Source organism: Brumimicrobium sp. (assembly GCF_048268645.1).
Lineage (GTDB): Bacteria > Bacteroidota > Bacteroidia > Flavobacteriales_D > Crocinitomicaceae > Brumimicrobium > Brumimicrobium ulvae.
In genome coordinates this window covers 1-41,171 of record NZ_JBLWVE010000020.1, presented here as the reverse complement: position 1 = coordinate 41,171, position 41,171 = coordinate 1, and the positions used below count along the sequence as shown (strand labels likewise).

Annotated in this window: 33 protein-coding genes; 9 read left to right on the top strand and 24 right to left on the bottom strand. The window is 36.4% G+C overall.

Features of this window, described 5'->3' with window-relative positions; all coding sequences use genetic code 11:
* Positions 1–331: 331 nt before the first annotated feature.
* The 4 genes from prfA to dnaK form a co-directional block, all read right to left on the bottom strand.
* On the bottom strand, positions 332–1,420 hold the full coding sequence (gene prfA, locus ACN0U3_RS13210; RefSeq protein WP_299203448.1) for a peptide chain release factor 1: 1,089 nt from the start codon (positions 1,418–1,420) through the stop codon (positions 332–334).
* Positions 1,421–1,428: 8 nt separating this feature from the next.
* A complete protein-coding gene (locus ACN0U3_RS13205; protein ID WP_299203445.1) occupies positions 1,429–2,595 on the bottom strand; it encodes an AIR synthase related protein in 1,167 nt (388 codons plus the stop codon).
* Between the two features lie 147 nt (positions 2,596–2,742).
* Positions 2,743–4,302 (bottom strand): T9SS type A sorting domain-containing protein, encoded by a 1,560-nt coding sequence (locus tag ACN0U3_RS13200; protein WP_417266587.1) that lies wholly within the window; start codon positions 4,300–4,302, stop codon positions 2,743–2,745.
* A gap of 261 nt (positions 4,303–4,563) precedes the next feature.
* Complete coding sequence (gene dnaK / locus ACN0U3_RS13195) at positions 4,564–6,468, bottom strand: molecular chaperone DnaK (RefSeq protein WP_417266586.1); 1,905 nt, start codon at positions 6,466–6,468, stop codon at positions 4,564–4,566.
* 215 nt (positions 6,469–6,683) lie between these two features.
* On the opposite strand from dnaK, the gene ACN0U3_RS13190 reads away from it, so the two are divergent.
* Genes ACN0U3_RS13190 through ACN0U3_RS13180 form a run of 3 tightly spaced genes read left to right on the top strand, consistent with a single transcriptional unit; the run spans position 6,684 to position 13,486 of the window.
* Complete coding sequence (locus ACN0U3_RS13190) at positions 6,684–10,256, top strand: gliding motility-associated C-terminal domain-containing protein (protein WP_417266585.1); 3,573 nt, start codon at positions 6,684–6,686, stop codon at positions 10,254–10,256.
* Positions 10,257–11,255 carry a PorP/SprF family type IX secretion system membrane protein gene (locus tag ACN0U3_RS13185; protein WP_417266584.1) on the top strand — a complete coding sequence of 333 codons (999 nt, stop codon included), beginning with the start codon at positions 10,257–10,259 and terminating at the stop codon, positions 11,253–11,255.
* Positions 11,237–13,486: a DUF1573 domain-containing protein gene (locus ACN0U3_RS13180; protein ID WP_417266583.1), complete on the top strand. Its 2,250-nt coding sequence runs from the start codon at positions 11,237–11,239 to the stop codon at positions 13,484–13,486. Before ACN0U3_RS13185 ends, ACN0U3_RS13180 begins: the two co-directional genes overlap by 19 nt.
* 32 nt (positions 13,487–13,518) lie before the next feature.
* On the opposite strand, the gene ACN0U3_RS13175 is transcribed toward ACN0U3_RS13180, so the two are convergent.
* From ACN0U3_RS13175 to paaA, 5 genes are all read right to left on the bottom strand, one after another.
* A complete protein-coding gene (locus ACN0U3_RS13175; RefSeq protein WP_299203428.1) occupies positions 13,519–13,737 on the bottom strand; it encodes a heavy metal-binding domain-containing protein in 219 nt (72 codons plus the stop codon).
* Positions 13,738–13,758: 21 nt separating this feature from the next.
* Entirely contained in the window at positions 13,759–14,241 is a 483-nt protein-coding gene (gene paaD / locus ACN0U3_RS13170; RefSeq protein ID WP_417266582.1) for a 1,2-phenylacetyl-CoA epoxidase subunit PaaD, read from the bottom strand.
* A 150-nt stretch (positions 14,242–14,391) separates the two neighbouring features.
* On the bottom strand, positions 14,392–15,150 hold the full coding sequence (gene paaC, locus ACN0U3_RS13165) for a 1,2-phenylacetyl-CoA epoxidase subunit PaaC (RefSeq protein WP_417266581.1): 759 nt from the start codon (positions 15,148–15,150) through the stop codon (positions 14,392–14,394).
* A 9-nt stretch (positions 15,151–15,159) separates the two neighbouring features.
* Positions 15,160–15,447 carry a 1,2-phenylacetyl-CoA epoxidase subunit PaaB gene (gene paaB, locus ACN0U3_RS13160; RefSeq protein ID WP_299203421.1) on the bottom strand — a complete coding sequence of 96 codons (288 nt, stop codon included), beginning with the start codon at positions 15,445–15,447 and terminating at the stop codon, positions 15,160–15,162.
* Between the two features lie 24 nt (positions 15,448–15,471).
* On the bottom strand, positions 15,472–16,425 hold the full coding sequence (gene paaA, locus ACN0U3_RS13155; protein ID WP_299203418.1) for a 1,2-phenylacetyl-CoA epoxidase subunit PaaA: 954 nt from the start codon (positions 16,423–16,425) through the stop codon (positions 15,472–15,474).
* 204 nt (positions 16,426–16,629) lie between these two features.
* On the opposite strand from paaA, the gene paaE reads away from it, so the two are divergent.
* From paaE to ACN0U3_RS13140, 3 genes are read left to right on the top strand one after another with little or no spacing between them, the layout of a single operon-like run.
* Positions 16,630–17,703 (top strand): 1,2-phenylacetyl-CoA epoxidase subunit PaaE, encoded by a 1,074-nt coding sequence (gene paaE, locus ACN0U3_RS13150; protein ID WP_417266580.1) that lies wholly within the window; start codon positions 16,630–16,632, stop codon positions 17,701–17,703.
* A gap of 21 nt (positions 17,704–17,724) precedes the next feature.
* Positions 17,725–18,831 (top strand): 2Fe-2S iron-sulfur cluster-binding protein, encoded by a 1,107-nt coding sequence (locus tag ACN0U3_RS13145; protein WP_417266579.1) that lies wholly within the window; start codon positions 17,725–17,727, stop codon positions 18,829–18,831.
* Complete coding sequence (locus ACN0U3_RS13140) at positions 18,821–19,513, top strand: SDR family NAD(P)-dependent oxidoreductase (protein WP_417266578.1); 693 nt, start codon at positions 18,821–18,823, stop codon at positions 19,511–19,513. The genes ACN0U3_RS13145 and ACN0U3_RS13140 overlap by 11 nt, the downstream gene beginning before the upstream one ends.
* Before the next feature lie 117 nt (positions 19,514–19,630).
* On the opposite strand, the gene ACN0U3_RS13135 is transcribed toward ACN0U3_RS13140, so the two are convergent.
* The 3 genes from ACN0U3_RS13135 to pfkA all read right to left on the bottom strand — a co-directional run bounded on the left by ACN0U3_RS13135 (position 19,631) and on the right by pfkA (position 23,196).
* The gene (locus tag ACN0U3_RS13135) at positions 19,631–21,760 is read right to left on the bottom strand and encodes a hypothetical protein (protein ID WP_417266577.1); all 2,130 of its coding nucleotides are present in this window, start codon (positions 21,758–21,760) and stop codon (positions 19,631–19,633) included.
* 12 nt (positions 21,761–21,772) lie between these two features.
* Positions 21,773–22,093 (bottom strand): hypothetical protein, encoded by a 321-nt coding sequence (locus ACN0U3_RS13130; RefSeq protein WP_417266576.1) that lies wholly within the window; start codon positions 22,091–22,093, stop codon positions 21,773–21,775.
* Between the two features lie 131 nt (positions 22,094–22,224).
* Complete coding sequence (gene pfkA / locus ACN0U3_RS13125; protein WP_417266575.1) at positions 22,225–23,196, bottom strand: 6-phosphofructokinase; 972 nt, start codon at positions 23,194–23,196, stop codon at positions 22,225–22,227.
* Positions 23,197–23,375: 179 nt separating this feature from the next.
* On the opposite strand from pfkA, the gene ACN0U3_RS13120 reads away from it, so the two are divergent.
* A complete protein-coding gene (locus ACN0U3_RS13120; RefSeq protein ID WP_299203359.1) occupies positions 23,376–24,356 on the top strand; it encodes a pyruvate dehydrogenase complex E1 component subunit beta in 981 nt (326 codons plus the stop codon).
* A gap of 132 nt (positions 24,357–24,488) precedes the next feature.
* On the opposite strand, the gene ACN0U3_RS13115 is transcribed toward ACN0U3_RS13120, so the two are convergent.
* The 4 genes from ACN0U3_RS13115 to ACN0U3_RS13100 all read right to left on the bottom strand — a co-directional run bounded on the left by ACN0U3_RS13115 (position 24,489) and on the right by ACN0U3_RS13100 (position 28,251).
* Entirely contained in the window at positions 24,489–25,409 is a 921-nt protein-coding gene (locus ACN0U3_RS13115; protein WP_417266574.1) for a DUF58 domain-containing protein, read from the bottom strand.
* 116 nt (positions 25,410–25,525) lie between these two features.
* The gene (locus tag ACN0U3_RS13110) at positions 25,526–26,815 is read right to left on the bottom strand and encodes a hypothetical protein (RefSeq protein WP_417266573.1); all 1,290 of its coding nucleotides are present in this window, start codon (positions 26,813–26,815) and stop codon (positions 25,526–25,528) included.
* A gap of 111 nt (positions 26,816–26,926) precedes the next feature.
* Entirely contained in the window at positions 26,927–27,574 is a 648-nt protein-coding gene (nth, locus tag ACN0U3_RS13105) for an endonuclease III (RefSeq protein WP_417266572.1), read from the bottom strand.
* Positions 27,571–28,251 carry a tetratricopeptide repeat protein gene (locus ACN0U3_RS13100; RefSeq protein ID WP_417266571.1) on the bottom strand — a complete coding sequence of 227 codons (681 nt, stop codon included), beginning with the start codon at positions 28,249–28,251 and terminating at the stop codon, positions 27,571–27,573. Before ACN0U3_RS13100 ends, nth begins: the two co-directional genes overlap by 4 nt.
* A 28-nt stretch (positions 28,252–28,279) precedes the next feature.
* Between ACN0U3_RS13100 and ACN0U3_RS13095 the strand changes: the two genes are divergently transcribed.
* The gene (locus ACN0U3_RS13095; RefSeq protein WP_299203346.1) at positions 28,280–28,546 is read left to right on the top strand and encodes a hypothetical protein; all 267 of its coding nucleotides are present in this window, start codon (positions 28,280–28,282) and stop codon (positions 28,544–28,546) included.
* Between the two features lie 72 nt (positions 28,547–28,618).
* Positions 28,619–29,578 carry an isopenicillin N synthase family dioxygenase gene (locus ACN0U3_RS13090; protein WP_417266570.1) on the top strand — a complete coding sequence of 320 codons (960 nt, stop codon included), beginning with the start codon at positions 28,619–28,621 and terminating at the stop codon, positions 29,576–29,578.
* 168 nt (positions 29,579–29,746) lie between these two features.
* On the opposite strand, the gene ACN0U3_RS13085 is transcribed toward ACN0U3_RS13090, so the two are convergent.
* The 8 genes from ACN0U3_RS13085 to ACN0U3_RS13050 all read right to left on the bottom strand — a co-directional run.
* A complete protein-coding gene (locus tag ACN0U3_RS13085) occupies positions 29,747–32,695 on the bottom strand; it encodes a T9SS type A sorting domain-containing protein (RefSeq protein ID WP_417266569.1) in 2,949 nt (982 codons plus the stop codon).
* 434 nt (positions 32,696–33,129) lie between these two features.
* Entirely contained in the window at positions 33,130–34,011 is an 882-nt protein-coding gene (locus ACN0U3_RS13080) for a hypothetical protein (protein WP_417266568.1), read from the bottom strand.
* A 9-nt stretch (positions 34,012–34,020) separates the two neighbouring features.
* Complete coding sequence (locus ACN0U3_RS13075; RefSeq protein WP_417266567.1) at positions 34,021–34,623, bottom strand: hypothetical protein; 603 nt, start codon at positions 34,621–34,623, stop codon at positions 34,021–34,023.
* Complete coding sequence (locus tag ACN0U3_RS13070) at positions 34,616–35,188, bottom strand: RNA polymerase sigma factor (protein WP_417266566.1); 573 nt, start codon at positions 35,186–35,188, stop codon at positions 34,616–34,618. Before ACN0U3_RS13070 ends, ACN0U3_RS13075 begins: the two co-directional genes overlap by 8 nt.
* A gap of 73 nt (positions 35,189–35,261) precedes the next feature.
* Complete coding sequence (locus ACN0U3_RS13065) at positions 35,262–37,337, bottom strand: PKD domain-containing protein (protein ID WP_417266565.1); 2,076 nt, start codon at positions 37,335–37,337, stop codon at positions 35,262–35,264.
* A gap of 149 nt (positions 37,338–37,486) precedes the next feature.
* Positions 37,487–38,773, bottom strand: coding sequence for a UDP-N-acetylmuramoyl-tripeptide--D-alanyl-D-alanine ligase (locus ACN0U3_RS13060; protein WP_417266564.1), 1,287 nt, complete (start codon positions 38,771–38,773; stop codon positions 37,487–37,489).
* 65 nt (positions 38,774–38,838) lie between these two features.
* Complete coding sequence (locus ACN0U3_RS13055; protein WP_417266563.1) at positions 38,839–40,881, bottom strand: SUMF1/EgtB/PvdO family nonheme iron enzyme; 2,043 nt, start codon at positions 40,879–40,881, stop codon at positions 38,839–38,841.
* Between the two features lie 59 nt (positions 40,882–40,940).
* Positions 40,941–41,171 (bottom strand): type IX secretion system membrane protein PorP/SprF (locus ACN0U3_RS13050; RefSeq protein ID WP_417266562.1); only part of this gene is annotated, 231 nt, incomplete at its 5' end.

Here is a 41,171-nt window from a genome sequence, read left to right as displayed (position 1 = left end):
CCATCTAATTGCATTTGTCAGAACAGTATTGTTTTCTGCGGGCTGAAAGCCCAGCTTAATTCAGCAGGATGCAACGCGTCCTGCTGAATTGAGGTAATCGTATGCGCCCTGAAGGGGCAGCTCAACAAAAAACAAGCAATGTATCCCAATAATCATTAATTGAGTTTTACGAAAAAATGCGCCACACAATCCGCGCAACGCATTTTTAATATATTTTTCCTTGAATTCTTGAATTTTCAAATCCGATACCTATCGGATATCAATTATCAATCAACCCCGAGTCAATCTCGAGTCAACCAAAAATTCAACACTCATAATTCATCCTTCATAATTAAACCAACCCTTCTTCTCCTTTTAACTTCTCAGCATTCTCAGCCATCTTCAATGCGTCAATCATTTCTTGAATATCACCATTCATAAATGACGAAAGATTATACATCGTTTTGTTAATTCTATGATCTGTAATTCTTCCTTGTGGATAGTTATAGGTTCTAATTTTCGCGGATCTATCTCCAGAAGAAACCAAAGATTTACGTTTTTCAGCTCTTTCGTCTTGAATTTTTTCTAATTCAATTTGGTATAACCTCGAACGCAAAACAGAAAGTGCCTTGTCGTAGTTTTTGTGTTGTGAACGACCATCTTGACATTCAACCACAATTCCTGTTGGAGCATGCGTTAAACGAATGGCAGAATCCGTTTTGTTTACGTGCTGACCACCTGCACCTGAGGCGCGGAAAGTATCACGACGTACATCTCCCATGTTCAATTGAACATCGACTTCTTCAGCTTCTGGTAAAACTGCTACGGTAATCGCTGAAGTGTGTACACGTCCTTGAGATTCTGTTTCAGGAACACGCTGAACACGATGGACTCCTGACTCAAATTTCATTGTTCCATAAACTCCATCTCCTTCAATATTCATAGAAACTTCTTTATAACCTGAAGTTCCTCCTTCTTGAGAATTGATGATTTCTACTTTCCACCCTTTTTCTTTGAAGTACATTGTGTACATTCTGTAGATGTCTTCAACAAAAATACAGGCTTCATCACCACCAGTTCCTGCACGCAATTCAATAATTACGTTTTTGTCATCTTCAGGGTCTTTAGGAATCAGTAAAAACTTTATTTCTTCTTCCATTTGTGGACGTTTATTTTCCAGTTCGTCCAGTTCCATTTTTGCCATTTCTCGCATTTCAGGATCCTTTTCCTCTGCAAGTAATTCGCGTGAAGATGCAATGTTTTCCAGTACGTTTTTATACTCTTGGTAAACTTTATCTAATTCTTCTAGGTCTTTGTATTCTTTGTTTAACTTAACATAGCGATTCATGTCCGAAATGATGTCTGGATCAACGATCAATTGACCGACTTCTTTAAAACGGTAATGAATTGCTTCTAATTTGCTTAATAATGTATTATCCATAAATGTGATTAATATTCAAAAGTACCGAATTCTGATGTAATCGTAAGTTTTTTTGTATTACTTTCTTCTACGCGCCCTACAATTTGTGCATCCACATTAAATGATTCTGAAATTTCTATAATGTCTTGTGCAATTTCTTCTGGTACGTATAATTCCATTCGGTGTCCCATATTGAAAACTTTGTACATCTCTTTCCAATCCGTCCCAGATTCTTCGTGAATTGCCTTAAATAAAGGCGGAATAGGGAAGAGGTTATCCTTAACAATATGTAAATTATCTATAAAGTGCAATACTTTAGTTTGTGCACCACCACTGCAATGAACCATTCCATGAATGTTTGCACGGTGACTGTCTAAAATTTTCTTAATAATTGGAGCGTAAGTTCGTGTTGGAGAAAGCACTAGCTTTCCAGCATCAAGCGGACTACCTTCAACTTTGTCAGTCAATTTGTAATTTCCACTATAAACTAAATCATCTGGAACACTTGGGTCAAAACTCTCTGGGAATTTCTCTGCCAAATATTTATGAAAAACATCATGACGAGCAGAAGTTAATCCGTTCGATCCCATTCCTCCGTTATATTCTTTTTCGTAAGTCGCTTGTCCTGACGATGAAAGTCCAACAATAACATCACCAGGTCGAATGTTATGATTAGAAATTACGTCTTCACGTTTCATTCTACAAACTACAGTTGAATCAACAATAATGGTACGCACCAAATCTCCAACATCAGCAGTTTCACCTCCTGTTGAGTCAATTCCGATTCCCATTTCGCGTAAATCAGCCAATAATTCTTCAGAACCGTTAATTAAAGCAGAAAGAACTTCTCCAGTAATCAAGTTTTTGTTACGACCAATTGTAGAGGAAACAAGGATGTTGTCTGTTGCTCCAACGCATAATAAATCGTCAACATTCATAATCAAAGCATCTTGAGCAATACCTTTCCAAACAGATAAATCACCCGTTTCTTTCCAGTACATATATGCCAAAGCAGACTTAGTTCCTGCACCATCAGCATGCATTACTACACAGTGGTCCTTACTTCCAGTTAATAAATCTGGAACAATTTTACAAAATGCTTGAGGGAATAGTCCTTTGTCAATATTTGCAATTGCATTATGAACATCTTCTTTTCCAGCGGAAACACCTCTTTGGTTATAACGATTATCAGCCATGATTTCTAAACGATTATGAAAACCGCAAAGATAAAGAAAATTTTAGCGCTAACGCTTCGATTTGTAGCAGTATTTGAATTAGGCAAATTGGATAAATTGCTCAGTAAAACGAACTGTTGTAGTTTTACTGAGCAATTGGCCATGTTTTTATTCTTTAATGAACTTGAGTGTTGAGGATTTTCCATCTTCACCTTTTATTCTTAAGAGGTAAATTCCCTTTGGTAAATGTTGCACATCTATTGAATCACTTGTGCTGTTTAAGATTGTTTTTATATGAACCTGTCCTAAAACATCGACTATTTGAACCTCATTTTTACCATTACCTAGTCCTTTTACGTTGATTATAGACCTGCTAGGATTAGGGTAGAGTAATAAAGAAGGAGAAATCTCTTGGTCAGTAACGTTTAAAGTGACATCACAATCGTTCAGCATAAAGCTGTCGTAATCATCTTGAATCTTGTCTACCCTTGTGAATAATTTGCTGACTTGGTCCAGATGGTCATTTCCTGATGTTGAAGGAACAATTGCAAAAGTTCTTTTGAAAACATCACCAGGAGCAACAGTACCTGTTTTTATGGACATGATCCCTCTGTAATCATCTGGGGCTACCGTTGTGTTGTATGCAGAATATTCGTTTGGATCATTTGGATCACCAGGTAAAGGGTATGGTGTTGGGTTTCCATCTTGATCTGTCCATGGTGAACCAAATTTATCTCGGCCATTCATGTATTGCCAAAAGTCGGATGGATGCTGAGGGTCTTGGAATCCTATAGTATAATGACCAGAACTATTCATTGTATCATTTAAACAAACCACTCCAAAAGCAGGAGGATTTGTGCCATAATTTGGTTTGTTACTTACAGGATCGTCGTTTGTGGAATTATAAAAGAACATCATATTTCTTTCAGGGTTGCTCCCTGTATAGTCATCGAAAGGAGTACCGATATCTCCATCAACAAAGTATGTTACCGTAAAGTCTTTTAGGAGTTCATTGGATCTTTTGTATACTGTAAGGTCTATAAATGTAACATCATCGTATAGTGAATTTTCAGACATTTGATAAATCATATAATGGATTTCGATTCCAAGTTTACCACCTCCAGAAGCTGTGTGTGGTTCTGCATCGTCATTAGTGATAATGTAAGTAGCCATACATCCTTTGATTTTTGGATAATCACCATTGAGTGGATCGTAAACGCCATTATTGTTGACATCAACATAAGGAGCGAGGTTATAACTCACACCAATTGTTGTGTCTCCATGTGCGGGCCAATATTCAAGACTCGGATTAATTGTGTAGCCAGGAGTATTGTAATTTGCTATATGATCGTCGATTATTGCCTGACTCATTACCCAATAAGAAAAGCCATAACTGCTTGTGTATTCTGGAGCATTATAATCACCTGTGCTAGAATAAGGTCCAGGACTTTGGTCTTTTTCGTTATGATAAGTTTGAGCACACATTCTAATTTTGGCACTATCACCAATTCCTGCAAACCAAAAAGCTGAACTAGAGATTATTCCTTGTGGGGCATTTTTATCTATTTTATATCCAGCTCCACCAAATATATCATCAAAGGCAAGAAATCCATCGTCACTATTTCGCATGAATGCATTGTTGTGATCAATAATGGTGTAATTTGATGTTGTTTGTGCCTGACTAAAAATAGACATCAATAATAACGGAATAAGTATTAATTTTTTCATAGTAATTAGTTTTTAAATTCACTATAAAACTATGATGCTCTAATGTTTATGTAAAGCGCTTTAAGTTGATAAAATTGGTGAAATTAACTTGTTTGATGTTGTTCTTGGAAGGGTGGGGAAAACAGTTTAAGTCATTTAAATGACATTTAACTCAGTCAAAAGAGGCGTTGATTCGTTTTTAAACAGAAGTTAATTAACAAGTCAAAAAAAAACTGTTCCCGATTTCTCGAGAACAGTTTTTACTATTATGAAAACTTAAACTTATTTCTTTTCGTCTTCAACTTCTTCGAAGTCAACATCAGTTACCTCGTCGTCAGCTGTGTTTTGTTCACCTGCTGCTCCTTGGTCTGCTGCTCCTTGAGCTCCTTCTTGAGAGTACATCTCTTGAGACGCTGCTTGGAATACAGTGTTTAACTTTTCAGAAGCGGTATTGATTTTCTCAATATCTTTTGCTTCGAAAGCAGTTTTCAATTCAGCTAAAGCTTCTTCGATCGGCGCTTTCTTGTCTGCTGGAATTTTATCTCCGTATTCAGACAGTTGACGTTCTGTTTGGAAGATTTGAGAATCTGCTTTGTTGATCGTCTCTACTTCTTCTAATCTCTTCTTGTCAGCCGCTTCGTTTGCTTGAGCTTCATTTTTCATTCTTTCGATTTCCTCATCACTTAATCCAGAAGAAGCTTCGATTTTGATTGATTGCTCTTTTCCTGTTCCTTTATCTTTTGCAGAAATATTCATAATTCCGTTTGCATCGATATCGAAAATCACTTCAATTTGTGGCTCACCTCTACGTGCTGGTGGAATATCCGTTAATTGGAATCTTCCTAAGGTTTTGTTGTCGTTGGCCATTGAGCGCTCTCCTTGAAGAACGTGGATGTCTACTGAAGGCTGATTGTCAGCTGCTGTAGAGAATACCTGTGATTTCTTTGTTGGAATAGTTGTATTGGCATCAATTAATTTAGTCATTACACCTCCCATAGTTTCGATTCCTAATGAAAGTGGAATAACGTCTAGTAACAATACGTCTTTCACCTCTCCTGTAAGAACACCACCTTGAATGGCTGCTCCAATTGCAACTACTTCGTCAGGGTTAACTCCTTTTGAAGGATCTTTTCCGAAGAAGTTTTTCACAGCATCCTGAATGATTGGAATACGTGTTGAACCTCCTACTAAGATAACTTCGTCTATATCGCTTATAGATAGTCCAGCGTTTTTCAATGCTTTACGACAAGGTTCAATAGTTCTTTCAACGATGTCAGAAATTAATTGCTCGAATTTAGCTCTTGGTAAAGTTCTTACTAAGTGTTTAGGAATTCCATCAACAGGCATGATGTATGGCAAGTTGATTTCTGTAGATGTAGAAGATGAAAGCTCGATTTTTGCTTTTTCTGCAGCTTCTTTCAGACGTTGAAGTGCCATCGGGTCTTTTCTTAAGTCAATTCCTTCATCTTTCTGGAATTCTTCAGCTAACCATTTGATGATTCTTTCATCAACGTCATCACCACCTAATTGAGTATCTCCATCTGTCGCCAATACTTCGAATACACCGTCTCCTAATTCTAGGATAGACATATCAAAAGTACCTCCACCAAAGTCAAATACTGCAACTTTTTGATCTACATTCTTTTTATCTAATCCGTATGCCAATGCCGCTGCTGTAGGCTCGTTGATGATTCTTTTAATCGTTAAACCTGCAATCTCACCAGCTTCTTTTGTTGCTTGACGCTGAGAGTCATTAAAGTATGCAGGAACAGTAACTACTGCTTCTGTAACTTCTTGACCTAAGTAATCTTCAGCTGTTTTCTTCATTTTTTGAAGAATCATTGCAGAGATTTCTTGTGGTGTATATGTACGGTCATCTATTTTAACACGAGGTGTGTTGTTGTCTCCTTTTACTACTTCATAAGACATACGACCATCTTCATTGTTCACTTCATCAAAAGTTACCCCCATGAATCGTTTAATAGAAGAAATAGTCTTTTGTGGATTTGTAATGGCTTGACGTTTTGCTGGATCACCAACTTTACGTTCTCCTCCTTCTACAAATGCCACGATTGAAGGTGTTGTACGCTTTCCTTCTGCGTTTGTAATTACTACTGGCTCATTACCTTCCATCACTGAAACACAAGAGTTGGTAGTACCTAAGTCAATTCCAATTATTTTTCCCATATCAATTTTTGTTTTTTCAATTTTAATATTCAAACTCAATCCCCTTTAGTCAATCTTTGTGCCATCTGGAAAATCGTGTTTTTCTATTCCTTTTTGGCATATTTTTATTAAAAAATGAAGTAAATAACTGACATCTTGTCTTAAACTGTCATTGTAAACCTAAAATTCAGTCAGATATACGTTTTTGTTGGATACTTTTGTATATCTTTAGGACTATGTATCGCTATTTACTTTTACTATTCATTACACTACTATTCAATCCTGTCAAAGGTCAAGAAGTGAGCCATGTGCATTCCGTTCACCATACCTTTATTGAAAACAAAGGGCAGTGGGAGGACCATGTTTTTTTTAAAAATAAATTTGATGGCGGAAATATGTGGGTGGAACAAGGACGGGTTTTGTTTCAAATGCAAGATTATTCTATGTTGCACGAAACCCATTTCTCAGATTTTAAATCAGATAAAGAGTTGACCTATAGTGAGAAGTTAATCGAGCTAAAGTTTTTAAACGCACTGGAAGTTACAGAAGTTGAAAAGCTAGGAGCAACTGAACACCATTATAACTACTTTATTGGAAATGATAAAACAAAATGGGCTTCAGGCGTAAAAGGTTATGAGGAGTTTACTTTGAAGGAGATTTATGAAGGAGTAGACCTTCGATTTATAGAACAAGAAAAAGAAATTAAATATGAATTTATTGTTGCTCCAAATATAGAAACCAATAAAATTCAGTTGCAATACTCCTATCAAAAAGATTTAAGGATTGATAAAAAAGGAAACTTGATTATTCATACTGAATTAGGGGATATTATAGAAGAAAAACCTTACGCTTATCAGATTGTTAATGGGAAAATTGTGGAAATCCCTTGTCGTTATGTCTTGAAGGAAAATATCGTGACATTCGAACTGGGAGAATATAATAAACGTGTTGATTTAGTCATTGATCCAACATTAGTATTTGCTACTTATAACGGAGCGGTATCAGATAATTTTGGAATGACGGCAACTTATGGAAGTGATGGAGCTGCTTTTACAGGAGGGACAGTTTATGGAAATGCCCATCCTATGCCTGACCCCAATGCTTTTGATGTAAACTCAAACTTGACTGTAGTAAATGTTGGGAACTCGATTACTACGGATGCTTTTATATTAAAATATTCTCCTGATGGTACAACCATGTTGTGGGCTACTTTTTATGGTGGTGGAGATAATACTCAAGGAACTGACGTGCCTCATTCTTTAATTTGTGATAAAGATGATAATGTATACGTGTTTGGTTCTACTTCTTCAACAGATTTCCCTATAGTTAATGGGTTTCAGTCAACTCATGCCGGTGGTGTACCTTTTTCTGTTAACTATAACGGGGTGAATTACGGAATCCAAGGAACGGATATTTATGTTGCAAAGTTCAGTGCGAATGGACATAATTTGCTGGGCTCAACTTATGTTGGTGGTGATAAGAATGATGGAATCAATTACATCGTTAGTGCGGGGAATTATAATTCGGCTAGTGCGTATGACAGTTTGACGATGAATTACGGAGATCAATTTAGAGGGGAAATCATGTTGGATTCTGTCAATAATATCATTGTTGGTTCCTCAACGCGCTCTGCTAACTTTCCAACACAAAATGCATTTCAACCGACTTTATCTGGTCAACAGGATGGCGTAGTGTTTAAAGTGAAAAATGATTTTTCAAGTTTGCTTTTCTCAAGTTTCTATGGAGGAACAAAAACAGATGCTATTTATTCTGTGAAAATTGACTCTAGTTACAATATGGTATTCGCAGGGGGAACTACTTCTACCGATTTAATTACCACGGCTGGGGTATATCAAGGAACTTATTCAGGTGGAAAAGCCGATGGGTTTATCGGTAAACTTTCACCCGATGGATTTACTTTGTTGAATGCAACCTATATTGGAACACCCGATTATGATCAAGTGTTTTTTGTTGAAATAGATCGATTGGATAATATTTTTGTTTTAGGACAAAGTAATGGTGGAACTTTCCCCGTAATCAATGCTGCTTATTCCAACCCTAATTCTGGTCAGTTTATTGCCAAGTTAGATCCAGATCTACTAGGTATAGAAGCTTCTACAGTTTTCGGAAGTGGAGGCAGTACCTTTGATATTTCACCTTCTGCTTTCCTTGTTGATATATGTGGAAATATGTATGTTTCTGGCTGGGGAGGGAGCGTGCTACAAGGTTCTCCAGCTATGAGTGGTATGCCAGTAACATCTGACGCTTATCAAGCAACATCACCGAATGGGTTTGATTTTTACTTGGTGGTGTTTGAACGGGAATTCAATAGTTTGCTTTATGCCACCTATTTAGGAGGAAACGCTTCTAAGGAACATGTTGATGGTGGTACGAGTCGATTCGATAAGAATGGTGTGGTGTATCAAGCAGTTTGTGGTGGGTGTTGGGCCAATAGCGACTTCCCGACTTCTCCAGATGCATGGTCAAACAATAACCTTTCAACAGGGTGTAATGCATTGACTTTTAAATTTGATTTTGGATTAATTCCAAATGCAGAGTTTACTACTGATAATTCTATAGGTTGTTCCCCGTTTGTGGTAAGTTTTGAAAATTTCTCCTCTGATTCTGACAGTTATATGTGGGATTTTGGAAATGGAGATGTGGATTCAACAACTTTTGAACCTGTTATTACGTATACAACGCCTGGTGTGTATAATGTTATGTTAACAGTAACAGATTCAATTTGTCTAATTACAGATTCTGCTTTTATCACCATTGAAGTTTATCCAGAACTTGATTTAGAAAGCATTCCAGATATTAATCTGTGCGACCCTGCGCCAATAACATTAACTGCAGATGCAAACGGAACAGCAACTTCTTTTGTGTGGTCAACAAACAATAATTTTACAGATACTTTAAATGCAACAACAGCAGATTCGATTGCGGTAATTAATGATCCTGTGGCGGGATACTATTATATAATGGCATCAAATAATGGATGTAAAGTGGTGGATAGTGTCTTGGTTAATTTCACGAGCGCTAGTATGGTTCTCACAGGAGCTATTAACTTGTGCTTGGGTGATGAGACTGTCATAACAGCTTCTAGTAGTGATCCAGGAGTTACTTTTAGTAATTTTGATTGGTCTCAAGACTCCATCATAGTCTCAGGAGATGGAACAGCTGTGGTGATCGTACAACCGAATGGAACACAATATTTGGTTTTAACAGCACAAGCAAGTAATGGTTGTTGGGTAACAGATTCAATTTTGATTTCAGTAAGTAATATCGATGCTTCAAGTGTTATTGCAACGGCTTCAGAAACCAATGTTCCAGTTGGAGGAGAGGTAACTCTAAATGCAGAGCCGAGTGGTTATACGTATACATGGACTCCTTCCGATGATATCAACAATCCGAATGCTCAAGAAACAGATGCTACTGTTTGGGAGACGACCAACTTTACGGTATCTGTTTCGGATGGGATTTGTACGAAAACCTCTTCCGTTTTGGTCAATGCTTTCCCGTATACTTGTGAAGAACCATTTATTTTTGTACCCAATGCATTTACACCAAATGGAGATGGTGAGAATGATGTGCTTTATCTCAGAAGTTTGATTGTGGAGGATGTCTTATTTAGGGTTTATAACCGTTGGGGAGAACTTGTTTATGAAACAAATACTATGCACAGTGGTTGGGATGGAACTTTTAGAGGTAAACTACTCGATCCTGATGTGTATGACTATTATTTAGAAGGTCATTGTATTGATGGACAGGAATTTTTAATCAAAGGAAACATTACACTTATTCGATAATTGAAAGCAATTAAATACATATTTGTTGTATTGCTGTGGGCTAATTATAGTTACTCGCAGGACATCCATTGGTCGCAGTTTGATCATAATCCTGTATTCCAAAACCCTGCGAATGTCGGGCGATTTCATGGTGATTATCGAATTCATGCAAATCTGAGGGACCAATGGAGGAATGTAACGGTGCCTTTTCAAACCTTCTCAATTTCGGGTGAAGCCAAACAGATTTATAAAGACTTTAACCTTGGCGCAATTCTTATGAATGATGTTGCTGGAGATGGTTCCTTTAGAACAATTGAGTTTATGCCTTCCATTTCATATACCTATAAACTTACCCCTGATTCTACACATTTGTTTAGACCGGGTGTTCAGTTTGGAATAAATTTTAGGTCGTTTGATGCTACAGCTTTTAGTTTTGACAATCAATGGAACGGACAACAATATGATCCGTCATTGTCTACAAATGAAGTGTTCCAATCTGAAAGGAAAACCAATTTTACTTGGGGGCTTGGTGCTGCTTATGAATTTCAAAAGGGAAAGCGTGAGCGGATAGTTACAGGAGTTGGATTATTTAATATCAACCGACCTAATCAAGGTTTCTTTGGCGATGAGGTAAAAAGAGATTTACGTTTTAATTTTTTCGCAAGAGCAGAGTATAAAATCGGAATTGATTGGGATATTTTGCCGAGTATTCAACTGAATCTTCAAGGGAAATACCGAGAGTTGATTCTAGGTTCTCAAGCCCGTTACATTTTAGTTGATCGACTAGGGGTTTATCGCGCTATTATGGGTGGAATCTATATGCGAAGTAGTGATGCTTTTTATCTTTCAGCAGGAATGGAATATCAAAATTGGTGGGCAGGAATTTCTTATGACATCAATACTTCAAGTTTAGTACCTGCAAGTAGAGCAAGAGGAGGAATTGAGTTCAGTTTACGATATATCATTCACAGATTTAACCCAAAGCATATAAAACATAGAGTATGTCCAGATTATATATAGTCATATTAATGGTTTTTTTCTCTACAGCTTTGTCAGCCCAACAAGAGCTAAAGAAATATCTTGAATTTGCCCAAGAGAAATATGCTTCTGGAGATTACATCTACGCCTTGGAATATTATGAAAAGGCAATGGCTATTGATTCCAATACCATAAATACACTTTGGGAGTACGCGGAGACTTTGAGGGCTTACAAAGATTATCGAAAAGCGGCTTTTTACTATGGGAAAGTTTATGATAGAGAAGGTACTCAGCTCTATCCTTCAAGTTTATTACAATATGGATTGATGCTCAAACAATCGGGAAGATATGACGAAGCATTGGAAGTTTTTAAAACCGCCAAAAAGAAATACCGAAAAGATCCAAGAGGATATTTATACCGCAAGAGTAGGGTGGAAATGCAGTCCTGCGTTTGGGCGAAATCAAATCAAGGGGATTCAACTCATCATGTGTTTGAAGCCCTTCCTGATCATATCAATACTGCCAATGCCGAGTTTGGACACCGAGTATTCAATAATCAGTTGATTTTTTCATCCTTGCGTGCAGATTCTGTTGGAACAGCTGAAGAAGTTTACGATCCATCTTATAGCACGCACCTTTACCGTTCAGCAATTAACGACAGTGCATTCGCCGAAGAGGAGTTAATCAGCGATCTACACTTGGAAGGTGTGCACACAGGAAATGGTACGTTTAGCTTAGATCATAAACGTTTTTACTTTAGTTACTGTGGAGATAACGGCTATAATTATAAATGTAAGATTTTAGTGGCTTACGTTGAAGGTAATCGCTTTGTCGATGTGGATACCTTAGGAAGCATCATTAACTATGAAGGTGCGAATACAACAATGCCATACATTGGAGAATGGGAGGGGAGCGAAGTCCTGTTTTATGCATCAGACCGTGAAGGAGGAAGGGGAGGAATGGATATCTGGTATAGCTTTATTAAGAATGGAAATCAGTTTCAAAAACCAAGAAACATCAAAAGGATTAACACTGCAGATAATGAATTATCACCCTATTGGGACAGTGAAAACACAACGTTGTATTTCAGTAGTTCTTGGTATGATGGATTTGGTGGATATGATATTTTTAAGTCCTACTATAACACTTCTTTTGAAACGCCTGAAAACTTAATGGAACCAATCAATTCACCAGCCAATGATTTGTATTACTTTCAAACCGCAACTAAAGATACCGCTTTTTTTAGTTCGAATCGTTTGGGAAGTAACTACAGCAAAAACCCAACCTGTTGTAGTGATATCTTTATGGTTAGAGAAAAGTTAATCGATTTACCTCCTACAATTGAGGAATCTTTGGAGGATTTAAACCGTAGGTTACCTGTCACTTTGTATTTTCATAATGATGTACCTAATCCCCGTTCATGGGACACCACTTCTAATGTTAATTATATTGATAGCTATAATGAGTATACGGCGATGATAGACCAGTATAAAAAGGAATACTCTTCAGGATTACGAGGAGAGCGTTCCGATGATGCCAAAGACGATATTGAGGATTTCTTTACTGAATATGTGGATCAAGGAGTGCGTGACTTAATCCAGTTTAGAGATTTACTTTTGATAGAATTAGATAGAGGAAGAAAAATCGAGTTGACCGTTAAAGGATTTGCAAGTCCATTAGCGAAAACAGATTATAATGTCAACTTGACCAAACGTAGAATTGCCTCCATGGTCAATTATTTGAGGGCTTATGATAATGGCGTTTTCCGAAAATACTTGGATGAAACTGCGGAGAATGGTGGGGCGCTAAGAATTACCCAAGTGCCTTTTGGAGAGTATGAAGCAGACCAAATAGTCAGTGATAATCCAAACGACCAAAAGAACTCAGTGTATTCTCGTGCTGCTGCGATAGAACGAAAAATTGAAATTCAAAGTGTTGATGTGATTCGACAAGATGATGTCTTAACTACGCTGTTAACAGCAAACACCCTTGTACATGATGCTGGTACTAAAAGCACAGGGGATAGAATAGAGAAACAATTCATCCTTAAGAATATTGGAGAGCAGAATATAAAGATTGATGAGGTGGTTGTTTCTGGAGAGGCGATAACTTTCGAATACAATGACAATGAATTAATTCCTGGCGAAACGACACCAATCAATGTGGTGTTTGATACAAAGGAATTGACAGGGCATCAGGTAGGATTCGTAGAAATCCGTTACAATGGATTGGAGAAAGGATTGAAATTGGCGATTACAACAGAATTGAAATAAAAAAGGGCGATTCGAAAATCGCCCTTTACATTTTAAGATTTTACTTCTTTGATATCCATTTCGCAAACTGGACATTGTCCTGGTTCATCGTAAGTTTTTCCATCCTCACAATCCATTGGACATTGGTAAACTGTTTTTTCAGCTGTTTGCTCTTGAACTTCTGCTTCAGTGGTTTCAGCACCACAAGCTGTGAACATCATTCCTGCTAAGAAAAACATTCCTGTAGCCATTAAAATTTTAGTTTTTTTCATCATTTTGATTTTTTAGATTTTTTATTTTAAACATTTGAAATAATCAAAAGGCTCATGACAATCATTGCACTGATAATGTGCTTTACAGGCTGTCGAGCCAAATTGAGAAATCAATCTTGTGTTTCTTGACTTACATCTTGGGCAAGGAATAACAGGGCGTTCACCAAAAAGTACAGATTTATCTCCTTCATCTTGTGGAGGTGTAATTCCATATTCTTCTAACTTTCTACGTCCTTCTTGACTCAACCAGTCTGTTGTCCACGCTGGAGAAAGCACCAATTCTACTTCTGAAGTGATTTTCTCTTTACCTAAACGTTCCTTAATGTCTTCTTCAATGACTTGCATTGCAGGACATCCTGTATAAGTAGGTGTGATTACAATCTTCCAATGGTTTTTTTCTAATTGAATAACGTCACGTACAACCCCAAGGTCAACGACAGTCAATACAGGTACCTCTGGGTCTGTAACGTCCTCAAGCATTGCCCATATATCTTCTGCCTTCATAGTTAATTTTGAATTATTTAATTACAAATTACAAATTACAAATTACGAATTACGAATTACGAATTACGAATTACGAATTACGAATTGTTCAGTTATAAGTTCTGAATTAAAATATTTCGGAATTCAAACATTCGTAATTCGTAATTGATTTTACCATTCCATTCCTGGATATGTCCTTTGCATGTATTGCAATTCTGCTAATAGATAGCCTAAATGTTCTGTATGAACTCCTTTTCTACCGCCGCTCATTTGGTAGTTTTCTTCGGGAAGTTTAAGCGTTGCTTCCTCAAGAATGGCTTCAATATTCTTATAGAATTCATCTTTGAATAACTTTACATCTGGAATAACTCCTTCCTTAATTAAAATTTCATCCACTTCGTTTTGGTAAAACATTTCGTCGATAAAACGAGAGAGTGCAGTAACTGATTCTTGAACGCGTTCGTGCGATTCTTCAGTACCATCTCCCAAGCGGATCACCCATTCACTAGAGTGTCTTAAATGATATTTAATCTCTTTGATGGTCTTTGTTGCAATAGCCGCAATTCTTTCGTCTTTGCTGTTCATTAGTCCTTCGTAGAATAAATGTTCAAAGTGATCAAAGAAAAATTGACGAACTATTGTTTTACCAAAGTCTCCGTTCGGTTGCTCTACTAAAAGAACATTTTTATATTCTCTTTCAAGACGTAAAAAGGCCAAATCATCTTCAGTTCTCCCTTTGTCTTCTACCTTAGCTGCGTATTTATAGAGCTCTGTTGCCTGACCAATTAAGTCAAGTGCTATATTCGTCAAAGCGATGTCTTCTTCAAGGATAGGACCATGTCCACACCATTCCGATAAACGGTGCCCGATGATTAAGCTATCGTCTGCTTTGCGCAATAAAAATTCAAATAATGCTTCTTGTTTTGTCATTTCCGTGGCTTACATGTGTTTGATACCTTCAGGTACTTCATAAAATGTTGGGTGACGGTATGCTTTTGAATTAGCAGGTTCAAATAAAGGTCCTGCCTCAGAAGGATCAGAAGCAACAACATTTGCCGATTCAACTACCCAGATGCTTACTCCTTCGCTGCGACGTGTATAAACGTCACGTGCATTATTCACTGCCATTTCTGCATCAGCAGCGCGTAAACTACCAACATGTTTGTGACTTAACCCTTGTTTACTTCGGATAAAAACCTCCCAAAGTGGCCATTCTTTTTTACTCATAATTTCTTTACTTAAAATAATATTTTAGGAAGCTTTTTTATTGCGTTTAGCTCTCTTTTCAGCATAAGCGTTTGCAGCTTCTCTTACCCACATTCCGTCTTCTTTTGCTTTTCTACGTGCGGCAACACGTTCTGTGTTACATGGACCGTGACCTTTAACCACTTGCCAGAACTCATCCCAGTCGATTTCACCAAAGTCATAATGCCCTGTTTCTTCGTTAAATTTCAGGTCTTTGTCCGGAATTTTTAACCCAATTTGTTCTGCTTGTGGAACAGTAACATCAACAAACATTTGCCTTAGTTCGTCGTTGGTGTGACGTTTAATTTTCCACTTCATTGATTGAGCAGTATGTTTAGAATCTGCATCATTAGGACCAAACATCATTAAAGCAGGCCACCACCATCTATTTAAAGACTCTTGCGCCATTTCTTTTTGTTCTTTTGTTCCCTTCATCAGTTGAACAACGATTTCAAAACCTTGACGTTGGTGAAAAGATTCTTCCTTACATACACGTACCATTGCACGCGCATAAGGACCGTAAGAACAACGGCATAGTGGAACTTGGTTCATAATTGCTGCACCGTCCACTAACCATCCAATCATCCCCATGTCTGCCCAAGACAGCGTAGGGTAATTAAATATACTCGAATATTTAGCTTTTCCTGAATGTAAGTCATCAATTGTATCTTCTCTGTCAGCTCCTAGTGTTTCTACAGCACTATATAAATATAGTCCATGTCCAGCCTCATCTTGAATTTTAGCCAATAAAACGGCTTTTCTTCTTAAGTTTGGTGCACGTGTCACCCAGTTGGCCTCTGGTAATTGTCCAACAATTTCAGAATGGGCATGCTGAGATATTTGGCGAATCAAAGTTTTACGATAAGCATCTGGCATATAGTCTTTCGGTTCAATTTTAATCTCCCGATCAACTTTGTCCTGAAAATTCCTATCTAAAACCTCTAAATTATCTTTCTCCATTGTTTTTAGTTTTTTATGCAAGTCAGTTCTTGTGAAAAGAACTCCATCCCCACAAATTTATAAAATTATTTGCTATATCTGAAGCCATTCATCATTTGTCCACATAGTTTGTACAGTTTTTATAAGTAAGATATAAAATTATACCTCCTAAACCAAGAATTATGGCTTTAGTTGTTAAATTTGTAAGCATAGAAATAGAAAATTATGAATCCAAGATTTCACACTTTAAAAGTTAAAGATATTCGTCAAGAAACTCAAGATGCTGTATCTATAGCTTTAACAGTACCTAAAGAGTTGACAACTAGTTATAACTATAAACCTGGACAATATTTAACTTTTAGAACAACCCTAGAAGGAGAAGACATCAGAAGGTCTTATTCTGTATGTACAGGATTGCAAGAAAATGAATTGCGAGTTGCTGTAAAAAGAATGCAGCATGGTAAATTTTCAACTTTTGCGAATGAAGTATTGAAAGTAGGTGATGAAATTGAAGTAATGACTCCTATGGGGAACTTTACAACGGAAATTTCCGAAGATACCGAAAAATCATTCTTGTTTTTTGCTGGAGGTTCGGGAGTAACTCCGGTGATGTCTCTCATCAAAACAATTTTACATACAGCACCAAAAAGCAATGTTACTTTAATATATGGAAACCGCGGTTTTGACCACATCATTTTCCGTGATGAATTAGAGGATTTAAAAAATCAATACATGAACAAGTTTAGCTTGATGCATGTGTTTAGCGATGAAAAAATCGGAAATAATCTTCAAGAAGGATTGTTGGATAAAAATAAAATTGAACAGATTTATAAAGCGGTTCTTCAAGGACAAACCATAGACGAAGTTTTTGTTTGTGGACCAGAACCTACTATTCACGCAGTGAAAGACGTGTTTGCTGAAGCTGGATTCGACCCTAAAAAAGTGCACTTTGAATTGTTTACCTCTCCAACTCAAAGTAAACCAAGTCCGCTACCTAATGTACCTGCATCGCAAAAAGTTGATGCCAATGTTAAGGTAATACTGGATGGTGAAGAGGTGCTACTGAAATTGGAAAGTGATGGGATGAGCATTCTTGATGCCGCCTCAAAAGCGGGTGCAGATGTTCCTTTTTCTTGTAAAGGAGGTGTCTGCTGTACTTGTAAAGCAAAGGTTGTAGAAGGTGAAGCCAGAATGGATGTCAACTACGCTTTAGAAGAAGATGAAGTTGAAGCAGGATATATCTTGACCTGTCAAGCACACCCTGTAAGTGAAAAGTTAGTGGTTTCTTTTGATGATTAATAACAAGGTTAAAATAGAATTATGAGTTTTTTAAAGAAAATGTTTGGTGGTAAAAAGGAGTCTGCTCCAGCTAAAAAAGGAAAGAAAGATTCCTCAAGCGCTGTGCTTAAAATCAAACAAATTGACCGTTTGACTGCTGATGCAGTGAAGGTTGTTTTTGATGTTCCTGTTGCCTTGAAAGAAAGTTATACTTACATCCCAGGACAATATATAAATGTTATTGTAAAGGTGGATGGAAAAGACATCACACGTTCATATTCGATTTGTAGCGATGTGAATGAACCGCTGGCAATTGGAATTAAAAAAGTAGAGAAAGGAATTGTCTCTTCTTACTTTAATGATGTTGCTAAGGCAGGTGATGAAGTAGAGGTGAGTTTTCCGATGGGGAATTTTAAAATGTCTAAAGTTGAAGGTAGATATGTTGCAATCGCAGCTGGAAGTGGTGTTACGCCAGTACTTTCAATTGCTAAATTAATCAACAGAACCAAAGATGGACATCTTGACTTATTCTATGCCAACAGAAATGAAGCGTCTATTATGTTCAAAGCTGAACTAGAAGCATTATCTGAAGATAAAGTTAAAACAACACATATTTTCTCAGAAGAAGAAAAAGAAGGAGTTATGTTTGGGATGATGACGGAAGAGGTAATTACCGGAATCATCAAAAGTAATTTAGAGTTGTTAAAGGCACAAGGGTTCTATATTTGTGGTCCTGAACCAGTAATTATCAATGCACAAAATGTATTGAAGAGATTCGGTGTAGCGGAAGACAAAATATTCTATGAATTATTTACTACCCCAGTACTGATGGAATCTTCAAGTGAAGCCGTTGTTTCAGATTTCAATGGTGTTTCGAAAGTGACCATAATTCTGGATGATGAAAAAGAACATTTTGATTTAGCTTCGGATGGTGATACTATTTTAGAAGAAGCTGAAAGTTATGGAATAGATGCTCCGTACTCATGTCGTGGTGCAATCTGCTGTACTTGTAAAGCGAAAGTGATTAAAGGTTCAGCAACCATGGACAAAAACTTTACGTTAACAGATAGCGAGATAGAGGAAGGTTACATTTTAACCTGTCAAGCGCATCCAAATAGTGAAGAGTTAATTATTAGTTATGACGAGTAAAGTAATTGTAGTTGTAGGAGCAAGTAGAGGAATAGGTAGAGAGTTGGTTCATCAGTTTTCTGCCTATAAATCCAACACCGTAATCGCATTGTCACGAAACCTTGAAGCGATGGAAGCGCAGTTCACTGCAGAAAATATCCATTGTGCTCATTTAGATTTAATGGATGAAGACTTACATGATGCTTTGGATAAAGTGTTGAAGCAATTTCCTACAATCGATATTGTCGTCAATAACGCAGGGAAGTTGGTGAATAAACCATTTTTAGAACTGAAACGTGAGGACATAAACGAATGTTATCAAACCAATGCTGTAGGAGTGATGCATGCAACCCAATACATGGTGCCTAAGATGATAGAAAAAGGTGGTCACATCGTAAATATTTCTACCATGGGCGCTTTCCAAGGAAGTGTTAAGTTTCCAGGATTGTCTGCTTACTCAACTTCAAAGGCTGGAATAACTAGCTTCACGGAACTTTTTGCTGAAGAATATAAAGACACAAAAATAAAAATGAATTGCCTGTGTTTGGGAGCTGCGCAAACCGAAATGTTGGAAGAAGCTTTCCCAGGATTAAAGGCGCCTGTTTCAGCTGCGGAAATTGCTGAATTTATTGTAGACTTTGCTTACAATGCGCCAAGATTCTTTAATGGGAAAATTTTACCGGTGAGTTCTACAACGCCGTAGTTAATTACGAATTGTTTAATTACGAATTACCAAAAGATGAATTATACATTTTTCGTAATTCGTAATTGGCCATTTAAAATAACTCACTTTTTTAAAGCTTCACTAATTATTATATAATTACTTTTGATATCTTTTTACAACTGTATTATCATCATAATAATCGATAACCACTCCCTTGTAATTTTCGTTTACCTCTTGACCAATCATGTTTACAGTTTTAATTAATTTTCGGTCTGAAGAGTTGTCAATCGATACAATTTCGAAGGTCTCTCTTTTTCCATCAAAATCAACTTGCGTTAAACGGTAATAGTTGATGGTTTTCGGAAAGTCTCTGTGGTCAAAAGAATAGTTGTTGATTTCAGTTGAATTTCCAGCACCATTCATTTTAGTTATTTCTGACCAAGCAAAACCATCCACAGAATGTTCTAAAATGAAATAATCATTATTGGTTTCTGTTGCTGTTTCCCAAGAAAGATGGTTAATATTTCCTGTTTTATTTCCAGTGAAAAATGTTAATTCTACAGGAAGAGATATAGGTGTGCAGTCAAGTCCTGCAGTGCCTCCCCAATTCAAATTAAATGGTTGACTAGAAGCTGAGTGGTTAGTAATAAGTAAAATATAGATTTCATCATCAATTACATTTAATGGGGCAATCCATTTATTGCCACCTGCTCCTTCAGAAAAATCAGTAGCTCCATTTCCCATTCCTGTATCTCCATCACCACCAGCATAACTACAGCGGATGGGGTCTGAGGTAGGGGGGCAATTGGTGGAAGCATTGGTGCTTGAAAAAGGTCCCCATATCGCCCAATCATAATCATCAGAAGCAACTGGAGAGATTGTCATTTCTAATGTTCCATTACTACCAATGTTTACATAGTACCAAGAAGACTCTTTTTCGCCTGAACTTAAACAGCCTTGATTGCTGGCGTCAAGTTCTTGTGTCCCAAAACCACTTGAATTTCCAGCGAAAGAAGTATTGCTACAAACCATTTCTGCACCAGGGCAGTCTTGTCCCATGACTGGTGGTGGGCAAGCAGTTATATCAATACCAAATGGTGTACAGTCTGGAGAAGGATAGGTGGATATAGTAATGTAGTATGTCTGTCCAGCTACTACATTCATCCCGCTTAATGTTGGGTTCCCAGAGGAGTTTGTAGCTTCTCCAAGACAGGTCGCTGAGGAACTACTCGGACATCCATCAGTAAGAAATACTCCAGTCCAAGTATTTGTATTAGTCAAGGCTATGTCGATACATTCCGTTGTATTTGGTGTATATTCAATAACAAAATCTTCTCCGTTCATGTAAGAACTTCCACAAACATCAGATGAAGAAAAGTCGTCACCGCTGCCACATGTTGTTAACCCACTTTGTGAAAATAGTGTTGTGTTTACTGATAGGTCATTGCAAACAGGAGTTACTGCTGCACAACTCCTGGAAATTGTAAATGTTCCTGTTGTGGAGGAACTGAGTGACCAATGGGCGATATAAACAAAATAGGTTACACCATTAGTAGTTGTAAAAGTATGTGTCTCAGGATTCCCTGCGTCCCTGCATACTATATTTGTTAAACTGGCACATGAGCCTGATGATATCGACATTTCTATTTCGTATCCAGAGGCTGGAGAAGCACTTATTGTTGTTGAATTTCCATCACCAATAAAAGAGTACCATGCACCATAATTGCTCATAGTGCAACCTGTACCATGAGCAACTGAGGTTGAATTAACTGTTGTTCCAGCTAAATTTGTTGTTCCGCAAGGTAAGTTAGTCGCTCCAGAGCATAAGTCGTTGGGAGGAGCAGATGAAGCAAGACAATCCACGCCTACAGTGACAGTAGAGTTAGCGCTATTACTGTATAAATCTGCAATTAAATAATAAGTTGTTCCCCCGGTTAGATTTACAGTCATATTGCTTAGTCCTGACCAGTACCCACCAGATAAATTACCAGCCAAATTTCCACAAGCATCCATTAAAAAGAAATCAGCATCATTAACACCTTGATCTAAATTAAATGTATAGTTATCTGTTGTTGAAGGAGTAAAGCTCCATACCTGTTCAGAACCATAGTAATTAAGTGAAGTCCCAGTATAATTATCCCACACTCCTGCTCCTTGAATCAAATTTGCTGTATAAACAGTTCCACATGACATTGGGATTACAGATGAACAAGGCTGACCCATTAAATGCGAATTAGTTACTAAGGTTACTATTAATATAGCAACTTGAATTATAGTTGTTTTCATAATAGCTTGATTTTAGTTTTTAAAAATGACCTTGGAGTTATCTTCCTCTTCTTCTTTTGTGGAAACCAGTTTAAATTCTTTGATTGTATAGCCAGACACCTCTGCTATCTCAGTCATTTTTTCGTTAGAAATAGGAACTTTAGATTCAAAGACGATTACTTTATCTGTGATATGTCTATTGTAGTTATCAAAATGTTGAGAAATATCATCCAATACTTCTTTTGGGTGTTTTCCATTATAGGAATTTAACTCTAAAGAATATGTGTGTTGTGAAAAGGAACACAAAGTGATCCCCAGAAAAATGAGTATAAGAGAGTAGTTTTTGCGCATCATAGTATAGTAGTTTTAAATCTAAGATATAAACAAATCTATATTTTCCCTATAATATATGCGTAAATCTCTAAGGTTGGTTATTATGTGTTTGATTTTTAGTGTTTTATATATTTTTATGTATTGTTGTTAATTTACTTCGTTAACAACTTCTTCAAAATATCCTCTTTTTCCAGATTTGGAATGGCGTGTTTTTCAATGGCGTCTTTAAAATCAACTGTGATTAATTCATCGGCTTTGATGCCTACCATTTTATTTGAGATGCCTTTCATTAGCAATTCTACAGCCATCACTCCAGAACGTGTAGCTAATGCTCTGTCAAAATAGGAGGGAGAGCCACCTCGTTGAATATGACCTAAAATGGTTGTGCGTAACCTGAAATCTTTTAGGTGTGGTTGGATTTTTCGCATGATGTCCATAGCTCCTCCTTCTTCATCTCCTTCTGCAACAATAACAATACTACTTCGGCGTCCTTTGTTTTGAGTTCTAAGTTGTTCAGCCAATGCTTCTATATCGGTGATTGTTTCTGGGATGAGTACAGATTCAGCACCTGAAGCAATAGCAGAGTTTAAGGCCAAGAACCCTGAATTTCGTCCCATAACCTCAACAAAGAATACGCGTTTATGCGAGGAGGCTGTATCTCGAATGTTATCAATAGCTGAAACGATTGTATTGAGTGCAGTATCGTATCCAATGGTGGCCTCGGTTCCATATAAGTCATTGTCAATTGTTCCGGGTAAGCCAATCACTGGAATGTTCACTTCTTGAGCTAGTACATGTGCACCGCGAAATGAGCCATCACCACCGATAACTATTAAACCTTCTATACCTGCATCTTTTACATTTTGCACTGCACTTTTTCGGGCTTCTTTGTCTTTGAATTCTAAACAGCGCGCAGATCCTAATATGGTTCCACCTCGTTGAATGATATTGTCAACATCAGTGTATTTCATATTGATGAACCTTCCTTTCATCAGTCCTTCAAATCCATCACGAATACCCACGGTTTGAATTCCATAATGCATGGCCGATTTTGTAATGGCACGAATTGCTGCGTTCATTCCTGGTGCGTCTCCACCTGATGTGAGTATTCCAATTTTTTTCATGATATAAGCTGTGTTAAAATTTAATTTCTTGTACAATTAACGATAAAAATAAGTGATTCTATTCATTCGGATAGAAATTAAAGAAAAAAGATGATGTTTCTATATGGTTCAATGCAAAATTTCTTAGTTTTACCACTTCAATTTACTTTTGTATAAAAGGAAAATATAAGACTTTAATAATGAAGACAGTTCAATTTAGAGAAGCCCTAAGGGAAGCGATGTCAGAAGAAATGCGTCGTGATGAGAATGTATTTTTAATGGGTGAAGAAGTAGCCGAATATAACGGTGCATATAAAGTTTCACAAGGAATGTTGGATGAATTTGGAGCAAAACGTGTGATTGACACCCCTATTGCAGAGCTCGGATTTGCCGGTATCGCGGTAGGAGCCTCAATGAATGGATTGAGACCGATCGTAGAATTCATGACTTGGAACTTCGCCATCTTGGCCGCTGATCAAATTATTAATAGTGCTGCCAAAATGTTGCAAATGTCAGGTGGTCAATACCATTGCCCAATCGTTTTTAGAGGAGGAAATGGAACTGCAGGACAATTAGCAGCAACACATTCTCAGTCTTTTGAATCCATGTATGCACACTTTCCAGGGTTAAAAGCAGTAACGCCATCAAATCCAGCAGATGCTAAAGGCTTGTTGAAGTCAGCAATTCGTGATGAAGACCCTGTTGTTTTCTTTGAGTCTGAAAAAATGTATGGAGATAAGGGTGAAATTCCAGAAGGAGAATACCTTATTCCAATTGGATTAGCAGATGTAAAAAGAAAAGGAAAGGATGTGACGATCGTTTCTTTCGGTAAAATCATCAAAGAAGCATACAAAGCTGCAGATGAATTACAAAAGGAAGGAATCGAGTGTGAAGTAATTGATTTGCGTACTGTTCGACCAATCGATTATGGAACTGTTGTAGAGTCGATCAAAAAAACAAACCGTTGTGTGGTGGTTGAAGAGTCTTGGCCATTGGCGTCAATTTCATCTGAAATGGCGTATCATTTACAACGTTATGCTTTCGATTATTTGGATGCGCCAGTAATGAGAGTGACGCAATCAGATACACCATTCCCATTCTCTCCAACTTTAATGGAAGAAGCATTGCCGAATGTGGATAGAATTATAAAAGCGGTGAAAGCTACTTTGTATAGAAATTAAGATATTAATTATATTTAAGGAAAGTCTCAGCAGTATTGTTGGGACTTTTTTTTTCTTTTATGGTCAACCGACCGCAGGGAGCTCATGAACGCTTTGAAAACAGACGAGGATGAGTAATACAAAAAAGAAATGTTACCGCATTTTTCCTCTTTTTGCTAAAAACTGCACCAACAATTCATTCAAAGGCTGATTGGTATCCAACTCATGAAAATCAATGCCGTAAGCGCCACATTTCTGCTCTAATTCTTTAAAGTATTCAGCAACTTGTTTAGTATAATGGTCTTTTACTTCTCCAGGAACTAACTTCATTTGTTCACCAGTTTCCATATCTACCAAGGTGTAAGGCCGATTTTCAAACTGAAAGTCCAGTTCTTTCTTTTTATCTACCACATGAAATAAAATCACTTCATGCTTATTGTGTTTTAAATGTTGTAGTGCTTCAAAAAGTTTGTCTTTATTTTCAGGATCATTCAACATATCAGAAAAGACAACGATTAAACTTCTACGTTTACACAATTCGGCGATATCGTGAAGTACTTGAACGGCCTCTGTTGTTTTGACCTCTTTTGCATCGTATTGGTGCAATAGTTTTTCCAATTCGGCGTAAATATAGCGGTGATGAATATTGGATGATTTGTTTTCTGTATGCAAATCTAACTCATCGGTAAAAACAGAAAGTCCTACTGCATCACGTTGACGCTTGAGTAATTCCATTAAAGCAGCAATTCCGTAAATACTGTATTTTAATTTAGACCAATTGTCTTCTTGCTGAAAATACATTGAACTGGAAGCATCTAAAACAAACTGACAACGTAAGTTCGTTTCTTCCTCATATTTTTTGGTGAATAGCTTTTCTGTTCGGGCATACAACTTCCAATCCACGTGTTTTGTAGACTCACCAGAGTTGTATAATCGATGTTCAGAAAATTCAACAGAAAACCCATGAAAAGGACTCTTGTGAAGCCCAGTAATAAAGCCTTCAACAATTTGTTTAGCAAGAACCTCAAGGTTCCCAAACTGCTCTAAATACTCACGGTTAATTTGTTCTGCCATGACGGAAAGGTAATAATTAAATTACGAATTTTTTAATTACGAATTACGAATGTGGAAATTCAACATTCACAGTTCATCACTCATAATTACCTGCGGTTTATAATCAATTCAAAAATTTAGTTTTTCATTATGGATGATACACCATTTATTTTAAGTTCATCAGCATTTGAAAATATATTATAAAGAACTTGATTATTTTTCTCAATTCTACTTTTAAATTCAGATTTATCTATATTGGATTGGTTTGATTGTAAAATTTCAACCTTTTTTATATTGCTCCATGGACCGAAGTTTTCAGGAATGACAGCATCTGGCAAATTAATTTTAAGCGTATCTAGTAAAACTAATTTGTTTAGATTGTTAGGTAATGCAGACTTGATTGAAGTACCGTAAATGCTCAAATACTTCAGATGAGTTAAGTTTGAAAATGAGTTTGGTAAGCTATCTATTATACAACTACTCATTACTATGAACCTTTCCAATGAAGATCCTTTGGGGATTTCAGGAAAAACAAAATGGTAGACATGGTTGAAGTATAATGATTTGATTTTCGGTATTCTAAATACCCTTTCAGGGAGTTGAAATATTGTTTCTGAATGTTCTTTCAGTGATCCATCCGCGTTTACATTCGTAACATCAAAAGTTATAGATTTCAGTTCTTTAAAAGAATAAATTTCTTCTGGAAATGGTTGATCATTCATGAAACCTCTAATATATAAGGTTTCTACAGAAGAAAATTCAGAGAGTAGTTTCGGTAAATCGGAGTTAAAGTAATCATGATGTTCAACAACTAGTCCTTTTACAATAGATTTATCGATTGTTAAACCTAGTTCTTCCTCAATCGCACCACTAACAAAGCGATTGTATATATTTAATTCATCGGAACTTAAAATAGCATCAATTATTAGAGGATGTTTGACTGTGTCTCCATAGAATGTATAATTACCTATTATTTTCATCTTATTGGGTAGTTCTTTAAGTTCTGAGAATCTAAGGTTGGACTTGTTAATCTTAATAAGAAAGTTAATAGTACTGTCATTAATTATGAAAATAGTCCCTTGTGGACTAACATTGAAACTTTGGTCATGAACATTGAACTTTTTGTCATTAACAGATTTGACTTCAATTGTTGCAGATTTTCCATATCCGTTTATTGATTCTGGTCTTGACCTGATTGGCTGGATATCAATTGCTCCTTCAATTCTAATATATGTGTCTTTGCTTCTTAAACCTTTGGATCTAATATCGTTGTGGTATGAATCATGGTCAAAAGAGTCGTTTGTAATGAAATATCTTCCATTGCCAATTGGAATATCATCCTGATTGATTTTATTTGTGCTTTTACAAGACATGAAGGTGGGTAAAAGCAAAACAAATATTAATATATAATAGAAGGGATGTTTCATAAATCTAATTTCTAATTTATTTGATTTTATCGTTGTTTAATTAACTAAAGCGGTCAACGTTATTAAGGGAAGTACACAATTCAACATTCATAATTCATCACTCATAATTATTTACGGTTTATAATCTTTCAACACCTTCTTCGTTCCAATCGCCTCCGTAATATAATCTACACTTAACTTCGGACTTCTTGCAGGAGAATGACTTCGTCCATAAAAGATGATTTGCAAATGTAATTTGTTCCACTTTTCTTTAGGAAACACTTTCTTCGCATCTTTTTCTGTTTGTTCTACACTTTTTCCGTTCGAAATTCCCCATCTATACAATAATCTATGAATGTGTGTGTCAACTGGAAATGCAGGAATACCAAAGGCTTGTGACATCACCACAGCTGCAGTTTTGTGTCCAACACCGGGTAAGAATTCTAAATCTTCGTAGTTGTCAGGAACAACACCATCATGTTTGTCAATTAATATTTGCGAAAGTTCATGAATGGCTTTTGATTTTCTAGGAGATAATCCGCATGGTTTTATGATTTCACGAATTTCTTCAACAGAAAGCTTAACCATATCGTAAGGATTGTCAGCTTTGGCAAAAAGATAAGGCGTTATTTTATTGACACGAACATCTGTACATTGAGCAGATAGCAACACTGCAATTAATAAAGTATATGGATCTTTATGATCAAGAGGAACTGGAGTTGTAGGGTACACCTTGTCCAATTCTTCCATAATAAATTCTGCTTTCTCTTTTTTGGTCATTCCTTTAGTTTAAATCCATTTTTAACAAACCCTATAAATTCTTTAAAAACACTCTTTTTTGTAACCAAATCTTTAGACACTTGTCCGAAAGTTTGCTGAGCATCAGGTTTTAACTTTTTAGGCTGCAAAGGCTCACCTTTTGGAATGTTTAATGAACCTGGTTTAGGAAGAGGGTTTGATTTTTCTTCCTTTGTTTCTGTATTTTCTTTATTGAAACTTTCTTCTTGCTTTTCAAGTTCATCCATTTTGTTGAGCATGCCTTCATGAATTTCTGCTAAACGGTCTGCTTTTTCAAAGTTCTCTTTGGCTTTCTTTTGATATCCGCGTTTTTCCATAAGTAAACCAAGGTTGTTGTGAGAAATAGCGTCTTCAGGGTCTACCTGCACTGCTTTTTCATATAGTTCGATGGCCGCATCTAAATCACCGAAGTAGTCTTTGGCATAAGCCAAAGCGGCGTATCTGTAGCTATAATCCTTGTCCAATCTCAAAGAAAGTTCAAGGTCATCAAAACACTTTTTCTTTTGATTCATATGCAAATGAAGCACTCCTCTGTGAGATAAAATATCAGGATGATTTGGATTTAATTTTAAAGCCTTGTTAAAAGCAATCAGCGATTTCTCAAACTTTTGCTCATCCAACAGCTCTTGTGCTTTTTTATGTTCTGAATTAATATACATTTGTGTTCTCAATTAATGATACAAATTTATGGACTTTCCACAATATAGAAAACGATTTGACAATAAGTCTTTCTACAAAGTAACTTCAGCAACTACATTTGAAGAAGTTCAATTAGTAGGTAAACGTTTTTTGGTTCATATTGTTCATGCCAAGAAGTATTTCGAACAATTACAAATTCAAGATATGCTTGCTTCAGAAATGGAAATGTATCAACTGAGTAACGAAGAAGAATTTGAAGCTCAATTCAAAGCGGCCAAAGCGTATATTGAACAGAAAAACAATCCAAAAGACTGACCTTTTCTCAACATCGATCTGAGAATAGTATATAAAATAAATATTGCTATTTTTGTTAAAAACAATGATATTATGAGTAATCCACAAGGTATTCCTTCTGTTGATTTATCTGAGTTTTTATCAGGAGATAAAAAAGCACAACAGAAGTTTATAGATGAATTAGGTGCTGCCTATGAAGGTATTGGTTTTGTAGCCGTTAAAAACCATGGTATTTCGCAAGAATTAATTGACGAATTATATGATCAAATGAAAATTTTCTTTGGTCAAGATGAAGCCATCAAGAATAAGTATAACATACCTGGAATAGGAGGTCAGCGAGGATATACTCCTTTTGGAACAGAACATGCCAAAGGGAAAACGGCTGGAGATTTGAAAGAATTCTGGCACTTTGGTCAATTTGTTGAAGACAATGACCCAATTGGTGAACAATATCCTGAAAACGTGAGTGTTGAGGAACAGCCTGAATTTCTAAAAGTAGGAAAAGCTTCGTACAAAGCTTTTGAAGATGCTGGAAGACACTTATTACGTGCGATTGCACTTCACCTTGGATTAGAAGAGACTTACTTCAACGAGCATATCCACAATGGAAACAGTATTTTACGCCCTATTCATTATCCACCAATAACAGGTGAAATTGAAGAAGGAGCTGTACGTGCAGGAGAACATGAAGACATCAACTTGATTACTTTATTGGTTGGAGCTTCAGCAGATGGTTTACAAGTCTTGAACAAACAAAATGAATGGGTTTCTGTAACTTCTATTGAAGACCATATTGTTGTAAATGTTGGAGATATGTTACAACGTTTAACCAACAATAAATTAAAATCGACAACACACCGTGTAATTAATCCATCAAAAGAAAATTTGGGAACAAGCAGATACTCTGTACCTTTCTTCTTGCATCCAAGATCAGATATGCGTTTAGATTGTTTGCCTTCTTGTATTGATGAAGAAAATCCGAAAGCATATGAAGACATCACTGCTGGTGAATATTTAATGCAAAGATTAAGAGAGATTGGATTGATAAAATAATGAGAAACGGCTTTAGCCCTCAGCGAAGTAAATAATCAATCATGAATTAAAAAAGCGAAATCAATTGATTTCGCTTTTTCTGTGGTTTATACCTTGTGTTACAAAGGCGTATTTCTTGTTGTACCGCTCAATATGGTCAAAGCTTAAGTTCAAATTCATTCGAGCCATTTATAATTTAACGATTTTCTGATGAAAAGTTTCTCCCTCTGTTTCGATTCTAATTTGATAATTCCCACTCGATAAATTTTGCAGATCAATAGTTAAACTTCCTACTGAATTATAGGTTTTACTTTGAATAACTTGTCCTATTTCATTAATAACTTCAATATGAAGGTCTCCATTTTTAGGCAGTCCTTCAATGGTAATTAAATCTTGACTTGGATTAGGATAGACTTTTATGCTTTCTACATCAAGTGTTTTAAGAGATAATATTTCTCTAACAATTATTTTAAATTCAATAACAGTAGGGACGTTATAAACATTACAATTGTATGGAGATGTAATTACTGCAGTCCATGTCCCTTCTTCAATACTCTGAAGTTGGATGTCTTCAATCAATGGATTACTTCCCCATGAAATTCCAGATGGATCAAACCACTCAACAGTTCCTATACTCATCTCAAGAGGTAAGCTTAAATTGATATTTGTGCCTTCATCAACCACAACACTATCCGCTTGATTAAAAGTAATGCCTCCATCTAAGCTGTATTCTGTTGTTCCAGTCAAATCAGGAATGTTTTCGTGAACAACTACAGAAATTTCTGCCGCTTTATCTGTTTTTCCATTTGGAACAATGAGCAAAGTATAACTTCCAGGAGGGAAATCTTCGCAATGCAATGTAAGTGTCCCGTCGGCTGTGAGTTCATTGTGATTAAGTTCTGCTAAACTGCCTGTCGGGTTTCCTGTAACTTCGAAATGAGCAATTTGAAAACAGCCTAAGGTGACTTCAAAGTTCATGTTTGTATTGAAACTTTGACCTTCACAAACTTCAATTTCATCAGCAGTTGTTACTGTTAATTCATAGTCTGGCTCAATAATCTCACACAAGGCAAATGCAACATTTTCTGGAGTCAACAAACAATGGATTTGATTATCATCTGGCATATACCAATTTACGAAAGGTGTTTGAGTATTGGTGCTTAAGGTATCGTCCCAAGGTATATCTCCCTCTCCCAAGTTAAATGAATGATAATAATCTAGTTCGTTATATAAAGCCATTGCACTAGTTGCTGGAATAAAGTTAAAGTATCCGGCATTAATTTTACTGAAAGCATCTTGGAGTAAGTCATCATATTCTGGAGCAATTTCAAAATCATTTAATAAGCCGATTACATCAAATAAGCCTCCTGGTGCTGAATCTACTCCATCTGAATTGTTGTTTTGTTCTGCATCAGCAGTATATGTATTCACAGTAACCCAAAAAACGACTTGTGTTTGCGCTTTGGCGTTTAAAATTTCAGAAACTTGACCAGCGTAGGGCATAAACTTGGCCTTAATTTTTAATCGGGTATTGATTACTCCAATTACAGTCCCCGCATCAATGTCTCCTTCCATAGAAATGTAATTTGGATAAACTGCATTGCCCTCTAAATCTGGAAAAATATTTCCAATCCCACTTCCATTGATCATCGAAACATTTCGAGTGTCTTGAGGATAGCCTATGGAATCTAAACGATTTTGAAATTCATTGCGATAGCCAGGTGCGCCATTTTGGGTGAGCGGCATTCCACTTGCGTGTGCATCTAGGTGATCAATCAACATTTGTTGAGCAGCTTTACTTCGTAATAATCCATCTACTGTGGCTTTTAATTCATCAATGTCAGGATATCCATTCCCTAAATAATTGACAAGATATTGAACATACATTGCCACATTGGCACCCTGATGCGGTGAGTCGAACGAAAGCCAAAGACGCGCATCATGACTGAGGTTGTTCATCTCCATATATCGCAAAGCATAACGGGTAATTAACCCCCCCATACTTGGTCCGATTAGAACGTTTTGTTCACTTCCAATTTTTAGACTATTAATTTCTTCAATAACCGACACTAGGGCTAAGGCATTTCTTTCGATATAATCAGCTCCACCATCAATCGTATCGCCATACATATTCACATAGGTAGGGAAGTTTACCACAACCACATCATGTTCTGCATGTTGACGCACATAATCTCCCATGTTCAAAGTGTCGCCAAGCGAATCGGTGTAAGAGAGCATGTTGTAAACAGAAAGAATACCTCTGGTGTCTCCTGGGTCAAACCCATCAACAATAAATATAGGTTTGTCAAAGATACTGTCTGCACTGAGGAAAATCTGATATTCGCACTTTCCTGGAGCGATAGAACTGTCACCATAAATGGTTAAGTCGGGAATGTATGCAGAGGTTACGGTATCAACTGCTAATCCAAATAATTCAAATAAATCTTCATTCGAATAATCGACTTGCAAAAATGAGACACGTTCTGCAATTTCACCATTCGAAAAATGTACTCGAAAAATGATTTTCTTCTTTCCTTCTATATGGTACTTTACAGTAACCTCATTGTGAGTTGAAATATTTTGAAACCCTGCTTTATTTCCAAAATCCGCCTCTATTTGTGTTATGTTATTCTCTGTTGTGTTAACAAAAAACGCTGGGTCTATTTGAAATTTTGTTTTTAGTCCTTTTTTTCTTTTGGTAAGGGGAGAAATAATTGTTTGTGAATATTGATCAAAAATATATTCATTGGAGTCTTTAATCATTTGATTGTCCTTAATCACTACCCACCCTTTATCATAAGCGTCTTTACTAACAAGTTCATATTGCGTATGAATCAACCCGATGGGAATCGTGGAATTATAAAGGGTAGGCTCAATTTTTTGTTCAATTTTATCGCTGTTTGGGAAGCGATTCAGCAAATCGGATTGGGCTAATTCTCGGTAAGACTCTGAGAAATCATACATAGAGAACTGTCTTCTTTCATTGTCAATTAATACTGTAAAAGGCTTTACATCAGTGAGCAATAAATCGGTTTTCATTCCGCTGCGGTCAAGTTGAGAGAAATCTACTTTTGGATGTTTTTGAGAAAAACCAACTGTAATAACGGATAAGAATAGTAGTGTTAAATAGTGTTTCATAACTTTATAAAGATAATGATAAAAAACTTCACCCTAATTAGGGTAATCGTTTGACATTATTAAAGTTATAATTTTTAATCGTGAAATCAAACATTTCTATTAAAATGACTTAACGACCAACAAGAGATAATTCATTATTCACCATTCTTTGATTGCCTTAAAACATTGATATTTAACCTAGATTACACCACCAATTTCTTATAATTATTCACTACAATTCTATTGGCTTGCAACTGATTCATTAAGCTATATAGGCCGAAGAATGCTCTGTTGATATAGATGAAATGCTTAGAACCTCTTCCTGCATCGGACTTTCTTAAATATTGTTTTGCGGAAGAACCTTTTGAATTGCTTCAATTACCTCATTGAATTATACCATTATTTTCAATTTTGAGAGCAGAATTTAATAGGCCTTTTTGAAAATCTTCCTCAAGTTAAAAAGAATAACCAACTCCGAATATGGTGCTGATTTTGTTGTACTTACGAATGAATGTATCTGACTTTAACACAGGACTTAATCCATGTTGATATCCTGCTCTTGCAAAAATATGCCACTGATTTAAACGTCGCTGAACTTCAATGTTACCCTGTAGATTCACATGCCATTTCATCGGAGTAAACGCACTGATCTCTTCGAAATTTTGATGAGGATATTTGAAGGATTTGTTAGCAAGTCCTATAGATATGTTAATGCCCAAACTAGGAGTTATAGACCATTTGTTTAACTGAAAACGATAGCCAAAATAAATTGGAATTTGAAACCATGAATAGCTTTGTTGTAGATGAACATTTTCATACTGCTTCGTGGTTGTCTGTGTGGTATCATATACAGGGACGAGTGAACTGTCTGGAGGATTTGTAGTTGAATCAAAAACATATTCATAATGAGATATATAGATTGAATCGCTATATTGGTTTGTAATTATTTGATAATTGTTTTCTTCCTTTTGTTGTGAGAATGTCAAACCACTGCTGAATACATAGTTTTTAAATATAAGACTTAGGTTGGTCCCTAAATATGGACTGATTTTGTTTCTGCTCTGTGCTTGAATTTGAGTTTTATAGTCATCTGTAACTGCATTTGATATTCTTGACTGATCTATTGCTATCCCTCCAAACAATTGAATTTCGAAACTGTAGGGTTTGAAGGTGGGTTGGGTTGCTATACTGTTGTGAACAGAAGGATAAAGCGTTTTTTCAATTGTGTTTCTACCAAGTCTAAAGAAGTTACTGTTTCCCAGTTGGTTCTTGATTTTCGGTAGTGCTGGAGCAAAAACTATAAGTGGAGCAGGGTGTCTTGGAAGTGAGTGTTTCAATCTGTTTTGTTAATTGTTAGCAATGTGCATACTAACAGAACCGTCCAATGTTGTAGCTTTAGATCCTTTCGCGTTTTTTACTTGTATAGGATTAAAATGACTGAATTTTGAGCCCTGTGAGTCTAAAGTTTTTAAAGCTGAGTTGTGGCTCTTTTTGTCAACTGTACTTACCTCCTTAGACTTAGTATTTAGGTTTTTACTTTCTGTATTGAATAATGGTTTTGATTCTGTATTCAGTACTTCCCTGGGGTTTCTGAAACTGTCATTTGAATTAATCAATCCTGTCTTTTTTTCATTCCAATCGGTCTGATGATTTTCATTTCTGGTCTGTGAAATTATTGTTTCAGACTTTGCTATTCTGTCTTTAACTCCTGTAGATAATTCAACCATGCTGTATCTTTTTTCCTGATTTGGAATAAAAAAGAGTGCAATAAAACCTGCTAAAACGATAATGCCCATCAGTGTAAACAAATAAAACCAGATTGTTTTCTTTTGTTCCGCGTCAAGACGTGCATTAATATCATCAAGAAATGCTTGCGGCGGTGCACCAAATTCCCGAACAGATATTTTTTCTTTGATTAACTTGTCGATATGTTCTTGCTCTTTACTCAAGTTCTAAGGTATTATGTTTTAAAATGGAACGTAGCTTTTTCCGTGATTCTTTGATGTGCCACTTGACCGATTCATAGCCAATATCCAATTCCTCTGCTATTTCCTTGTATGAATAACCTTCGATGGCGAAAAGATTAAAGGTAATTCTTGAGGCGGGAGGAAGCTGGTTAAGTATCTCTTCAATTTCTTCTTGTGCAAATGCATCAAGCACTGTATCCATAGAAGTATTATGTTCTTTTGAATTAAATTCGAAATCAAGAAAACTTTCACTTTCGGTATGTTCAAATAAACTTTTATAGTTTTTTGTACTTCTAAATTGGTCGATGATTACATTTTGTGCAATGCGTTTTGACCATGAAAAATAATTACTTCCAATTTTAAATTGATCTATGTTTCTTACAATTTTCATGAAAGACGAATTGACAATTTCCATTTGTTCTTCTTCGTTTTTATGGTAGCGTACAGCAATACTCATCAATAAATTAAATGAATAATGGTACAATTCGAGGGTCACCTTTCGATTGCCGTTTTTGATCTTTTTAACTGTGGATTTGTTGATTTTCAATCTGTTCCCGTTTGACTGAAGCTAAATGTAAATTGAAAATCAGCACCTTAGACTACCTAAGGTGCTGATGGTTTTACTTCTTGATCACTTTTGCTGATTTAAGGCCTTTACCATTCTTTGTGCGAATATAAACTTGATACATTCCTTGACTAAGAGCTTGTAAATCAATTCTCTTTTCTGTACCGTTTTCATGAATTTTAAAAGCCTCTTGATAGACAAGTTTACCCGTAATATCGTGAAGCGTAACTTCAATGTTTTCAGATGAAACAGCATCAAATGTTATATTTAGAAAGTCCTCAGTTGGATTGGGATAGATGTTGATATCAACATCACTTTCACCGTTTGAATGAATGTTTGCAGTTTGCATGGATACACTCATTGTATCTACACTATGGCAAGAGTCAGAGGAAACATGTAAAATAACAGTGTATATGCTGTTGTCATTGTATGTATGTGTGGGTGAGTGAAAGTTTGACGTGCTACCGTCTCCAAAACCCCACTGATAATCATAGTTTGAATTGTAAATATTGGGTTGAAAATGAAAGGTGTTGTTGATTGAATCTAAAGTAGTCGTAAAACTACTGTTGAGCACACAATTAGAAGTACTATCAACGTGAATGTAAATTTCAACGGTATCACTACATTGGTTGTTTCCTGTTTCCCAAATGCCTAAAGAAACAAGATAATTCCCATTGGCTTGGTAAGTATAATTTGGAATCATATCGGTTGTTGAGCTACCGTCTCCAAATGACCAATAATATTCATAGTTAGAAGATTGGTGATCGGGAGTAAAGGTATAACTACCGTCATTTTCTATGGTGTAAGTGAAGTCAGCGTTGAAATTACAATTACTGCTGTCGGCTACATCAAGCACAATAGTTTCTGAAACCGAACAGTCACAATCTGAAACGACTAATGTTATAAAATATTCGTCTTCATTTGCAAAGGTGTGAACTGCATAAGGGTCTGTTGAGCTTGTTCCGTCTCCAAAAATCCAATGGTAATTATAAGCGGAATTAAATGTATTTGGTGAGAACTCATAAGTATTTCCACTGGTATTTACATGTGAAAAGCTTGCATCCAGTGCACAGGGTTGAGCGCAGGGTGGAACTGAAACTGATTGTGTTATTGTTTCTGTGCAGGTATCATTCGAAACAATAAGCGTTACATTGTAGGTTCCAGCAGTACCGTATTCATGTTGCGGAAATGCATTGCTTGAAGTAGTTCCATCTCCAAAGTCCCAAGTGTATGAATGGAATTGATTGAAGTTATTAGGGTAAAATGCAGTATTGCAATTTACTGTGTCATAATAAGTGAATCCTGGATTGAGGTTGCACGGTGGAGTACAAGCTTGAGCACTTACTATTTGCGTTACAGTGTCTGAACATGAACCATCAAACGCAATTAAAGTAACGGTATATTGGCCAGCAGTAGTGTATAAATGTTCTGGTTGGCTATTACTTGATGTGTTCCCATCTCCAAAATCCCAAAAATACGAAGCTGCACCGTTTGCACTAGGAATAAATCCTGTATAACACATGCTGTCATAATAGGTAAATGAGGCGTTTAGGTTACATGGAGACGGGCACGGTGGAACAATAACTGATTGAGTTATTGTTTCTGTACAGGTATCATTCGAAACTGTAAGCGTTACATTGTAGGTTCCAGCAGAACCGTATTCATGTTGCGGAAATGCATTGCTTGAAGTAGTTCCATCTCCAAAGTCCCAAGTGTATGAATGGAATTGATTGAAATTATTAGGATAAAATGCAGTATTGCAATTTACTGTGTCATAATAAGTGAATCCTGGATTGAGATTGCACGGTGGACTACATTGATTAACCGTGATGCTTTGCATTGTCGTTTCAGAGCAGGTATCGTTTGAGACAACTAAGATTACATCGTACACTCCTGAGTTGGCATATTGATGATTAACGAAGGCTTGGTTTGAATAACTCCCATCTCCAAAGTCCCATGAATAATCATAGGTGGCATCATAATTTGATGGATAGAAATAGATTTCACAATTTGAAGTGTCACTATAGAAAAAACCAGGATTAATATTGCAACTGTCGGGTTGTTGAGCAAAAAGATTATTTGAAAATCCCATCCCAACAAAAATCAAGAATAAAAGAAGTGTAGTTTTCATAACGTTTCGTTTTAGTGTTAAGTCAATCCAGTAGTAGATTAACATGTTGTTTTAAATAAGTGATGGCCTTGATTTCTTGTCAAGTTATCAGCTCATTACTAATAGAAACGTATCTCGTTTTAATAAGTGGGGGGGAGTAGCTAAAAAAATTATAAAATCTCCACTAGTTTTTCTAGGCCAATACCACGAGAACCTTTTAATAAAATTAGGTTATTCTTAGGCAAAGCTGTTGAAAAGAAGTCTTTTGCTTGCTCGGTGGTTTCGAATGAAAGGATTTCATTTTCTTCGGCTAAACTTGAAAATATCTTACCTACGAAAACACCTTGAAGATTTAATTTTTTACTTAAATCGATGATTTCTTGGTGATATTGCTTTGAGTTTTTACCCAATTCTAACATGTCTCCTAAAACAAAAAGCTTGTCGTTGGACTCTATTTCAGAAAAGTTTTCTAATGCTGATCTTACACTAGTTGGATTCGCATTATAGGCATCAAGGATCACTGTGTTGTGACTTGTTTTCTCTAATTGAGACCTATTGTTACTTGGAGTATATTGTTCTAAAGCTTCACTAATGTCCTTGTCGTTCACATTAAAATGAACTCCGATACAAATTGCGGCTAACATATTATAGAAGTTATACTTTCCAATGATTTGTGTTTCCACCATTGGTGAAGTAAAAGAATTGGATTGCCAGATAAAACTCAGCATAGGAGAGAGGTGAACAATGTGACCAGAAATATCAGCTTCAGAAACTGTTCCGTAATTTACGTTCTGACAAGGTGAAGGTAGCTGTTGCTTTAAGGTTTTATCATCTAAGTTACAGAATAAAACTCCTTTGTTTTCAGCAACGGCTTGGTACAACTCTGTTTTTGTTTTAATGATATTTTCAGGACTTCCGAAACCTTCTAGATGAGCATGACCAATATTGGTGATTAGTCCATGGCTTGGATGAGCAATATCTGTTAATTCTTTGATGTCACCTACTTTGCTTGCTCCCATTTCAATGATGGCAATGTCATGCCCCTTTTTTAATTGGAGTAGGGTAAGGGGAACACCTATGTGATTGTTGAGGTTGCCCAATGTGTATAAAACATTGTACTTCTTACTCAATACTGCAGCTGTTAATTCTTTGGTCGTCGTTTTACCATTGGTTCCTGTAATTCCAATAACTGGTATGTCAAACTGTTGGCGGTGATGCTCTGCTAACTTCTGTAAAAACAATAGTCCATCTTTTACTAGAAATATTTTATGGTTATCAGCATATTTTTCTTGATCTACGATAGCGTATTTTGCTCCTTTATCTATAGCTTGTTGGGCATATTCATTCCCGTTAAATCGATCTCCTTTTAAGGCGATGAATAAAACATCTTCAGTAATGTTTCTTGTATCTGTTGAAACGCCACTGCATTCATAAAACAAGTCGAATAGATTCTCCATAATATGATTCTAATAAAAAAGCCCCGACGATGTTGTCGGGGCTTAAATATAATAAAAAGTATTTTTTATTTTCTGTTTTTCTTCGAGTAGTTCATCCCTGTTGGACTTCCAATTCTATCCATTGCACATCTGAATCCAATGTAGTCAGTTGCTTTGTCTTCATCTAGGAATCTTCTGTTTCCTCCAACAATCCAATACGCTCTATCTTTCCAAGAACCACCTTTGTAAACACGTGACTTGTTAGATACTAAAGTGGTTGGCCAAGCAGTTCGGTCATCTCCTCCTGGTTTGATTCCCGAACCTTGAAGGTCAAATTCTTCATGTCTGTTTTGATACATTACCAAATCTGGATCACGTCTTGCTTGGTTAATGTCATTTTTACGCTTTGTGTTATCGTAGTGAATAGAAGACTCAATATCTCCATCCACATAATCGATGTAATCAGCTCTTCTGTAGTTCAAACGTCCGATGTTTTCTTCTTCAGTAACATTACGGTATTTCAATTTACCAGGAGTGTCAATAATGAACTCTTGGAACCCATCTCTCAATAAAGAAATAATTTCAAAAGCATATTCTTCACCCATTGGTCCAATACGAATCTCATCTGCAAATATACCATCAAATAACTCCTCTTGAATTACCATAGAAGCTTCTGTATTGTACTTGTCGTTTCTGTAAGTAATTGCTTTGTCAAGAACAGCATTGATGTCTGCAATAATACCTAATTCCATAGAATCCTTAGTAAAGTTATGCGATACATAGAATGGGTCTGGAGCATATCCACGAGGAACAGGGTTTTTAGACTCATTTGTTTTCATAATTCCTGATTGAATTACAGTATCGTTTGGATCATGCTTTTCAGCTGATACTCGCTGGAAACGTACACGTTCAAATTCGTTCAAGTACTCTTTCATACCATGAACATCATATTCAACCTGGAAGTTTTTATAAGCTACAGCACCTGCGTTATTTAAAACTTTTGTTTGGAATACGTTCCCTCTAAAAGGTCTGAATTCATCAACATCTTCAGAAGATAACGGACGGTATACATCAAGTACCCACTCAGCAACGTTACCAGCCATATTGTAAAGACCATAATCATTTGGCCAGTAAGCGTCAACAGGAGCAGTTACATCAGCACCATCGTTTAAGTTTCCTGCAACCCCCATATAGTCACCTCGACCACGTACAAAGTTTGCACGGATTTCTCCTTGGAACTCTTCATTTTCTTGTCTCACAAAGTGACCATCCCATGGATAGATTCTTCTGTTACTAATTACCTCAGAATCTTCACCTGACATATTTCCAATCAATCCGTAGTATGCAAATTCCCATTCTGCTTCAGTAGGTAGACGGTAACGTGGTAAAAGTATTCCATCTTCCATACGAACTTGACGTTCACCTAAATCTTTCCCTTTCTTACCTGTTGCTTTTGATGGGTCTAAATCAGTAAGTAATTGTCTTACCTCTTCCTCGTATTGACCATTTAAATACGATTCAGTATTAAAAGTAGCTTCATCAGCTTGATTGATATTAAAGTTAAGGATCCCTTCACGAATTAAAATGTATTCATTCACACGATCGGTTCTCCATTTACAGTAGTCATTCGCTTGTAACCAAGAAACACCCACCACTGGGTAGTCACGATAAGCTGGATGACGCAGGTAATATTCTACATACTTCTCATTAAACCCTAATTGAGAACGCCAAACCAAAGTATCTGGTAAAGCATTTTTATAAATCATAGGGTAACTTTGATACGCTCTACTGATCCAGTAAAGGTATTCCAACCAATGAAAGTTAGTTACCTCTGTTTGGTCCATATAGAAAGAAGAAACTGTTAATCTACGCGGTCTATTGTTCCAATCGTACATAACGTCATCTTCAACACGCCCCATTGTAAACGTACCTCCTTCTACTAAAAGAAGACCTGGTCCTGTTTCTTGATCTATATAAGGGACTTTTTGAAAACCTCCCATACCTGGATTATTATAATCCCATCCTGTGGTATCAGAAACTTCTCGTGAACATGAAGAAACGATTGCAATAGCACTAAAGGCTATGAACCATTGTGTGAATCTTTTCATATTATTGGTCTTTGTTTTCATAATTTTAACTCTCTCAATTGTACAAATAACGTGTTTTTAATCTTTAGTTACAAACTTTGTTAAAAAGATGGACACGAAACCGTTCTAAAACTTGGTTGTTTTGTCTTACAATTCAAGTCGAATCCTAAAGAAACTTCGTGTGAACCTCCTGAAACTCCGTTGTTTAGTTTGGATACTGTAACGTCGTAACTATATCCAACTTTTATTGTTCCGGTGTTTACTCCTAATGATAATATAAATGCATCTCTTGAACGGAACCAAGCTCCTGCCGTAAATGCACCGTATTTAAT

Bases quoted from the DNA above. Each gene is read 5' to 3' on its own strand.
- ACN0U3_RS13180 (WP_417266583.1), top strand. From the start codon at position 11,237: ATGTCCAGATTATATATAGTCATATTAATGGTTTTTTTCTCTACAGCT.
- ACN0U3_RS13120 (WP_299203359.1), top strand. From the start codon at position 23,376: ATGAAGACAGTTCAATTTAGAGAAGCCCTAAGGGAAGCGATGTCAGAA.
- ACN0U3_RS13175 (WP_299203428.1), bottom strand. From the start codon at position 13,737: ATGAAAAAAACTAAAATTTTAATGGCTACAGGAATGTTTTTCTTAGCA.
- ACN0U3_RS13110 (WP_417266573.1), bottom strand. From the start codon at position 26,815: ATGAAACATCCCTTCTATTATATATTAATATTTGTTTTGCTTTTACCC.
- paaC (WP_417266581.1), bottom strand. From the start codon at position 15,150: ATGACAAAACAAGAAGCATTATTTGAATTTTTATTGCGCAAAGCAGAC.
- ACN0U3_RS13100 (WP_417266571.1), bottom strand. From the start codon at position 28,251: ATGTATATTAATTCAGAACATAAAAAAGCACAAGAGCTGTTGGATGAG.
- ACN0U3_RS13145 (WP_417266579.1), top strand. From the start codon at position 17,725: ATGAGTTTTTTAAAGAAAATGTTTGGTGGTAAAAAGGAGTCTGCTCCA.
- ACN0U3_RS13130 (WP_417266576.1), bottom strand. From the start codon at position 22,093: ATGATGCGCAAAAACTACTCTCTTATACTCATTTTTCTGGGGATCACT.
- prfA (WP_299203448.1), bottom strand. From the start codon at position 1,420: ATGGATAATACATTATTAAGCAAATTAGAAGCAATTCATTACCGTTTT.
- ACN0U3_RS13115 (WP_417266574.1), bottom strand. From the start codon at position 25,409: ATGGCAGAACAAATTAACCGTGAGTATTTAGAGCAGTTTGGGAACCTT.
- ACN0U3_RS13205 (WP_299203445.1), bottom strand. From the start codon at position 2,595: ATGGCTGATAATCGTTATAACCAAAGAGGTGTTTCCGCTGGAAAAGAA.
- paaD (WP_417266582.1), bottom strand. From the start codon at position 14,241: ATGAAGGCAGAAGATATATGGGCAATGCTTGAGGACGTTACAGACCCA.
- ACN0U3_RS13055 (WP_417266563.1), bottom strand. From the start codon at position 40,881: ATGAAAACAAAGACCAATAATATGAAAAGATTCACACAATGGTTCATA.
- paaA (WP_299203418.1), bottom strand. From the start codon at position 16,425: ATGGAGAAAGATAATTTAGAGGTTTTAGATAGGAATTTTCAGGACAAA.
- nth (WP_417266572.1), bottom strand. From the start codon at position 27,574: ATGACCAAAAAAGAGAAAGCAGAATTTATTATGGAAGAATTGGACAAG.
- dnaK (WP_417266586.1), bottom strand. From the start codon at position 6,468: ATGGGAAAAATAATTGGAATTGACTTAGGTACTACCAACTCTTGTGTT.
- pfkA (WP_417266575.1), bottom strand. From the start codon at position 23,196: ATGAAAAAAATTGGAATACTCACATCAGGTGGAGACGCACCAGGAATG.
- ACN0U3_RS13065 (WP_417266565.1), bottom strand. From the start codon at position 37,337: ATGAAAACTACACTTCTTTTATTCTTGATTTTTGTTGGGATGGGATTT.
- ACN0U3_RS13140 (WP_417266578.1), top strand. From the start codon at position 18,821: ATGACGAGTAAAGTAATTGTAGTTGTAGGAGCAAGTAGAGGAATAGGT.
- ACN0U3_RS13085 (WP_417266569.1), bottom strand. From the start codon at position 32,695: ATGAAACACTATTTAACACTACTATTCTTATCCGTTATTACAGTTGGT.
- paaE (WP_417266580.1), top strand. From the start codon at position 16,630: ATGAATCCAAGATTTCACACTTTAAAAGTTAAAGATATTCGTCAAGAA.
- ACN0U3_RS13060 (WP_417266564.1), bottom strand. From the start codon at position 38,773: ATGGAGAATCTATTCGACTTGTTTTATGAATGCAGTGGCGTTTCAACA.
- ACN0U3_RS13190 (WP_417266585.1), top strand. From the start codon at position 6,684: ATGTATCGCTATTTACTTTTACTATTCATTACACTACTATTCAATCCT.
- ACN0U3_RS13090 (WP_417266570.1), top strand. From the start codon at position 28,619: ATGAGTAATCCACAAGGTATTCCTTCTGTTGATTTATCTGAGTTTTTA.
- paaB (WP_299203421.1), bottom strand. From the start codon at position 15,447: ATGAGTAAAAAAGAATGGCCACTTTGGGAGGTTTTTATCCGAAGTAAA.
- ACN0U3_RS13200 (WP_417266587.1), bottom strand. From the start codon at position 4,302: ATGAAAAAATTAATACTTATTCCGTTATTATTGATGTCTATTTTTAGT.
- ACN0U3_RS13095 (WP_299203346.1), top strand. From the start codon at position 28,280: ATGGACTTTCCACAATATAGAAAACGATTTGACAATAAGTCTTTCTAC.
- ACN0U3_RS13135 (WP_417266577.1), bottom strand. From the start codon at position 21,760: ATGAAAACAACTATAATTCAAGTTGCTATATTAATAGTAACCTTAGTA.